Here is a 57,671-nt window from a genome sequence, read left to right as displayed (position 1 = left end):
TTTACTTAAAGGGTTTCTGGCTTTATTTGTAACCGTTGGCTGGATGACAAATACAGGTGATACGTATGCGGTTTTAAATGCGATTGGCGATAGTGTCTTTTATTTCCTGCCGTTTTTCCTAGCTGTTTCTACAGCTCGTAAAGTAAAGACAAATGAGTATCTTGCTTTAATTGTAGCTGGGACGATGATGTATCCAACATTTATTGATGCTGCTAATGGACTGACGGATCAAACAAGTTTTACGTTGTTTAATCTTTCATTCATTTCCATCCCTGTCTTAAGTTATGCATCGAGTGTTATTCCCATTATCTTATCTGTTCTACTTTTAAAATATGTTTATAACGGCGTTAAAAAAGTAGTACCGTCTGTTATTTCATTAATGTTCTCGCCTTTACTTACATTCTTAATTGTTTTGCCTATAACGTTATGGATTATTGGTCCACTTGGATCGAATTTAGGGGAAGGACTTTCAACTGTTTTTGTTTGGCTTTTTGATGTCGCAGGTCCTGTCGCAGGGTTGCTACTAGGTGGTCTTATGCCGCTCGTTATCATGACGGGGATGCATTATGCGTTTGTTCCAATTGCGATTCAGAACATTAACTCCAGCGGAACCGATACATTTTTGCAACCTATGATGTTCATTAGCAATTTAGCTCAATCAGGGGCAGCTTTTGGTGTTGCAGTTCGATCGAGAAATAAAGCGTTAAAACAATTAGCTGCCTCTTCAGGTATTTCAGCGATGATCGGTATTACGGAACCAGCCATGTATGGAGTGAACATGAAGTTAAAGAAACCGTTTATTTATGCCATGCTTTCAAGTGGTGTACTTGGTGCCTTTGCAGGATGGTATGGTTTTAAAGCCTTTGCTCTTGGTGGTTTAGTAGGTGTATTTTCGATTCCTGTTTTTGCAGATCCTAGTGGAGCGGTTGGCGCGATTGTCGTAGCGGTTCTTCTGTTTGTTCTTTCGCTTGTCATTCCGTTTGTGCTCGTATTGGTCTTAGGTTTTAAAGACATACCAGAAGAAAACGATTCAACGCCAGTAGTTGAAAATAAAAAGGAAATCGTTGCTTCAGGTAAAGAAAAAGCAATCAACTCCCCATTAAAAGGAGAATTAGTACCTTTAAAAGACTTATCTGATCCTACGTTTGCCCAGGAAATTATGGGAAAAGGCGTCGCGATTGAGCCGACAGAAAACCGGATTTTTGCTCCTATATCTGGAGAGGTCATGGTTCTTCCTGACTCTCAACATGCGATTGGGATTAAAGGAGACGAAGGCGAAGAAATTCTCATTCACATAGGAATTGATACCGTGTCCCTCAAAGGAGAGCACTTCAAAGCATTCGTACAAGTAGGGGATCGGATTGAGGTTGGGGAACTGCTCATAACGTTTGATCGTGAGGCCATCAAGGAAGCTGGATTTCAAACGGTAACGATGATCATTGTAACGAATACACCAGATTATCTAGATGTCCTTCCTATGAACGAATCTGGTCTTATCTTTGAAGGGGAACAACTGTTAACCATTATTCGCTAAACGTTTTGGGGGCTGCAGCGCAGTGGCCCCCAAAGAAATGAACAGGAAAGGGACGATGAGAAAATGAAAAACGAAATAACTGGATTTGATTCACATTTTCTATGGGGAGGCGCAACAGCTGCCAACCAAGTAGAAGGTGCATTTGATAAAGATGGAAAAGGCCTTTCAACTGCTGATATGGTCCCGTATATTCCAAAATCAAAACGGGGCATGAATATGGCGATGGATGTCACGTCAGAATACATTGAAGATGTGTTGGCTGGGAAAAGAGAAGATCGCTTCCCGAAACGAGATGGTGTTGATTTTTATCACCGTTACAAAGAAGACATTGCCCTATTTGCAGAACTAGGTTTTAAAGTATTCCGTCTGTCCATAAATTGGGCACGTATTTTTCCGAATGGAGATGATGCGGAGCCGAATGAAAAGGGATTGCAGTTTTATGAAAATGTCTTTAAAGAGTTAAAAAAATACAAGATCGAACCATTGGTTACACTTTCACATTATGAAACACCACTCGCGCTTACGCGAAAGTATAATGGGTGGTACAGTCGTGAAGTCATCGGCTTCTTTACACGTTATGCAGAAACGGTGTTTACGCGTTATAAAGACCTTGTTAAATATTGGCTAACATTTAATGAAATTAACGTTATGACGCATAGCCCTTATACAGGTGGCGGGGTTTTAATTGATCGTGTTCCGAATAAAACAAGCGACCAAATTGCTTACCAAGCGGTTCACCATCAGTTCGTAGCAAGTGCTTTAGCGACGAAATTAGCGCATGAGATTATCCCAGGGTCCCAAGTTGGTTGTATGCTGGCAAGAATGCAGACTTATCCAGTAACCAACCATCCAGACGATATTTTAAAAGCGCAACGAGATAATGATTTGAACTTGTTCTTTACAGACGTTCACGCTAAAGGTGAGTACCCTTCCTATATGAATCGGTTCTTTGCAGAGAATGAGATTGTGATTGAAAAAGAAGCAGAAGATGACACCATTTTGAAGCAGTATCCAGTCGACTTTATCTCATTCAGCTATTACATGTCTATTTCAGTTACGACCCACGGTGATCACGAGGATACGGTTGGAAACCTAGTCAAAGGTGCTGTGAAAAATCAGTATCTTGAATCATCCGATTGGGGCTGGCAAATTGATCCTAAAGGTTTACGTGTTACCCTGCGTGATTTCCACAACCGATATGGTAAACCATTATTTATTGTTGAGAACGGTTTAGGGGCGTACGACACGGTTGAAGCGGATGGCACGATAAAGGATACGTATCGAATTGATTACTTGAAGCAGCACATTGAACAGATGAAAGAGGCTGTTAAAGATGGTGTGAACTTGCTTGGGTATACGGCTTGGGGGCCAATTGATTTAATTAGTATGTCAACATCGGAAATGTCAAAGCGGTATGGCTTTATTTATGTCGATCAGGATGACGAAGGAAATGGTACGTTAAATCGCTCCAAAAAAGCTTCATTTGCTTGGTACAAAAATGTGATTGCAACGAATGGGGAAGAATTATAATAAAAGCGAAAAGGAGATAGAGGCTAATTAGCCCTTATCTCCTTTTTTTATCATCGTGCAGATAGACAACGGCTAACTGAATGCTAGAACGTCGAATGCCTCTCATTTGTTTGTACATAGATGGTTGCTAAATACTCAAGATAGTCATGTAAGGTGTCTTCGTTTTCGCTCATATTGGTCAAGATAGGGAATAATATCTCCATTTCCTCTTCAGAAGCCGTAATAATTTCATTTACAATGAAAGCTGTATCTATCATGTGAAGGTCTTGATCAATAGAAAAGCGATAGCGCTTATGTATAGTAAGTTTTTCTGCAAATAATTGCTGTAACTGTGAAGGTAAACTCATAAAATGTATCCTCCTTTTTAAAACGTAATGATTACGTTTTGTTAAGTAATAGTATACAGAAATGTGCTGTAAGAAGCAAGTAGCCTACAAAAAACAAAAAACTGCCCCTAAAAGGACAGTTTTACTTATTAAATGGCAAGTGTATCTTTATAGGTGTTACCGTCTTTCATCACAAAAGTAATGTGTTCATGATTTTCTAGAATGTGTATATCAGCAAGTGGATTACCGTTTACGATAATGAGGTCAGCCCATTTACCAGCCTCGATTGTGCCGACTTTTTCTCCCCAGCCCATACATTCTGCAGCGGTTTTCGTTGACGCAACAATGGCTTCCATTGGCGACATGCCAATTTCACACATAAGACCAAGCTCTCGAAGATTAATGCCGTGTGGAAAAACACCTGCGTCAGTACCCATTGCAATTTTTACCCCTGCTTTGTACGCTTTTTCAATGCTTTTCTTATGAATATCAATGACTTCTTTTGATTTTTCAATGGCATAGGGAGCCATCGTGTTTGATGTCTCGGCAGCCTCTAGGACGGCGAGAGGAGCAAGCAAGGTTGGGACGAGATAGGTACCATGTTCAAGCATGAGTTCTAATGCTTCGTCATCGATAAAAATGCCATGTTCGATGGAATGAATCCCGGCACGAACAGCGTTTTTAATCCCTTCTGCTCCTTGCCCGTGAGCCATTACTTTCACACCTTTACGAAACGTTGCTTCTTCGACCATCACTTCAAGTTCTTCCTGAGAGAACTGAGTGAATTCTGGATGATCGGTAGGGCTCGACACACCACCAGTTGCATGGACTTTCACAACATCAGCTCCGGCACGCAACATTTCACGAACGGTTTTGCGTACTTCTTCACGACCGTCGCACTTTCCATCAGGCATGCCTGGATAAACAGGCTGTGTCGTATCAATGCCAGAGATGTTCCAACTATCACCGTGTCCACCTGTAATGGTAAGTGGGTTGATGCTCACTTGCATTCTAGGACCATCTACTAAGCCATCTTCTACAGCCTTTTTTATGCCAGCATCAGCAAAACCCGCGTCACGTACAGAAGTAATGCCTGTTTGAATCGTCGTTTCTAGTCGCTTTGCTGCTTCAAAGAACCGATACGAGAATGGTGTTAATAACGATTCTTGCACATTTTTAATTTCAAGTGCCATATGAACGTGAGTATCAATGAGTCCTGGAAGGAGGTATTGACCACCTCCATCGATAATCGTTGCGTCTGAAGGAATGGGAATGGTTTGAGAAGTTCCTACCGCTTTAATGTGATTCTTCTCCACAAGTACAACTGCTTGTTCAATGGCGTCAATGCCTGTACCATCAATCATTGTTACGTTTGTAATAGCTGTTATCGTCATCTAAAAACTCTCCTTTATAGGGTTGATATTAGTATACTGGCGATTGCTACAGAACCAACTGTTACGGCAGTAAAACCACCAATTAACATTGGCGCCATTAGTTCGTCCATAATACGTTGACGCTCAGCTTCAGTTCGTCCCTCGCTCCGACTAATTTCCTCAACGATGAGGTAATCTCCAGGAAAACCATATAGGGCTGTAAGCACGACCGGAATTGATTTATTTATATCCCATTTAAATAGCTTTGCTCCGATAATGGCGCCGAGCATGAGCCCAGCAATGCCGACAATCATAATAACCATAACCGGTAGTAGGGAAGCGACAATTTGATCCCAAGTGACACCGATGAGGGAATTAATGACAACGAATATTAACGCAATCATCGTGATACCTGAGCTATTTGCTTTTTCCATTGAACGTTCTGGTAAAAAGCGAAGGGCCGCTGCGGCTACACCGATAGCGAGTGCCCAAAGGCTGGCGTTAATACCTGTAAACTGTCCTAAAAAGACGGCAAGAGCACCACCTGCGAAAAGGAGAAAAATAATGACAAAATGGCTTTGCATCCATTCTTTTGGAAGCACATAGCTTTTTTCTTTTTCTGTTGAATCAGGCGCTAACCCTTGAGCAGCGTCTGCAGCGGTTTCATCCGCTCGAATTTTTTTCGCATAGCGAGCGAGAAAAATAGATGTTAACGGCATTCCAAAGAAATTTTGAATAGTAAAAACAGTAATAGGAATAGCAATAATGGCTGTTAAGCCAGCTTCTCTTAATCCATCGGCCGTTACAATATACGCAATGATTCCGCCTGTAATGGGACCGGCGCCTGCCACAGCCGTTGCATAGTCAAAAAGAAGCGTGACAATAACGATGACACCAATAACAGAAAAGGCTAAACCAATTAATGTAATCAATACAGCTTGATATTGTTTGAACATAGTTTTTAATGGAATCATTGTCCCTAAATGAACAATTAATACAGGTACAAGGACGCCGCCGACAGCAACGAATGTTGAGGCAGCAATGTACTCTTCAGGTAAGATTCCCGTTTGTAACAAAACAAACACTGTTGCGACAACCACAAGTAATGTTGGAATTCTTGCTCGAGATTTAATGGAAATGACCTCACCGATGGCAATGATCGCGATGAATAAAAGTGCTAAATAAATAGGTTGCAAACCGGTTCCTCCTCTGTCAAAGTCTTGCACTGCTCGTTGACAAAAGAGTCTGAACAAATGCTTACATCTGACTATAATCTAAAAAGACAGACAATTCTATAGTCTTATTCGACAAAATTCACGGCTTATTTTTGTCTTTTGTGGCTAAATGAATTTATTTCTAAATAGTTTGCGATTTTTAAAGCTAAATGGGTATTAAAGGCTTCTTCTACTGTAAACCCTTTTATTTTAAGGAGTTCATAGATTTTTTTTAACCGGTACTTTACGGTATTTACATGAACGTAAAGCACAAGGGCTGTTTCTTTTAACCGCTGACCTTGTTCCATATAGACAAAGAGAGTGTTGAGTAATTCACCTGATGAGTCATGTGTCATTAGTGTGCCTAGTTTATCAAAAACGTAGTCTGTTAGTTCTTCTTCGTTCATATTCAAAAATAAGCGGTAGGGGCCAAGTGAATCAAAGTCGACCAGTTCATTCGGACGTTGTTTACGCTGCAAATAGTGAATGACCCGAACGGCTTCCATATAGGATTCTTTTAGAGCTGTTGGCTTGGATACATGGCGACCAAGACCTACATAACCAGATAGGTTCCACTTAGACTGTGTATAGGATAGCAATTCGTTCAAAAACGCTCTAATAGTTAAGGGCATGGTTGCGCTTGAAAACGTAAAAAGAAACGTCAAATCAAAATGGCGTTCGTAGACAATGGTGACATCGCTTAGTTTAGATTGTTCATAATACACTTTACGCATAAGCTGTTGCTTCATACGATTATACATCGGAACCGGTACACCTGAATGCTCTAACTGTAGCTTTCCAATCACATAACGCTGATGCGAACCTGTGGGAATGTGCATGAGCAATTCTTGAGTCGGGGCTTCAGGTTCTGATGAATGAATAACCATTTCTAGCAGTCTTGCAGTATACATAAGGTCGTCTACATCTTGTTTTTCTCGTTGATGGAGCTCCATCACGAAAATAGGTAAAGCCTGTTCAATCGCTACTTGATCAAGTGGATTTAACATGGCTTCTTTACTTCCAATGATAATGAGAAGCCCAATTGGTTCTGTATCAATTTGAATTGGAAATGTGTACAGCGCTGTTTGATCGTTATCCATTGTCCATGTTTGTACACCTTGATGTTTTTCAATATAAAGTGATGTTAGCATGCTTTCTAAGAGAGTAGACGGAAGAGCAAATGGTGATCGTTCTGGATAACTAGACAATTCTTCAGCAAATTCGTTCACAACGACGACATGCTTTGATAGTAAATGAGCTAAAGCACCTGTAATGTCATTCAATCCTCCATAAGAAAGGGACACCCGAGAGAGTGCTTGGTGGATTTCTTGCGTTCGCTTATTTTGGGAATACAAGCGTGCATTTTCAACAGCAATCGATGCTTGCCGTGCAAACGTTTCTAATAGGTCGAGGTCGTTTGGCTCGAATGTATGCTTTCGTTCAAAGATATCAACCGTCAATACGCCAATACACGTCCCATCTGATAGATAGAGAGGGACAGAAAGAGCGCTAACTGGGTATGCTAACTCAGGCAAGGATTGTTCATAATATAGGGCATTTTGAGTGCTTAAGTTGGCCATGCCTGTTTTAGTGTCGTGAAGATGAGAATAAATGTTGCCTCGTTTTTGTTGAAACGTTTTACCACTCATGCCTTCCCCTGGCTTTAAGCGGACTTTTCCTAATGTTTCCATGTTGAAGCCGATTGCGCTCTCTGCATAAAGAACGTCTTGTTGTTCGTCATATAAAAATAAAACGCCAGCCGTTGAGCCATCAATGACATGTAAGGCTTCTTGTAAGAGTTGGCGTAAGACATCAGGCAATTCCCGGGTCGAGCTCAACACACGAATGGAAGCCATTAAGCTCGTTAGTTGTCGATCTGTTTTCATAGAGCATCTCCTTACTTTTGTTCTGTTAAGCATAAGGGAAGGATGAGGGATTGGCTAGTGTTTTGGCGGAGAGTAATTGTTTCCAATATCTTAATTCGAGACTACTAGATCTTAAGGGAGCAGGAATATAGAAATGATGCGACCACGCTATACTAAATAGAACAATAAGAGGAGGGATGTCATGAAACACATTTTGAAAGCGTTTGCTTTTTTGGTTGTTTTTTTATTTGGAAGCTTGATTGTGACGGGTGCTCATGGAAAGACACATGAATTGCCATTATTCTATTATGAACAAACGATCATTGATCCAGATGATCTGATGTACAATCCCACAGGAGAATATGATTTCCCGACAGTCATTCGAGCTGAAGATTATTTTGACCAACCTCTTGGAACCTATTACATGTACTATGGACCTCATGATAGACCTGGTGGTATTGCGCTTGCTTATGCGGATTCTATCAAAGGTCCTTGGATGGAATACAGTGGGAATCCAATCATCGCAAGAGATTGGCAACCGCATTACAGTGTATCCCACGTTGCTTCAGCACATCCAATTTGGAATGAAGAAGAAGAGAAGTTATTTCTCTATTTTCATGGAGAGAATTCAGTGACACGCCTTGCTACATCAGAAGACGGCATTCATTTTGATTATGAGCAAGTGGTCATTCGCACGAGTGATTATACAGAAATTAATGAAGCCTCTTATGCGCGGGTGTTCGAGCATGAACTTGAAGGGAAAGACAATCGTTACGTCATGACGTTAATGGGAAATAACAATGGCACGAGGAAAATCTATTTAGCGTGGTCGAAAGATGGACGTGAATGGGAGACACAGCAGGAACCGCTAATCTCACCTCAACCGGACCAAGGAGGGAATCTATCCGGTGCGTATTACTTTCCTTATAACGGCAATCATTACGTAACGGTTCATGGAGGATCTGGCAATCAATATGTAGTCGATGTTGGTGAAAATTTTGATCAAGAAATTCATTTAGGCGCTTATTATCAGCCGGCACAAAATGCTCCAGAGAACGGACGAGCGGCTTCTCGTTCGTATATTTATTCGGAGAATGAGGTTTACATGATCTATGAAGCAGGACAACGCGGGTCAACAAAAATTGCGCTTGCTCGTGCCATATATGATGAAGAAGTACGAGACATGGCTAAAGCCACACTACGTTCCACGGATGTAGTTGTCCCTATAGGTAGCGAAATTGAGTTCGAAATAATAGCCGAACGTTACGACGGATCCCTCATTGATAAGCAGGAATTAGACGTTGAATTCACATCAAGTGATCCAACAATTGTGCGCATAGATCAAGGGAGGCTCTACTCAGGTTCAGAAGGATTTGCATCGGTTCAAGCCGAAGTGTATTACAAAGGAAAACGTCTTTCGACAAATTCCGTGTTATTTGAGGTTCGTGAAGGAGAGGTCTGGAATGTCATTGACGAATCCTTTGTCGATTACACGAGACGTTGGCAAGTTGCTAAGGGAAGCGCGGCTCAAGGAACCATTGAGCAAGGGGCTGGGTTCGTTGACATTCAAGAAGAGCGAAGAGGGAGTGGTTCTTTTCATTACCTCACACATAGCGGTTTTTACTTGCCTGATTTTCACTTTACCCTTGAAGCAGATCTCGCTGTTCTGGGACCAAGCCGAGGAAACGAGATGAGTATTAGACATGGCAACCAACAAAAATCAATTTTTATTCAGTATGATGGTGAGAGAGGGTGGATTCAAGACAGACTAAATCAGCCGACTGTTTCAGTGGAAATGAATCCAACTGCTCAAGCACGGTACACGCTTGTTTCAACAGGAAGAACGACGTACGACGTGTATCGTGAGGGTGAGTTTTTATTCCATTCGACATCGATCGCACAAACGGGTCAAGACCTGTTGAAAATTGGAGCGGATTCACAAGGTGATGCTGCCATGCGAGTAGAATCACTTAGAATGCAAACGAATCTTACTGAGTAAGCGAAATGGAACCTTCTGATCAAGAGGGTTCTTTTTCTATAAAAGGGAGGGATGGAAGTGTATAAAGTTGTTATTGCAGAAGATGAGAAAATGATACGAAAAGGACTGGTAACAATTGTGAATCAGCTTGTGAGGGATTTTACCGTTATTGGTGAGGCCGATAATGGCGAGACGGCGCTCCATTTGCTCGCTCATGATTGTCCTGATGTCTTGGTAACGGATATTCGAATGCCGAAACGAGATGGATTATCGTTAATGAAACAAGTCCGTGCTTATTTTCCACAGGTGCGCATTATCGTTGTGAGTGGTCACGAAGAATTTTCGTACGCTCAGCAAGCTATTCAGCACGGGGTGAGTCGCTATTTATTAAAGCCGATTGATCGAACAGAAGTGGTAGCTGCTTTCGATGAAATTAAAGCCGGATTAAGTGAGGTGGAAGAGAGCTATCACGAAGATCCGTTCATTCAGCAAGTGGATGACTATATTAAAGCGCATATAGATCAAGACATTACGTTAACAGATGTAGCTAAGCTTGTGCACTTACATCCGACTTATTTCAGTCAATGGTTTAAGGACAAGAGTGGAAAAAACTTTTCTACGTATGTCACTGAAAGAAGGTTGAAACGGGCTGAGACGTTACTTCATCAAACCAACTTGCGCATTTACGAGATAGCGAGAATGTCAGGCTATCAAAGTCAGAAACATTTTATGAAGCTATTTAAGAAAGAAAAGCAGTGTACACCGACGCAGTACAGGAAGAAAACGTTTATGCAACAAAAGTGAGGTGGGAAAAGCATGTCACTGAGACAGAAAATCATCGTGTTGTTTCTCGCTATTGTATTGGTGCCTTTAAATCTACTGGGAATGATTACCTATTCATATTTTTCGAAAACGTTGGAGGGTCAAACGTACCATTACACGGTACAAGTGATTGATCAATTGAATCAGAACGTCAATGCATTTATTGATGAAATGCACCGATTATCCCTTCTTCCTCTATACGATCGAGAAATTTTAACGATTTTAAAGAACCGAACCGAGGATTCTTATTCTTATTATCCACAAACGGAAGAACTTGAACGCATGAGTTCGTTTCTATCTACCCTCTCCTATAATCGAAAAGAGCTTTCTGGGGTTCATATTATTGCGAGAGATGGAAGTTTGTTTAGCGATCTCGGTTCACCTCGAACGGTACATCGTTTTAGTGATGAATCTAGCTTCTGGCATCAGAATATTCAACAAGGAGAAGGTGCTTCTTTGCTCGTGCCTGCTCACGAGCCAGCCTATATGGTTGGGAACGAAAAGACCGTTTTCTCAGTTGGCCGCTTACTCCGAGATCCAGATGGGTTCCGTCCCCTTGGCATGATTAAAGTCGATATCGAAATGAGCTATATTGAATCCCTGTTAACAGATGTGGATTTATCAGAAGAAGCGTCTATCACAATGGTTGATCGTCATGGACAGCTCATTTATGAAACTGGAAAAGCCATTACGCCTATTTTAAAGAAAGTAGACAAAGAGGGACAACCCCTTGTTGAACGTGAACGAGTGACGGCTGATGGCGTAAATTATTTACCGGTGCTCCGGCAATCGAGTGGAGAGGTTCAGACGATTGTGCTGTTACCAGAAAATGAAATTGTCGGTGCCTCCCAGTCACTCCGAATCGTCACCATTGGATTAATGGTAGCGGTGTCAGCGGTCATCCTTTTATTAGCGCGAGTCGCTGAGCGTTCATTAACCAAGCCAATCTTTGAGCTACGCCAAATGATGGAAAGGGCTGAAAAAGGAGAATTTCAGCACCGTATGACGCCTTCTTCGAAAGACGAGCTGGGTCAACTTGCTCTTAGCTATAATCATATGATGGAGCAGATTAACGAGCTGATTGCAAAAGTGTATCAAACCGAAATACGTGAAAAAGATGCCGAAATAAAAGCACTGCAAACGCAAATGAACCCCCACTTTATTTACAATACATTAGAACATATAAATATGATTGCGATTACAAAACATGAATACGAACTTTCCGATATGGTCGCTTCTCTCGGACGCCTTATCCGCTACAGCATCGATCAGAAAACCCGGTTTGTTCCTTTGCGAGATGAACTGTTATTCGTTAAAGCGTATATAGCCATTCAAGAAAAACGATTAGAAGGAAAAGTAACGTTTGATATCTCCATACCAGAGAAGATGTTGACGCTCTTCATCCCGAAATTAATTCTTCAACCGTTGCTTGAAAATGCCATCGTGCATGGACATCAACATGGTGAAATAAAAGGAAGAATTGTAGTAAAGGGGTGGCAAGATCACACGTTTTCTTACTTGGAAGTGAGAGATCAAGGGCAAGGAATGAAGCAGTCCATGAGTATTGGAACTGGAAACCGTGTGGCGCTTACCAATATCGCAGAGCGACTTGCGCTGCTTTTAGGAGAACAAGCTGTGCTGACCATTAAGAGCGAGGAAGGAATAGGGATGTCCGTCACAATCACTTTACCAAAGACCTGAATAAAAGATACCAAATCAAAAACGAGCACCCTCCCAAATTGTAAGCGCTTTATTTAAACTGATAATAAGAACAAAAAAGGGGGATCTAAGATGAAAAGATGGGGTGTTAGCGCGGGATTTTTGCTTATTGTGGCAGGCTGTTCTTCCTCTGGTGGGTCGGTGACAAATGATGGAGAAGAACAAATTGAATTGACCTTTTCAACATGGGGCAATGAAAACCACATTGCCGTTTATGAAGAATTATTAGAGGCCTATTACGTCGATCATCCAAATGTAAACGTTACGATTCAAACAACACCATTTCCAGATTACCAGCAAAATATGACGGTATTAGCGGCTGGACAAGAACTTCCAGACATCGGCTGGGCGGCTGAACGGATGGTGCCACAATTTATCGAGAATAACATTCTTGCAGACATTGGGGTTCTTCGACAAGATGAATCATTTAACTTCGATGATATCTTGCCAGGCACGATTACCCAGTACGAAGTGGACGACGCCCTCTATGGTGTGCCGTTTTCTAGTCCACCTCATATCATTTATTACAATAAAACCCTGTTTGAAGAAAAAGGTTTAGACACACCACAAGAACTTGAAAGTCGAGGAGACTGGACGTGGGAGGCTTTTGAAGAAGCCGCAGCTGTTATTGCCGAAGATGAAGGTGTTTACGGTGCCAATTTCTTTCGGGCTTGGGAAACGTGGGAAAACCTACTTGCTCATACGCGAGCTGAGGGAGGCGACCTTTTTAACGAAGAGACAACCGAGTTTACGTGGAACAGTGATGCTGGTATTTCGACATTAGCGATGCTCGATCGAATGATGTTTGAAGATCGCTCTCATCCACGCGCAGGCGATCAGGTTGCATTTGAAGCTGGTAATGTAGGGATGTTCTTTGATGTCTATAGCTATGTATCAACGGCTAGAGGCATTGACGCATTTGAGTGGGATATTGCGCCAGTTCCCCTTGGCTCAGCAGGGCGCTCGCCGATTCTTGGTCAGGCAGGTTATGTGATGTTTGAAGGAACCGAGCATCCAGAAGAAGCGCTTGATCTCATTCGCTACTTTGCGAGTGAAACAGGAATGGAAGCAACCTCTACTTATTTTGCACCACCACGCGCATCGGTACTTGAATCGGATGCATTTATTGAACAACCTGGTAATCCTCCTCGGGAAAGCATGGAGTCAACGATCTTAAGCTTAAGCGAGGAAGCACGTGTCTTACCGATTCACCCTGAATGGCAAAACATCGACAATCACATTCTACAAGGGTTTGACCGGTTATTTGGTCAGACTGCGGAACCAGCCGACATTCTTGAACAGATGGAAGCGAGTATTAATCCGCTGGTGCAAGAGTGAGCTGCGGAGGGATTAAGAGATGAATGTAGATACGCAACCTGAACAAAACCAAACAAAACGGCGGAAGCCATTTTTCAAACAAGATACCCTCGCAGGCTGGTTGTTTCTTAGTCCAATGCTCATCGGTTTCACTGTTTTTATGTTCGTGCCAATTGGCTTTGCCTTTTATATGAGCTTTACAGACTGGCCGTTGCTTGGTCAGTCGGAGTTCATTGGAACGGCGAATTATCGAGCTATTGTCCAAGACCCAGAATTCCAACAAGTGATGGGCAATACCATTTTGTTTACTGCCGGGCTTGTGCCTTTTAATATTCTTCTTGCTCTTGGATTGGCACTGCTACTGCGCCATCCGCTACCACTGATGGGCATGTTCCGAACGATTGTCTTTGTACCGGTAGTCACAACACTTGTTGTATGGGCGATTGTCTGGCGCTATATGTTTGCGACTGATTACGGATTTATTAACTCCATCCTTGGTTGGGTTGGAGTTGAACCACAAGCATGGCTCTATAGTAAGGACTTGGCGATGCCGGCTGTTATTATCACAAGTGTGTTGAAAAATGTAGGACTAAACATGGTCCTGTTTTTAGCAGCATTACAGATGGTGCCGAAGAATTTATACGAAGCGGCACGAATCGATGGAGCAGGGAGCTGGCGTCAATTCCAGAACATTACGCTTCCCATTATTTCCCCAACCGTGTTTCTAGCAACTATTATTACAATCATTGGGGCGATGAAAATCTTCGCCCAAATCTTTGTGATGACACGTGGAGGTCCGGAAAGTAGCACGAAAGTGATCGTCTACTATATTTGGGAAAAAGCCTTTCGTCTGTTTGACATGGGCTACGCTTCAGCGGCTGCGTTTATTCTATTTTTTCTAATCTTTGCATTCACATTGATTCAATGGTGGCTACGGAAAAGGTGGGTTTACAATGAAGATTAATTCCATGTCCACACTTATTCGTTATTTGCTCTTAACAATGATCTCGGCGATTATGCTGCTTCCCTTCATTTGGATGGTAACCACGTCATTAAAAGATCCAAATCAAATTTTCTCACTGCCACCAACGTTTATTCCAAATCCGATTCAGTGGGACAGCTATATCAATGTGTTAACTAGTACGTATTTTTTGAGGCAAATGTTCAACAGCATCTACATTGGTGCAGCCGTCACAATTGGGACAGTATTCCTTGCCTCTCTAGCAGGCTATGCGTTTGCTCGGATCCCTTTTAAAGGCAGAAATCTTGTTTTTCTCGCTTTTTTAAGTGTGATGATGATCCCTGGCGAAGTCACGATTATTCCGCTTTTTCTGTTTATGAGAGAACTTGGGTGGATTGATACACATTGGCCGTTAATCATCATTCCAATCTTTGGTGCTGGTGGAGCATTTGGCATCTTTGTGATGCGCCAATTTTTTAAACAGGTTCCTGCTGAATTAGAAGATGCAGCCCGAATAGATGGCTGTTCTCGCTTTCGAATTTTCTTGCAGATTATGCTGCCACTCTCAAAACCAGCATTAGCAACGGTCACCATTTTTACCTTTTTAACGAATTGGAACGAGTTTTTAGAGCCTTTAATATTTATTAACTCAAGGGAGTTAATGACGTTGCCGCTCGCGCTCTCCTTATTTACAGATGAAGCAGGAACCGATTGGAGCTCGCTCATGAGCGCATCTGTTCTAGCGACGTTGCCTGTGCTAGTCATCTTTTTTTTCGCACAGAAGCAATTCATCGAGAGCTTAGCTATGTCTGGTTCAAAAGAATAAGAAAAACGGAGGTCCTATAAATGAGACAGATCACAGAAGTAGAAAAACAAGTGCGCGTACGAGGAGAGGCAGACGTGGTTGTATGTGGAGGAGGTCCTGCAGGAATTGGTGCTGCTTTAAGTGCTGCACGTAACGGTGCCAAAACGATTTTACTTGAATCCCACGGTTTTCTTGGCGGCATGGGAACAGCGGGGATGGTGACATCTTTCGCATATGGCTATCATGACAAAGAGCGCTTTATTACCGGTGGCATCTTTCAAGAAATTCGACAAAAGCTCTACGATAGAGGAGGTCTCATCATGACCGATCGCAAAGGCTGGGAGCCCTTTAATGCAGAGCAATACAAAATACTTGCCTTTGAGCTCCTCGCCGAAGCAGGTGTCGAGCTTCTTTGTCACACGACGATTGTTGATACGATTACGAAAGACGGCACCATCGAAGCGATTCTCATTGAAAGCAAGGCAGGTAGGGAGGCGCTGATAGCGACTCATGTTATTGATGCAACAGGTGATGGAGACGTGGCGGAACGAGCCGGGGCGACCTGCAAGATTGGTAGAGATAAAGACGGAGGTACCCAGCCCTCCTCACTCATGTACGTGCTCGGCAACGTTGATACAGCCGCTCTCGGCCATAAGCTTGACGAAGAAGGACGCCGTGGTTATTGGAAAACCGATGACGGCTATCACTATTTAAATGCAACAGGCTTCGCACGGGAAATTGAACAAGCTAAGCGAGATGGCTTTCTAACGAAAGTAAACCGAGATCATGTCGCGGCCATCTTTACCGTTCCATGGATGGACAACGTTGTCGGCATTAACTTTGGCCGAATTCAAGGGAAAAATGCCCTCGATCCGCACGATCTGACAGATGCGGAAGTGCTTGGGAGGGAGCAAGTACTAGACGGAATCGCTTTCCTCAAAAAGTACGTGCCGGGCTTTGAGCGAGCCGAGCTTCTGCAAACGGCGCCACAAGTAGGTATACGGGAAACAAGACGTGTTATCGGAGACTACGTTATGACACAAGAGGACATTATCGACTTAAAGCAGTTCGACGATTGTATCGCACAATCTTGCTATATGATTGACATTCACTCACCAGACTCAGCTACAACAGAAATTTACAAACTACCAAAAGGAACCCACTACGACATCCCCTATCGTTCGCTCCTGCCAACAGGACTGAACAACTTGCTTGTTGCCGGCCGCTGCATCTCAGCGACCCATGAAGCCCTCGGCTCTTTCCGGGTTCAAGCAATCTGCCTCGCAATCGGTGAAGCTGCTGGAGCCGCCGCCGCTCTTGCTGTAAAAGAATCTTGCTCTCCACGAGAGATTAACGTGAAGCAGTTGCAAGACACGCTCGTTGGACAAGGTGCGATATTGAGTTAATGGAGGAGCCCCCTGCGCTGGGTCTAAATAGAGAGAATGAGGCTGGGACATAACGAAAAGTAGTATTAGAAAAGACGAATAGTCTAAAATATGCTGAGTAGCACCGCTACAGGAGAATCCTTCGCTTTCCGGGGACACGGCCTCAGCCTCCTCCGTGGAAAACCGCACTTCAGAGTCTTCGAATTCTCCTTCCGTTAATTTTCATATAAAACAAACGACGAACGTTCCTATTTTCAGGAATGTTCGTCATTTTGGTCTGTCTATCTACTTTTGTTCCAGCTTCTTTCTTTTTTCGTGTACACTTTTTACTAGTTTATAATCTGACAAATAATCTAGTAAACGTAATTTGACTTTAATAGACAGTTTCTTTATGTTCCTATAAAATGGAAAAGGAAAAAGTGAATGGTAGCTATTGAATGAACATTGCAAAAACCATAAGTAGAAAAGGAGGGTCGTTTTTACTGTGGCTGACTTGACGAAAATTCTTAATTTGCAAACGAAACTTGGCACGATGCGCACACAGCTCGGAAATACAGAAGATAAGATTGAGCGGTTAAAAAAAGCTAAAAATGCCCTAAGCACTGAACAAGAAATGCTCCATAACCATAAGGCGAGAATGAACGAGCCAGAGATTGATGGAGACGCTTGGCGCGGCAATGCAGCATCCGAGCATGAGGATATTCGAAGCGAGTTGCACGTATCGTACGTAGCTGCGCAGGATCGTGCTGAGGGAATGCTTAGCTCTATCGAATCAGAAATTTCCAATCTGCAAGGTGAGGCGTCTAGGTGCTTAACCTCTATACTAACAATGGAAACGTCTTTGCAAACATTACGGAACCGTCTATCAACGTAAATTGAGAGGAGATCCCCTTATGCCTGAAATTAAAGTGAATGAAGAAGAAGTACTAAGCGTATTAAGTGAAGCAGGTGAAAAAGCAAGTTTCATAGTTTCAGATAGTGAACCGGCGATTGAGACATCATCAATGGCTTTTCTTTCAAAACTGGCCGAGTTCGAAAGTGGATACGCTACTCAACTTAAGGCGTTTTTAGATGTGTTCAAAAGCGTGCAACAAGAAAGTGAGGAGCTTGTTAAAACATACGGAGAAGTCGATCGCTCACTCGCAAGCCATAGATAATGATAGGAAAGGATGCCGAATGAATGAAGGTTCTTGATGTACAAGAAGTGATGGATGCGATTGACAAAATCAAAATTTCCAAGCAACAGGATTCCGATAACATTGAAAGCTTGCGAGCGAGCATCCAGAAGATTGAACAACTAGAGACCTTGCAAGGCAAAGGCGGAGAGGCGTTAAAAGACCATTTTAGGAGGCTTCATTTACCTGTTCTCGAAGCGTTTCATTTACTCATTCGTCAATACATGGAACAATTAGATAGAGTAAAATCGAACTTACTAGGCTTTGAATCAAGCTCGGCCATCGTTAGGGAGGAGTTTCTTTCTGGTGAGCTAAAAAACGGGCTCGATCGCATCGCCACAACGGCAACAGAGGATGCCAACGAAATTGAATCAATCCGCACATCCATTAGTGATATTCTCCCGCTTACTCCTTTTTCAATGGAAGGGGTCTTAAGACAGGTAGACCGTGGCAAAGACCACGCAAAAGAAACGATTGAGACATTACACGCCCTCGACGAACAAAATGAAGCATTGCTAGCCCAAGCTGAAAGCACGCTCCGAGAAGTAACGAACGTCGTCTCTCAAGTCGCAAACTGGTCGAGCGGCGGGGCAATTCTATCAGCAGAAACGCTTGCCGAAGTCGATGCGAATGTAGAGGCTTTATACGCGAACCTCGTTACCGAAGCAATCCAAATGACGCCACCAGATCCATTTGACCTGACAGGACACGAAAGCGTGATGTATCAGACCGCGTTACCACTTGAATTCCTCTACACTGGTGCCTATGCTAACATCCCAGGTGGACTCAAGGCAATGAGCTGGTATTACATGAATCAGTTCCCAGTTAGTGCGATGATGAATGACGAACAAGCGATTCAAGCATGCGTGGCGCCCCCAATCGAGCAAGACGTGGATGAAGGCGGGGGATGGTTGAATGCAACGTTCAACTTTTTTAAAGGTGTAGGAAGCGGAGCTGTAAATGCGGTAGGGGATGCAGTCGAAGGTGTTGTTAATCTCGTAACAGACCCGATAGGCGTGTACAATGACACGGTCGAATTTATTGGTGCGATTGTGGATGACCCTGCGTTGGTAGGGGAAATCGCAACTGAACTATGGAACGCATTTGAGGACGATGTGATTAATGGTGATGCTCAAAGTAGAGGCGAGTGGACTGGCTATGCTCTGGGCCTTATTGGTACAGCGGTTGTCGGCGATAAAGGAGTCTCAAAAGTCGCCAATAGCGGCCAACTCGCCAAGTTAGGGAGAATCGGTGGCAAGGACGGCTACAAAACCCGGCATGAAATCGAATTGCGAATAGCAACGCAAACGTCTCCAACCAGACCGAGCTTGCGAACTTCTATGAGTAACACGCGAACCAGAGGAGTACAAGCACTCAACACCTATGCACAAAACATGAAAATGAGCGCTACAATAGCCACTGGCCAAGCGAGTCTTGCCGTAAAAGGTGCCACTGGTCAAGTGAAAAACAGCCTTGCCCGGGGAATGGACAATCTTCAAACCAACCTCAATGGCAGTTCGCCTGCTCTTGCGCCAGCCGGAGTCACAGGGAATCGTGTGCCATATAATGCGATGGATTCGCGAAGGATTCAACAAGATGTTGGCGCGGTAAAGCAGGAGCAGTTAAGGAAGATTGAGGTAGGGAGTGGGGTTAAACCTAAACTCAAAGGATCGTTAATTAGAGAATATATTCGGGATATAGAAGGAAGAACTGGTAGAAAACTTGATAAATTGCAGGTTGAAAATTTAAAAGATGCTCTAAGAAAAAAAGATTACACACCTCTTACAAAAGAGCAAACAAGGGTCCATAGACGAGAGTTTAATAAAGTAAAGGACAAACTTGTTAGTGAATGGGAGTTAAACTCTGGTCAAAAGTGGCCAACATATACTGAAGATATTTTTTCAGAGAAGACTGGTTTATTGGTAAGAAATAAAGGTGATAAGTATGATGCTCATCATATCATTGAAAATAATTACGCCGGAGATCATATGTGGTGGAATGTACACCCAGCCAAGTTTCCAAATGAGCATCAGGCGGGAATTCATGGATCTGGTTCACCTGCCAGAGAGTTATTTAGAGGAGGGAAATTATGAAATACGAATTCTTAAAAGCGAATAAAAACAATCAATTCTATCCATTAGACGAAACTGTTATTAAACAAGCAGAAAATGATTTGGGCATCACATTCCCAAAGGAGTTAAGAGAATTTTATATGGAGCTAGGTTATGGATTTTTAAAGGGAGACAGTGGAAATATAAATCGTCTGATGGATCCATTGTCAGTTCGAGACTTTAGGTTAAAACAAAATGATTTTGAATATTTTCCTGACATAGATCTTTATGATGACCTTGTTGATGAATACGTTTTTTTTGAAGTAAATGAAACAGTTCTATTCACAATAAAACGATTAGATGATGGGAACCCTATATTTTACGATGAAATCTTAATTGCAAATTCTCTAGAGGAATTTTTAATACAATTTTCTAAAGATGATTCGTATTACATGGAATTTGTTGACTAGAATGAATTAAACCGTTTTAGTTTTATTGAGAAGGCTATATTGATGCAAAAGTAGCCTTAATAGGGTGAAGGGTGAATAGAATTTAATTGCTTTCAATGGAAGATGACTTTTATGAATAAACTCAAACATGGTATAGATTACTAAGCATTATGGTGTTTTTGAATTGTTTTAATGGAAAATGAAAATAAACTAAGAGTCATAGTTCCTTAAGGGGCTATGACTTCTTAAATTACTTTCGCCCGGGGAATGGACAACCTTCAAACCAACCTCAATGGCAGTACGCCTGCTCTTGCGCCAGCCGGAGGCACAGTGAACCGTGTGCCATATAATGCGATGGATTCGCAAAGGATTCAACAAGATGTTGGCGCGGTAAAGCAGGAGCAGTTAAGGAAGATGAGGTAGGCAATGGAGACCTGAATTATATTATTGATGGGAGAAAAGAATCCGAGATATTAACTAATTATACGAGTTAAAAAGGGAGGGATAAGATTGGATACAAAAGCAATGGAAACCATTTATCAAAAAATAGCTAATACACTCACTACAATTATTCCAGAGGATTGGGAAGAAGTATATGTTTATACTGAGATGAGGGAAGGATATAAACGTGTATTTTTTTATTATTACCCTAAGGGTAGGAAAGAACCTATACACAGCTTAGATATACCAGATTGGTTTTTACTAGATGAGGATGAATATGAGTTATATAAATTGTTTTCATTGTTAAGAAAAGAATTCCAAGATCAAGGGCAAGAGCCTTGGAAGGCGTTAACGTTCATATTGGACGACACAGGAAAAATGAAAATAGATTTGGTGTATGAGGATGTATCACAAATGAGCCCTGTAGATAAAAGATCTTTTTGGGAGTCTAAGTATCTTGGCATAAGAAGCGAATGAATTGAGCTTTGGGTGTATTTGTTGTTACTCTTCCAAAGAGCTATAACAATTTTTAAGTGAATATGGATCTGTAGGAATCTATGGAGTAGAAATCGGAAATAGATTTTGGGGTAGTACCTTCAGTTGTAAGCTGAACTCAATCGTATAGAGAACTAGGTTTACCTAACTTGGTTTCTTGACTTTCTCGTAGTTCAGAAACAACTTTGAACCGTTCCTCCCAAACCGTCAATCCTGCGGCATCTTTTTTAAAAAGCGTCCCGAACCCGCACCGCTCCACTAATTATCAAAAACAACACATCCACAACATATCCAACATATCGGAATTGTTTAAACTACAGTAATGAAAGCGTATTCAAAGATAAGGAGCTTCAAATGAGAATGTTACATATTGATACAATTTCAAGCGGAGTGCTACGATTGGAACAATTTAAGACGAAGGAGGAAATGGATGGGACTACAAACAAAAAAGCTGGTTTCTCACCAGACGAGCGCTCCGCCCCCGATCATAAAGAGGAAAAAGAACAGAAAAATTTTGCAAAATTGGCAACTATATATTTTTATACTGCCAGCTTTTTTATACTTTTTTATCTTCCATTATATACCTCTTTACGGTGTGCAAATTGCTTTTAAGGATTTTACACCAACAGCAGGTATAACAGGAAGTGAATGGGTTGGCTTTAAACATTTTATCCGCTTTTTTGATTCCTATTATTTTTGGGATTTAATTCGCAATACACTGGGCATTAGTGTGTACGAATTAATTGTTGGTTTTCCTCTACCAATTATTTTGGCGTTATTATTAAATGAGGCAAAGGATAACTTTTTTAAACGTTCGGTTCAGACTGTCACGTATGCACCACATTTTATATCCGTGGTTGTCATTGCGGGAATGGTCATTGCTTTTCTTTCACCAGTTACCGGCGTTATTAATCATTTTGTTCAATTTCTAGGGTTTGAGCCAATTGCCTTTATGACAGATCCTGCTTGGTTTAAAACCGTATATGTATTATCTGGCGTATGGCAAAGTACGGGCTGGGGAACGATCATTTATTTGGCAGCGCTTTCTGGAGTGGACCCCCAGCATCATGAAGCGGCTATCGTGGAAGGTGCTAATCGATTACAGCGCATTTGGCATATTAACATCCCATTTATTTTCCCGACAATGGTTATTTTACTAATCATGAACGTTGGTAGCATTATGGCAATGGGCTTTGAAAAAATTCTCTTACTTCAAAACCCTTTAAATTTAGAGTCTTCAAATGTCATCGCAACGTTCGTGTACAAAGCAGGTTTACTTGATGCGCAATATAGTTTTGCATCTGCGGTAGGTCTCTTTAACGCAGTGATCAATGCCATTTTACTTATCGTTGTGAACCAAATTGCGAGAAAAACGAGTGAAACAAGTCTGTGGTAGGAGGGTACAGTCATGAATACGAAAATCAGAGAAACCAAAGTTGATAAAGTATTTAAAGCCTTTGTTTACTTCTGTTTAACAGTGGCGCTGGCTGTTGTTCTTTATCCTCTTATCTATATTATTAGTGCATCCATTAGTAGTCCAACTTCCGTCAATAGTGGACAGATGTGGCTTTTCCCCATTGATATAACGTTTGCTGGGTACGAGATGATTTTTCAAAATAGTGAGATTTGGAGAGGATATTTAAACACGATACTTTACACAACCCTTGGAACGTTTATTAACTTAGCTGTGACAATACCAGCGGCTTACGCTTTATCAAGAAGAGATTTTTTTGGTAGAGGCTTCTTTACAGGGATGTTTGTTCTGACGATGTTTTTCAGTGGCGGACTAATCCCAACTTACCTTGTTGTTAGGGATCTTGGTATGATTGATACGATTTGGGCGATGGTCTTGCCGAATGCCGCAGCAGTATGGAATATTATTATTGCCCGGGTGTTCTTTCAAATGACCATACCGAAAGGGTTAGAAGAAGCAGCGAAGATTGATGGCGCTTCTAATTTCAAACTATTCTTCAAAATCATTCTGCCTCTATCTGCTCCTATTATTGCGGTCATGGCGTTGTTTTATGGAGTCGGTCATTGGAATGGTTACTTTAATGCACTCATTTACTTATCTGATCGGAATTTATACCCCCTTCAGATGGTATTAAGGGAGATTCTTGTGTTAAATGAAATGTCTTCAAACAATACAGAAATAACTGGCGAGATGGCCCAAGCTTTACACAGCCGACAACAGCTTTCTGCCATTGTAAAATATGGTGTGATGATCGTATCTACACTTCCAATCATCATTGTCTACCCGTTTCTACAACGTTATTTCGTAAAGGGTGTAATGATTGGGTCCTTAAAGGGTTAAAAGCAATTGTTTTTATAAAAACGAGAGGGGTTTTGAAATGAAGAAAACATTAAAGCTGTGCTTAACAGGACTTTGTTGTGTAGGATTTGCTGCTGCTTGTAGCTCGAGTGATACGGATGGAGACTCGACTTCTAATACGAATCCTGATGTTGAAGTAAGTAAAGAGGGCTTTCCTATCGTTGAAGAGGAAATTACATTATCGCTCATGGCACCTGGTACAGGACTTGCTGAGTGGAAAGACATGCCGACTTTGCAAGAGTACTCAGAAATGACGAATATCTCGTTTGAGTACACGACGCCGCCAATGAGTGATTTTGCAACACGATTAAACCTTGCGTTTGCTAGTGGCGACGTGGCTGATATTATTTATGGCGCCGGCACATCGAATTTAACACCAGGAATGGAAGTGGATTACGGGAGACAAGGAATCCTAATTCCGCTTGAAGATCTTATTGCTGAATATGCGCCAAATATTCAACGGTTATTAGATGAAAATCCTGACATTGCTCGTTCAATTACAACGGTTGATGGTCATATTTATTCGTTACCGGTCATTAATCAGCACCCGAATTCAAGCTGGGCTGTGCCAATGTGGTACAACGGTGAGTGGTTAGATGCCCTTGATGCAGAAGTGCCTACAACAACAGATGAGTTATATGATCTGCTTGTCCGTTTCAGAGATGAAGACCCGAATGGTAATGGAGAAGCAGACGAGATTCCGTTGCTTGATGTTCAAATGAATAGTACGCGTTTAGCATTTCTCGGGGCATTTGGTATGAAGGCTTGGGGAATTGAAGAAGTGGACGGGGAAGTACGGTATGCCCCTCATACGGAAAACTATAAGGAATACTTGACGTACATGAATAAACTGTTCGAAGAGGGGCTTCTTGATCCAGAAACGTTTTCTCAGTCTGATGAGCAAAAGAAAGCAAAAGGACAAGAAAACAGACTTGGTTTATTCCCGGATTGGTTCTCGTTCTTTACGACTGGTCAATCAGAAGATGAAGCTATGAACAATCCAATGTTTCATGCGTTATCTAGTCCTATAACTGATGAACCACTTATTCCAATTAATCCAGGCATTACAAGAGGAACGTTTGCGATTACAAGTAATAATGAATACCCAGAAGCTTCTATTCGATGGGTTGACTACTTCTATTCGGATGAAGGATCTGAATTCTTAGATCATGGACCGGAAGGCTATCTTTTTGAGCGTGATGAAGATGGAAATAAGGTGAAGCTTGATCCGCCACCTCAATTCGATAGTGCGGAAGATTACCGTGGGACATTAACTCCGGCCTATGGTATCCCAACACCAACATTAGTAAAACGAGTCGAAGGTGTTGAAGTGAGTGAATTTGATCAGTTCCTTGATGCTGAAACAGAAGAGAAGATTGGGCCTTATGGTGAAGTGCCGATTCCTCTTCTTTATTTAACAAATGAGGAACAAGAAATTGTCAATACGATAGAAGTTGACCTTAAATCCTATGTCGAGCAGTTAGAGGCACGGTTTATTACTGGGGTAGAACCGCTGTCAAACTGGGATAAATATGTGGACACCATTGAAAGTATGAACATTGAAGAATACATTGAGATTTATCAAGTTGCCTATGATCGTTGGGCAAGTAGCTAATTAAAAATGAAGCTCGTATTAAACTTGAGTTCAAGTCGTATACGAGCTTTTTCTCTTAAAAAGGAGGAATGGAGATGACAGATAACCTCGAAGAAGTAACAGATGGTGTACATCATTACAGTAAAGAAGAGAGCTATGTGGCGCCGAAAGAGAAAGCGTTACAAGCGCAATTGGAATGGTTTAAAGATCAAAAAATTGGGGTGATGATGCATTGGGGGCCATATTCACAGTTGGGTGTGGTTGAATCATGGGCGCTAAGTGACGAGGATGCAGAGTGGTCGAGAGAAGAAATTGACTGGGAGCATGATTCGAAATCATTAAAGCAACAGTACGTTGCGTTAAACAAAACCTTTCATCCGATTCGATTCCAGCCTGATGCATGGGCGGATTTAGCAAAGGATACTGGATTTAAGTATCTTGTGTTTACAACAAAACACCACGATGGTTTTGCGATGTGGGATACAAAGACAACAGAGTATAAAATCACAGGTTCAGCTTGTCCGTTTCATCGGCATCCTTATGCTGACGTATGCAAGCAGCTTTTTGATGCGTTTAGAGCAAGAGGATTGGGAATATCAGCGTATTTTTCAAAAGCTGATTGGCATATCCCATCGTACTGGACTCCGAATAAGACAGGTAGTGGGTACACGAGGCGCGGACCTTCTTACGATCCAAAGGAAGATCCAGCATTATGGGAACAATTTGTCCAATTTACCCACGAACAAATACTTGAATTGTTAACCAACTACGGCAGAATTGATATGCTCTGGCTTGATGCAGGATGGGTTTCCCCAAAAAACAACCAAGACATTCGTTTAGGAGAAGTGGTAGAGAAGGCGAGGAAAACACAGCCGTGGCTTCTTGCTGCTGATCGTACAGTCGGCGGACCGTATGAAAATATATTAACACCTGAACAAATGGTACCTAATAAACCAATCTTTGTTCCTTGGGAGAGTTGTATAACAATGGGGAGTGCTTTTTCATTTCGATATGACGATGACTACAAATCTGGTAGAGACCTAGTTCATTTATTAATAGAAATTGTGTCAAAGGGTGGGAATTTAGCGTTAAATGTTGCACCACAGCCGGATGGTCGTCTGCCTAGAGGCGCAGTTAAACGTATGAAGGAATTAGGTGCTTGGTTGCAACAATTTGGGGAAAGCATTTATGGAACAAGGCCTGTGTCCCCATATTATTTAGAGAACATGGCATTTACAAGGAAGGGAAATATTGTGTACTGCTTTGTTTTCATTCATACGAAAGCAGATTTAAACGGTGGTTCACTAACGATTCCTTATGAAGGTGCTGTAGACCAGGTAGAGTTGATGAATAACGGTCAAGTATTGTCTTTTCATAGAGTTGAAAACGAGTTAGTTGTAAACAGATCAGATTGGGAAGGGGAGCATGACCTTCCATACGCATACGTATTAAAATTAACGATCGCTCTCTAATAAAGCGAGAAGGAATGGTAAATATGCAACGCTTACAACGGTGTTTAAATCAAATTCAAGAGTGGGTCCATCATGATCGCATTGATATAAAAGATTGGATAGGAACACGTAGCTACTATAAGAACCCAGGTGAATATGAACAAATAGACGAAGAGCCATATGTCATTCAAGTTGGAGATCGGTTACTTGATTCTGGAGAAACGATGATCCTTGAAAAGGAGCTCAAAGTACCAGAAAAATGGATGAATGAAGAGATTGAACTGGTTTTTCACGTAGGTCAGCATGGGGTGAAAACAAACCATGAAGGATTAGTGTATCTTGATGGTATTCCGTATCATGGTATAGATCGGAATCGGCATAGCGTACCTCTTCCTAAAGGAATAAAGAATCCACATTCGTATAGAGTGAAAATGGAGCTGTTTAATCCAACGGCTCAAGTCATTGATCCATTAAATAGGCAAAACGAGCCAGCGGAATATGCGCCGGCACCATTGTATTTATTGGAGAGTGGGTTTGTTCGAAAAAACAAAGCATTAGAGAATTTGTATTACACGATGAAGGTTTATTTGGAAGCGGCTAAGTTGTTACCAGAATCAGATATGAATCGAATAAAGATCATTGACGAGCTGATGGTAGTAAAGAAATGGGTAATGAATACAGAAGTAGCTACTCTACTGGACAATAGTGCATTAGTAAGTGAAAAGGAAGCCGCTCTTTCTCGCGCTTTGACAGACATAGATGGACAGAATCGTGGATCTATCCATATGGTCGGGCAATCTCATATTGATTTAGCATGGTTATGGCCGATGAAAGAGGCTGTTCGAAAAACGAGTCGCACCTTTTCAACCATGAGTACATTGTTAGATCATTATGACCATTTTCACTATGCTCAAAGTCAACCTCAAGCCTATGCGTTTGTTAAAGACCATTATCCTGAGCTTTACGAACGAGTGAAGCAGCATATTCATAGTGGACGGTGGGAAGTCGTTGGAGGCATGTGGGTCGAGCCAGACTTGAACATCCCTTCTGGTGAATCCCTTGTGCGACAACTTTTGTATGGAATGGCCTTTTATCAAGAAGAGTTTGGTAAGCGACCTCGAATTGAGTGGTTGCCGGATACATTTGGTTATTGTGCATCTTTACCTCAACTGTTGAAAAAAGCAGGCTTAGATTATTTTATGACGACGAAAATGAATTGGAATGACACAAATCCGTTTCCATATGATCTTTTTAATTGGGTGGGAATCGACGGTACAAGCATTCTTTCTTACATCAACCACGGCGTTAATGAGCACACACACCCAAAGGAAATAGCTGAGCATTGGGGAAGCTATAAGCAAAAAGCTGTTCATCCAGAGCAAATGCTCCTTTATGGTCATGGTGATGGAGGAGGAGGTGTCACAAAGGAAATGCTCGAATACGTAGAGCGATCTGCTAGCTTACCAGGACTTCCGGATACATCCTACAGTACGGCACATCAATTTTTTGATCGTGTTGTAGAAGCAAATCCTGTCCTGCCTACTTGGGTTGGAGACCTTTACTTGGAACTTCATCGCGGTACATATACGACACATGGTCAAGTGAAACGGTGGAATCGGAAAGCAGAGGTGTTATACCGTGACGCCGAAATTTGGTCCAGTCTATTAAGCTTGAAGACGAGCAAGTGGGAAGCTACGAATCTTGAAGAGGGATGGAAGCTTTTATTGTTTAATCAATTTCACGACATTATTCCTGGTACCTCGATTCCAGAAGTATACGAAAAAGCGGAAGCAGATTATAAAGAACTCATAGGTATTGGAGAAGGCGTAAAACAACAAGCTCTGCAGGCGCTTGCTCAAGAGGTTGAAACAAATCGAATAGGGCAGCCGCTTATCGTATTTAATAGTCTCTCTTGGGAGAGATCGGAAGTTGTAAAGATCGTAGGGAAAGAAGAACTATTGTCGCTTGTTGTAGTAGATGAGAACGATCAGCTATTAAAAAGTGATTGTGTTATAGAGAAGGATGGACGAGTCACTCGAATGGTTTACGTACCAGCTATCCCACAAATGGGCTATCGAACGGTATGGTTACGGTCAGAAGAAGAGAAAAAGACACCGATGCTAACACAGCCTTTTGATTGGAAGTGGGAAACCGATTTTTATCAGATCGAATGGAATGAAAATGGCGAATTGACGAGGTTGTATGATAAACAGGCATGTCGGGAAGTGCTGAGGCAAGGTGAGTGTGGCAATCAGTTTCAGCTCTTTCATGACCAGCCCACTTATTGGGATGCGTGGGATATCGATCCTCTGTTTGCTGAGCAAGAGGCATATCGACCTGAGTTATTGTCAGTGGATGTTGTATTAAAAGGAAAGACGATGGATCGAATTCGGTTTAAATGGACGCTATCAAGCTCGTTCATTGAGCAAGACCTTGTGTTGTACCATCATGCCGCCCGAATAGATTTTGAAACAAAGGTGAGCTGGCACGAAACCCATAAGTTGTTGAAAGTAGCTTTCCCAGTCGATGTTCAAACGAGTAAAGCTACATTTGAAATTCCGTTCGGTGTCGTTGAAAGAGCGACTCACTCTAATACAAGTTGGGAAAAGGCGCAATTTGAAGTGTGTGGACACCGTTTTGCCGATATTTCGGAAGGCAATTATGGCGTCAGCTTGTTAAACGATTGTAAATATGGCTACGACGTGAGAGGTAGTCAGCTCCGATTATCGTTACTAAGAGCACCTAAATGGCCAGATCCTAATGCTGATCAAGGAGATCACCTGTTTACGTATTCACTTCTTCCTCACCAAGGTACATGGAATTCAGCAAATGTTGTGCGAAGGGGCTATGAATTAAACCATCCTGTCACTTCTATACAGGCGGATGCGCATAAAGGGACGTTGCCAACTCAGCATAGCTTTATCGAGCTAAAGGCACAACATGCGATTCTGGATACCGTGAAGCGATCTGAAAAGGATGAAGGGATTACGATGCGCTTCTATGAATCGAGTGGTGGGCAGGAAGCAATGGAATTGAAGCTCCCACAACCGTCCTTTCAACAGGCAACTGAAACAAACTTGTTAGAAACACCCCTTGCTCCGCTGTCTATGGAAGCAGGCGTTTTACGTACGACAATCAAGACTTTTGAAGTGAAAACAATTACATTTAGTAACAAGTAAGGAGTTGGATGGTCGATGAGTTATAGAGACCCAAGCTTACCAATTGAGATGCGGGTTGAAGCGTTGCTGTCGCAGATGACGTTAAAAGAAAAAGTTGGGCAGCTGAATCAGAAAATGTACGGATGGGATGCGTATAACAAAACGAACGAAGGGATTGAGCTAACTGAAGCATTTAAAGAGCAGGTGCGTTTCGGGGAAGGAATGGGTGCTCTTTATGGTTTATTTCGCTCTGATCCTTGGTCTGGTGTCACGTATGAGAACGGCATACCGACAGAACAAAATGCCTCAATAGCTAATACCATTCAACGCTATGTTATGGACCATACAAGGCTAGGTATTCCTATTCTACTATCAGAAGAGTGCCCACACGGTCATCAAGCACTAGACGGAACGATGATTCCAACGAACATTGGCATCGGCTCGACGTGGAATCCAGAGCTTATGGAAGAGGCGTACAGTTATATCGCGGCTGAAATTCGGTCTAGAGGAGCACACCTTGGTTTAATTTCTACATTGGACATTTTACGAGATCCAAGATGGGGCAGGTCAGAGGAATGTTATAGTGAAGATCCTTTTCTAGCAGCAGAAATGACGAAAGCTGCAGTATATGGCTTACAAGGTAAGGAGGGCAAACCGGGTAAAAATCAAATTGGTGCGGTGTTAAAACATTTTGCTGCCCAAGGTGCAGGAGAAAGGGGGTTAAATGCCGGTCCTGTTCCAATCGGTGAAAGAGAACTACGTGAAATTCACTTGCCCGGTATGAAAGCTGGGGTAGAAGCCGGTGCCCTTGGTTGTATGGCTGCATACAACGAAATTGACGGCATTCCTTGTCACGCAAATGAGTCATTATTGACGGGCATTCTTCGAGAAGAGTGGGGGTTTGAAGGGATTGTGATGGCAGATGGCGTGGCAAATGATCGGCTTCAACAATTAACAGGAAGTGTTGAAAAAGCTGGTGCCTTAGCGCTTTCTGCAGGTGTTGATTTAAGTTTATGGGACGTTGCTTTTACGAGATTAAGTGAGGCTGTAACGAATGGTGATGTGAAAGAGGAGCTTATTGATAGAGCCGTTCGTCGTGTGTTACGGCTAAAATTCCTACTTGGCTTGTTTGAAGAACCGTTTGTTGATGAGAGCCGTTCAAAAGAAGTCGTTGGTTATTCCACATTTAAACAGCTAAATGAGCAAGTGGCCCGAGAGACCATCGTTTTACTTAAGAACGAACACGCCACATTACCTTTGGCGAAAAAAACAAAAAAAATCGCTGTTATTGGACCGAACGCTGATCAGATTGAACATCAGTTAGGAGACTATACATCGTTTCGGAGAACCGATAAAGGGACAACCATTTTAAAAGGTATTCAAAAACAAAGTGCTGGAGAAGTGATTTATTCTAAAGGATGTAGCGTACGTGGGTATTCGAAAGAGGGATTTAGGGAAGCGATTACCGCAGCTGTAGATGCAGATGTTGCGATTGTTGTTATTGGTGGAAGTAGTGCAAGGAATGTGGAGTTGTCATTTGATACGAATGGTGCTGCTATTATAGATGATCGTCGAACGGAAATGGACTGTGGAGAAGGTGTGGACGTAGCCGATTTACAGCTTGGCGGGGTGCAGCAAGAACTAATCGTTGAATTAGCGAAAACAGGCACGCCATTAATCGCTGTTGTGATTCAAGGAAGGCCACACGCACTTACTGAAATTGAACCCTATTGTACGGCTATACTATGTGGTTGGTATCCTGGTGAAGAGGGAGGTACGGCGATAAGTGAGGTGTTGTTTGGAGACGTGAATCCAAGTGGAAAGCTAGCAGTGTCAATGCCTCGTTCAAGCGCGCAGTTGCCGATTTATTACAATTATAAAGATCAAGGAAGAGCTCCTACTTACTTGGATATGGAGGCAACACCGCTTTTTCCTTTTGGGTATGGTCTAAGCTATACAACGTTTGCTCTACAACAGATACGGGTGCTGAATCCAAGTATATCGCTAGCAGGTCTGCGAGCTGGAGAATTAATTTCTATACAAGTTGATGTTGTAAATACTGGCTTAGTAGAAGGGGCGGAGGTCATTCAATTGTATATAAAGGATGTAGAAGCAACAACTACCCGTAGAATAAAGGAATTAAAAGCATTTAAAAAGATTCTTCTGGCACCACAAGAAAAAAAGACGGTGACAGTAACATTAGGTGAAGAGGCACTTTCCATCTGGAATAAGGACATGACATTTGGGCCAGAACCTGGAAAGGTGAACATAATGGTGGGAAGTGAATCTCAGAAAACGGAAGAGGTAACGATTACTATACTTGAACAATAAGTGTTAAATGGATAATAAAGGGATTTGTATTCTTTCATTTCGAAAAAATGAAAAAAGAATGTGAATCCCTCTTGCTTGTGATGGATGTTTATCGCTATCATAGAATAAATACATCGTTAACTATTGCGGATCATTTTTTTGAAAGGGCTTACGAAGAAGATGAACAAAAAGGGAGGTGGATAGGTGCTGACTAAAAGAGGTTCAAAATTACTATACAAATATATCATCTCCTATCTTCTCGTCTTCCTTGTTCCTTTTACGATTATGAGTATTGTCATTTACTATAATGCGGTAACGAGTTTAAGAGAGGAAATTGAGCAATCAAGCATTAATAACTTAGAACAGGTTAGGAATTTAACGGATGAACGTTTATCGGAGCTCGTTACATTATCAGCAAGAATTTCATTAGATCCTCGTTTGACACCTTATATGATTAGTCACCCCTATTATGGTGGGGAGGCGACGGATGAATTGAGAAAATATCGAGCAAATAGTGCCATTGTTGAAGAATTATTTGTCTACTATAAACAACAAGATGTTCTTTATTCGACAAATGGCTCGTATTCGATGAGTGCACTTTTACAAAATAGTGAGGAACTGCAGCGAGTAGGGAGAGAAGATTTACTCGCTGACTTACATACAGATGTACCGCTTATACGAGTAGCTAGTAATCGTATTCTTTATCTTGTACCAATTTCACCAAATTCAGAAAAGCCCCATGGAACGGTTATGTTTTTTATAGAAGAAGCCACAATCATTAATATGATCCGCAATCTTCTAGGAGAAATAGAAGGAAATGTGTATATCTTTAACAAAGATCGGGAAACCGTCGCATCTGTTACGAGTGATGAGTTCGTTCAAACAGAGGATATCCAATCGTTATCAAACGGCTTTACAGGAGTAGAAACCGTTCAACTCCACGGAAGTGATTATTCAATGGTTTCGGTAGAGTCAGAGGTAAGCGGATGGACATTTGTTACAGTAATGGACCAAAACCAGTTTTTTATTAAGCTCAATAACGTACAAGTGATTATGGTGTCTTTTTTAGTTGTCCTATTTGTAGTAGGTTTAGGATTAGCTGTCCTTTTAGGTAGAAATCAATACAAACCGATCAGTCAGCTCATCGCCATTACTCATAAAGGGAAGCATTCCCCACCTTTTGTTAAAGGTGAAAATGAATTGGAGAATCTAGGCAAAACCGTTACGTCTTTATATGAAAATCATGAATTGTTAAATGAAACCATTGATCTACATCAACCATTTGCCCGTGACCAATTTCTGACTCGTCTGTTAAGAGGTCATTACTACGACGCTGAAGAGATTGAGTCGATTATGGAATCGTTAAAATTATCATTAAGAGGAGATTGTTTCTTTGTTGTTATTGCGCAATTTGAATCAGAATCGTTTTCGAATACGAAAGATAAAGATAAGCTTTTACAAGTGGTTTCAAGAAAGACGTTAGAAGATGCTACTGCTTATGCAGTTGACTTTCTGCATTCTGATTCAATTGTTGTCATGATTTCAATGGCTGGTTCAAAAGGAAATATGACTAGAGATGCTATTGATCACATTGTTCATGACATTCAAAAGGAGATGAAAGACTTTACGGTTTACAAGCCAACAATCGGTGTTGGACAACTGTACGACGATAAGACAAAAATTAATCGCTCTTACATTGAAGCACTTGCAACGATGGAATATAAATTTTCCGCTCCTCAAGGAAGCGTTCTGTTCTTCGAGGATTTAGAGACAGAAACCCACCATTTGCTAGGCTATCTAAAGGAAGAGCAAATGAAGTATGTACAAAGTATCAAGCAAGGCGATTTTACTGTTGCAAACGAAATGTTAGGCGATATGTTTGAAGCGTTAGGAAGCAAAGGGCTTTCGATTAATGAAATAAAATGTATTTGTTTTGATATTATCAACACGACGTTACGAACTGTATCTGAATTAGGCTTTGATCGTTATATGAAACAAGTTGATCCATTAGTTGAATTTAAGTCAATTACCCAGTTGCACAAACAACTGCAACGTATTGTCGAAGTGATTTGCAAAGAAGTGGAAGAAAAGAAAGATAGTCACAACAATAAATTGAAAAATGATATTCTGACTTATATTGAGCAAAACTATAAAAAGTACGAGATATCATTAGAAGTGGTTGCACAAGAATTTTATCTGTCTGTTTCTTATTTAAGTCGGTTTATTAAAGAACAAACAGGTGAAACGTTCACTCAATTAATACAACGGTTGCGCATTCGTTATGTAAAAGAACAGTTAACTCAGACAGATCAGCCGATTAAAGATGTTGTGAGCGATGTTGGGTATAAGGACGTAGCTAATTTCATTCGTAAATTTAAAAAAATTGAAGGCATGACACCTGGGGAATATCGAAAACTTCATAAAGGATAATAGATGATGCTTTAGCTATCGTTTAGATGCCATACGAGTAAAAGAACACGTTTGCGTTAAGCCGTGTTCTTTTTTGTTTCGATTTATCATTCAATTCCTTTAAAAAAATGGAAAGACATTCATTTTGATTATGCAATGTATAAAAATTTTTATATTTTCTATTTCAATAAAAAGAGCCTAATGATAGGAGTTTTCGTCATTTATTCTTTTAGTAAAAGCCAATAAATAAAAGGTGTATGTAAAGTACAAATTTTTTTAAATTATTAGACTTGTTATACTTTTCAAAGACAAACATCGAGGTTTTTATACACCATAGAACAAGATCTTAGCAGAAGGGAGGATTATGTAAGTCAAAACGTACGAATGAAGTCGAATGGTCATATTACAGGGAGGTTCTAAGTGAGAAATAGGAAGATTGATTATAAGAAGAAAATGCATGCACGGAACAGAAGGGTTACTAAAAAAACAACTGCCATTATTGCTGCTTCATCTTTACTATTCACAACGACTCAACTAGCATTTCCTGCAACAACTAACTTAAGTCCATTAACGAATCCGTCTGTTGCTTTAGCGGCACCCATTGAACAAGCGTCGTTACTTAATGTTTCGATTTTAGAAAATACATCACTTGTCTCAAATAATGGGGAGAGACAAGAAAAGAACGAAGCTGGAAATTATGATCTTGATTTAACATTTAGTGGAACGGGTCTTGCAAATGTTGGATTGGCAGATAACAAAGTAGTTGTTTTCACCCTACCTGAAGAACTTCAAGGAAAAGTAGTGGGAAATACAACGGTTACGATTAACGCGCAGCTAACAGCAGTAACACCTGGAGACTTGCCTGGTATATCACCTATTATAAATACGGTAGGTACTGCAGTGGAGGCATTGACAAGTATACCTGGCATTAACAATATCCTGGACTTGAATCCACTAAACACTGCGTTTGATTCGGTTCGTAGCGTACAGGATTTAGGTGCTTATGAGGTCGAGGTAGCTGGGATTGTATCTGAAGATGGAACAACGATCACGGTCGATTTTACAGAAGGTCTTGGTGAATATGTTCGTGAAGCCTTTGTGGAATTCTTGACACCGCTTAGGGATGCGATTAATGAACTTGAATATAATGGGCTTGTACCTGGTGTAAGAACAGCCATTGAAGCGCTTAAAACAGCTGCAAATCCTTTGTTTGATTTAATTGACGCCATTGTGGATGGTTCGAGTGATCTCTTAACCTCTGCACTAGACGTTAATTTACTAGGAAGCACGCAGTTTAGGTTACAAACAGAAATAAGTGATCCAATGGTACCGAACGCTGTCGTAAGTGCAGCAGCAATCAATGAAACGTTCATTGATATTGATTTACTGAATGCCATTCGGACTGAAGGAGCAAGACAAAATTTAATTTTTGACGATGAATCAGATGCGGACGCTGATGCCGATGCTGATGCTGATGCCGATGCTGATGCCGACGCCGATGCGGATGCTGATGCCGATGCCGATGCTGATGCGGACGCTGATGCTGACGCTGACGCTGATGCCGATGCTGATGCGGATGCTGATGCAGACGCGGATGCGGATGCTGATGCGGATGCAGACGCTGATGCTGACGCCGATGCGGATGCTGATGCGGATGCCGACGCTGATGCGGATGCTGACGCCGATGCGGATGCTGACGCTGACGCCGATGCGGATGCGGATGCGGATGCCGATGCCGATGCTGACGCGGATGCTGATGCGGATGCCGACGCTGATGCTGATGCGGACGCTGATGCGGACGCCGACGCTGATGCTGACGCCGATGCAGATGCGGATGCGGATGCCGACGCTGATGCGGATGCGGATGCGGATGCTGACGCTGATGCGGATGCGGATGCTGATGCGGATGCTGACGCTGATGCGGATGCGGATGCGGATGCTGACGCTGATGCGGATGCGGATGCGGACGCTGATGCCGATGCGGACGCTGACGCCGATGCGGACGCTGACGCGGATGCTGACGCTGACGCCGATGCGGATGCGGATGCTGACGCTGACGCTGACGCCGATGCTGACGCGGACGCTGATGCGGATGCAGATGCGGATGCGGATGCTGATGCGGATGCTGACGCGGATGCAGATGCGGATGCTGATGCAGATGCTGATGCTGATGCAGATGCTGATGCTGACGCTGACGCCGATGCTGACGCTGATGCTGACGCTGATGCAGATGCGGATGCCGATGCTGATGCCGATGCTGATGCTGATGCGGACGCGGACGCTGATGCGGACGCCGACGCTGATGCTGACGCCGATGCAGATGCGGATGCGGATGCCGACGCGGATGCAGATGCTGATGCTGACGCCGATGCTGACGCGGATGCCGATGCTGACTCAGACTCAGATTCTGATGATGACGATCCAGCTGAAGGGGTATTTCCAGATGCTCCGCGATCAACACCAATCTTTGAAGATAATTTAATACTAACTGGTGAAGGGCTCGTTGGATCGACTGTCTACGCACTTGTTAATGGTCAGATTATCGGTTCGAGTGATGTGTCAGCAATTCGAGCACTTGATATTATTATTGACAATAATGGTGTATTCACCATTGAGCTGGATGAGCCTTTACCTGCTGGAACAATTATCGAATTTTACCAAGTTGATGAAGATGGCCAGCAAAGTGAATCATCCTATGTAAGAGTTTTACCAGTTAGCGACGATGGTGACGCTGATGCTGACGCGGATGCCGATGCGGACGCTGATGCAGATGCAGATGCAGATGCTGACGCTGACGCTGATGCTGATGCCGACGCTGATGCCGACGCTGATGCTGATGCCGACGCTGATGCCGACGCTGATGCCGATGCCGACGCTGATGCCGATGCTGATGCGGATGCCGATGCGGATGCCGACGCCGATGCCGATGCGGATGCTGATGCAGATGCAGATGCAGATGCTGACGCTGACGCTGATGCTGATGCCGACGCTGATGCTGATGCCGACGCTGATGCCGACGCTGATGCCGATGCCGACGCTGATGCCGATGCTGATGCGGATGCCGATGCGGATGCCGACGCCGATGCGGATGCTGATGCGGATGCTGACGCTGACGCTGATGCGGATGCCGATGCGGATGCAGATGCAGATGCCGACGCGGATTCCGACAAGGATAAGGATTACGAACGAATCGATAATCGTTATGGAGGCGACTCTGGCAAGGGCTATGATGGAAATGGAGATAAGCTACCAAAAACAGCCACACATGCTTGGGCTTATGGAGCTGCTGGCGTAATGGCACTTCTTTCCGGTCTATTTGCAAGACTCTTCGGACGAAATAGGAAGAATGGGTAAGAGTTAATAAGATGCGTTAGAGGGGAGATCGTTCTCCCCCTAACCTATTAATTAGGAGGAATGTACATGGAAACATCACAATCGAAACAAGTAGACTCTTTAGAAAAAAAGCTAGATCTTTTTTATGAGACTCTTCAAAAAGAAGGGCATTTAGGTTTTTTGAAAAATTCAACACGAGTCATTTTCTTTCTATCGATTGGGTGTCCGAAGCGTAGGGCAGATGTTTTCCAGGCTAGTGAAACACTTCCATTAAAAGCATGGCGACTTGTGAAGAGGCAAGCGCTTCAGCATTACAAAGAAAGTCAGTATGATTGGTTAAAATTAGATATTGTAGAAAGTGAAGAAAGTCATAGCGTGAATGATTTCGTGAAAGTCATAACAGAAACAAAGAAAAACTATTTTCGAAAAGGCATTTCTTTCGATAAACAATATCGGTTTGCGTTTTTAGAGCAGGAAATTAACGGAAACGCCATTGTGCAAATTGATAAACAAACTGGAAGGGGCTTTATCCAAGAAAAGAATCTAAAAGAGTATGCTAAGAGCCATCGTCCTTTAATGCCTAAGCTTGATCTTAGTAGAATTGATAAGATTCGAACGTTTACTACACGTGGATTCTTTTTTGGAAAAAATCGCCTATTTCCTGTACACAACACAAACTTAGATAATGGACGGAGAAAGACGCCGTTAACAATAGATGAAGTAGACCATTTAATACGAGAAAGCGCAACTTTTCTAGCAAATCAAGTGAAAGATACAGGGGCATTTGTATATGGGTATTTTTCTTGTTTTGATAAGGAAATTCAATTTTATAATGTGCTAAGACATGCGAGTACATTGTATTCCATGTTAGAGGCCTACGAGCTTTATCCTGATGAAGTATTAGAAAAAGCGATCAAAAGAGGGCTACATTATCTGGTTAATCATTGCACACGTAGCTATACCATTCAATCCGTTAATGTTGCCTATATAATTGACGGCGTTGGAGAAAACAAAGAAATTAAGCTTGGAGCCAATGCAGCTGCTATTTTGGCATTAACAAAATTCCAAGAAGTGTTTAAGCAAAGTCAGTATGTAGAGATAACCCAATTATTGGGGGAAGGCATTTTGCAGATGCAAAAACCTGATGGCAGTTTTAATCATGTTTTGTACCCAGAAAATCTACAAGTGAAAGAAAATTTTAGAATTATTTATTACGACGGAGAAGCGGCATTTGCCCTCATGCGTCTCTATGAACAGGATCCACAATCAAAATGGATCGATGCCGTTGAGTTCGCCTTTCAGTATTTTATCGAAAAAAAATATTGGAAGCATCATGACCACTGGTTAAGCTATTGTACGAACGAGCTAACAAAGTACCGACCACGTAAAGAGTATTTTGAGTTCGGCTTACAGAACGTTTTGAAAAAGCTAAATTTCATTAAAAAAAGAGAAACCACGTACCCTACTTTTCTTGAACTGACATTAGCCGGATGGAATATGGTATCACGATTAAGAGAGCATGGGTGGGAAGAATTGCTTACACATAAAGAGATTCAACGATTAGAAGAAACGTTTCATGTACGAGCAGAATATCAAAGAAATGGCTTTTTCTATCCAGAGGTCGCCATGTATTTTAAGAAGCCGAGCAGAATTTTAGGTAGCTTCTATATTCGCCATCACTCATTTCGTTCACGAATTGATGATACGGAGCATTATTTATCAGGCTATGTAGCCTATTACAAGCTCCTGAAAAATCGTTCTGCCTATAGAGAAAGGGGGGTTTCGTAATTAGAGCGTGGAAAATGGTTGGCAATAGCTTAATAGTAGTTGGCATGTGCCTGCTTGTTTGGTTCGGGTATGACTACTATCAGACAAAGTCTATGCAAGATCAGTCAATGGTAGAAGCCCAAGAGCGATTGTTTGTTGATTTGGGGAACAATGGCGCATTGGATCAATTGAACTTAACTATGACAAACAAGGAGGAGCCGCAGAGTTCCTTTCTTTCGCCAAGTGATGAGTATGCAAGAGAGTCTTTTCAATCAATAGAGATTAACCAAGGCGATGCTTTCGCTATTTTAGAGATTGAGTCTTTAGATCGACAGCTTCCTATTGTAGAAGGGACGAATCCAGAAGAGTTGCAGCGGGGGGTTGGTCATTACCGTGATTCTGTATTACCAGGTGGCGATGAACAAATCCTTTTGTCAGGGCACCGAGATACGGTTTTTCGCGATTTCGGTCAATTAGAGATAGGTGATCTTTTTATTGTGCATATGGAATACGGTTCTTTCCGATATAAAATAGAGGAGACAGAGATCGTAGATGCTGATGATCGAACGGTCATTCGGGAGATGGGTGAAGAAGTATTGGTAGTCACAACTTGCTACCCCTTTGACTTCATCAACCACGCCCCAGAACGATTCGTTATTTATGCTTATCCAATAGATTAATGTTGAATGGCCTTCATTTTATAGTCGCTGAACAATGCTTCTACCAGCTCATCTTGATTTGTTAACAAATCAGAAAGTGTGTATTGATCAAGCACATTCAGATAGGCATCGAGCGCTTCTTGTAGCGCTCGTTTTAATTTACAGGCGGGTTCTAAAGCACAAAAACCGTCTTTTTTCATGCACGTAACAAGCTCCAAGTTCTCATACTTACGAATGATGTTTCCGATTTGTATATACTCTGGGGATTGTGCTAGTTTATACCCACCGTTTCGTCCGTTTACCGAATCAATGTAGCCTGACTTGTTTAACTCCCACGCAATTTTTTTTAGATGATTAATCGAGACATCATAAACTGTAGAAATCTCATTTAATGTAATAATTTCATTCTCTTTTATCCCTAAGTACATCAATGTTCGTAAAGATGTATCGGTGAAAATGGTCAATTGCATGGACTCTCCCTCTTTTCATTGTGTGTGTTTTTTCTCTCTTTTTAAAATTCTGTTTCTACTAACAATGTAGCATCTTAACACATTGCAAAAAACTTGTATGTAGCATATACATTTAGAGTTGGTGAAATAGAAGTGCGTGAAAAAGGTTAGAGTGACAAGGGTTTGGTAGAGTTTATTCATCAATGTAGAGACAGGTTGGGAAATATTTAATCTGGTAATGAGGGGAAGCGATGAAGAAAAGCGATGAAGAAAAGCAGCCCCTATTAAGGAGCTGCTTTTCTATTACATATAGTGAATTTGATTTTTATAGTTCTTTATCATTTGCTCATTATAGTCGTCTCCACCATCCATGTTTGCGCTTCGGAAGACGGGGACATCTTTCCCTTTTGCTTCTAGCTTTTCAATGAATTTGAGTACGATGGAATGAATGATAAAGCTTCCAGAAATCGTAGATGTCGGAGCCACTTTCTGTGTGAGCGATTGAATGGACACCGTTGCATCTCCAGGTTCTCCATAATTATCCATAACAAGGTCACTCACTTCAAACAATCGTTTACCGGAAGAGTGACGAGAAGGTACGCTCCTTGAATAGGTCAGATTCGTCAACGAAATGACGATCATTCCTCGTGCTTTTGCTTCAATGGCTAAATCAATTGCGACAGGATTACGTCCTGATACAGAGTGAATAAAGACAACATCGCCTTGTTGAACAGGCTTTGAATCCAGAATGATTTGGCCATATCCTTCTAATCGTTCCATTTTAGAAGTAAGTGTAATGGGTTCGACATTTAGCATTAATGCAGGACTAAAGAGTGGGTTAAAGAGGGCAAGTCCTCCTGCACGATAAAACGCATCTTCAGCCACAATTCCTGCGTGGGAAGCCCCAAAGATATAGAGAGAGCGCCCGTTTTCGACTGCCTCATCCATTAACGTTGCCGCTTGTTCAAGAATGGATTCTTGTTCTTGTAAAATCCGGGTAAGGATGTGCTCAATAGATTGATAATATTGTTTTATATAAGACATTTCGTTATCCTCCAGGGAAAAGACGTGCAATGAGATCACCTAAGAAACTCCAGAGTGAAAAGTCGTTTCCGCCGAAGATGACAATCCAATCAGCGGCTGTTCCACTTAAAATAGGAACAGATAGACCGACAAGCAAGATCATGACAACACCAGCTACAGCAGAACCAGCAATGGCGCCTCTTAATCCACCTTGTCCGTTGGCAATAATGGCGGCCGTTCCAATTTCAAAGAAACACGTAATCGTTAAAGGAACAATAACGAAAGAGAAGACCCCCATACTACCTGTGATAAAAATGGTTGCAACTGATGTAATCATCGAGACAACAAATCCGATTAAGACAGCATTAGGTGCATAAGGGAATAAAATAGGTGCGTCGAGTGCTGGTACAGCATTTGGTATCCATTTTTGTGAAATTCCTTGGAAGGCTGGAATGATCTCAGCAAGCATCATTCTTACACCAAGCAATAGAACCGTTAACCCAGCTCCAAAAAGGATCCCTTGCATAACGCTATAAATGACCAGGTTTTGTTCTGCACCAAAAGCTGTTGAAGCCGTATCAAAACCAATAATTATACTGACTACGATGTAAACAAAGAACATGACAATGGAAGAGGTGATGCTGATTTCACGAAGAAATTCCGTTGAACTTGGAAATTTAATATCCTCAGACGATCTTCCTTTTGTCCCAAAAAGTTTCCCAACCATCCCTGCAATTAAGGAAAGTATGGTTGTTGGATGACCAATAATAAAATCATCTGACTGAGTTACTTTTCGAACAAAAGGTCGTAATAAAGCTGGAGCAATAATAATATAAAGAGCTGTTAAAATAGAAGCAAATAGAACGAGTTGCGTATTGGATAAATCGTTTTCAATACCGACTGCAACAAAGATAAAAGGGAACCAAAACAGCATATGCCCTGTTAAGAAAACGTGCTTAATAGGTGTAAAGCGGGCAACGACTAAATTAATAAGAAAGGCAATTAACATCGCAAGACCAATTTGTGTACCGTATTGACTCAGAATGGTATCGGCCCCTAGGGCAGGAGCAACCTCCGGGTTATCAATGTTGTACATGACATTAAAGCCCTCTGTTAATGGTGCAATGGAGTTCATTAAAATATTCGTACCTTGAGTCAGAATGACAACGCCAATAACCGTTTTTGCAGTACCTGAAACGACTGAAGAAAAATCTTTTCGAAGCAGCAACAGTCCTGTAAGAGCGATAAGACCTAAGAAGATAGCTGGTTCACGAATAACCTCAATAAGAAAATCCATTCCTGTTTGCATAAAGAACCCCCCCTTATTATAGTTGGAAGGAACGTAGGCATTATGCCTGAAGTTCCGCCTCAACTTTTTCTTTGATTTCTGCTTTGTTCACAAAGCTATTGATAATAATAACCGGCTTGTTAACCGTTTTTTGCAGTTTTTCGCCTAATTCTTTACTTGTGAAAATATAATCAGCTGGGGTGCTTTGGGCAGAGCCGACATCACCTGTAAATACATCTGCTTGAATGCCAAGCTCTTTTAGAACCCCATCTAAATTCATTTTCAACACCATTGAAGACCCAAGCCCGAAACCACATACTGTCATAATTTTTACTTTAGCCATTTTTTTACCTCTCCTTTACATTAAGTTGAAAATCTCTTCTTTTGATTGAGCGTGGCGCAGTTGTTCGACTTTTTCTTCATTAATGAGTACGCTTGAAAGCCGTTCAATAAGCTTCAAATGTGCTTCTGTTCCAGTTGCAGAAAACGAGAACACAAGATCAACAGGGTCATTTTGTTCGCTTCCGAATGACACAGCCTCGTCAAGTATTGCTAGTGAGATAGCATCCTCATGTACGGCTTCACTTGGTCTAGCATGTGCCATGGCGATACCAGGACCAATCACAATGTATGGTCCATTTTCTTTGACAGAATGAATCATTTGAGCGATATACTCTTGCGTAATGGCTCCAGTACTTAACAGCAAAGATCCAGACGCTTGAATAGCTTCTTCCCAGTTGCTTGCTTTTACGTTAACGGCAACATGTTCTTTTCGTATCCATGTAGGCATCATGTCGCGTCCTTTCTTCCAATCCATTTTTGTAACAGCTGTGTTCGAGATGTTTCGTTTTCTAGATAGTGAAAGAGCTGTATAAAATCTTGGTTATGCGCTTCCTTCATAGCGAGGACGATAATCATCGTGACTTGTTCAGGATTAAGGTCGCCAAATTCAATCTCGTGTTCGAGTATCGTTAAACTAATGCCTTCTTTTTTTACATGCTCAGGGCTTGCATGAACAAAAGCCACTTTCGGAAGGAACACCATATAGGTTCCATTTCGTTCTACAGACATAATCATTTCTTGAATGTAGCTTTGTTCAATATAGCCTGCAGCGAGAAGGGGTTCGGACGCTAATGTGATGGCGTCTCGCCAATCGTTTGTCTTAATCGTGTGTATTTTTTCATCAAACAAAGAAGGTTCTACTAATGAAGCGTTTCCGTAGACCTCATTAAAGGAAGCTAGCTGTTTGCGATTCACAATTTTATGAGCCTCGTGTTGAATCAATCGCTTATCTTGGTCACTGAGTAATGGACTGACACGAAACCGTTTCGTCTGATGCCAGTGTGGAATGGAAATTTCCTGAGTGGTCAAGATAAAATCAGGACTTGTTTCTTGTAGAACTTGCTCAAGATCTTGGGTTCGGACTACATGAATAATGTGAAAACCAGGCTCAATTTGCTCTAGCTTTGTTGTTAAGATGGACGATGCTGCAAGCCCTGATGAACAGACAACCATTACGGTTGGTAAAAAGTCACGGCTTCTGCTCCGCTCGTAAGCGGCGCTAATGTGCATCGTAATATAGGCGACTTCGCTTGCTAATAAATGAATCCCCATATTGTATGTTAGTTGAAAAACCATTTCATAAATGGCGCGATACCGAACTTTAATTTCTTCGGTGTAGGGATTTTCAATTTCCACACCTTGTGACATCCGCATAAATGCAGCTTTGATGTGGTGTGTTAAATCATTCGTCAGTTTTTCATCTGCAAGAAAATTTGTATGCAGAACGGTTGATAGTTGAGACAATAAGTGCTCACAGAACTGACTCTCTCGGCTGTTTTTTCTGAAATGGGACGTTCCTTTCTGATACGAAACGACTTTTGCCTGATCAAATAAATCATCAAGAAACGCAGATTCATGTAAAACGGAACGCTCGTCTTCTACATGATCTTTAATAAACGTACCAATGACACCTAAATGAAAGTGGCGCTTATGCCGGTGTTCTTTTGGTACAAATACATAGCTTTTTGCGGTGATTTGTTTTTTCCACCAACATAAGAAAAGCGTGAAGACATCGATGGAGGATTCACTATAATGTACACCTCGCTCTGTTTGAACAAGCGAAAGCCATGTTTTCATAAGCTCCATTTCACGTTCATTAACATTTAACCAGTCCTCAATTCGATCCAAATCGGCTCGTTTGTCTCCGAGCATTTGATAAAATGCAAATCGCAGGCTTCGTTCAGTACCAATGACTTGAAATCCTTTCCAAGCCTGTTTGACAAGTTGCAAATCAAAGTGATCAAGCCATTCTTCCACATCAACCAAGTATTTGTGGACACTTGAGCGACTTAAAAAGAATTGATCCGCAAGCTCTTGAATCGTAAACGTTCCATTAATTGTGACGAACAGACTCATCATTAGTCGTTGAGTATGCTTGTCTGTACTTTCTTGCTTTCCTTCAATTAACTCGAACAGGTAAGGACGTTTGTCGTCTCCAACCCTTAAGCGAACGCCTTTTCCTGGCATTCTAGTCGTTGTCACTTGAATAGATTCTAAGCTGGTATCGATCGCATCTAAGTCATAGCGAATGGTTCGGCTACTAATATTTAACCATTTGGCTAAGAATTCAATAGTGACAAAGTGATCGCTTTCAAGTAATGTAAGCAAAATCGATTTTTGTCTAGAGGTCAACATAGGCATCACCCTTGTCTTTATAATAGCGGTAACTAAAATTCTTCCAAAGACTGAAAAATAGCACATATGTGGCAATGGGCTAACAGAGCATGGAGAAGACTCTATTAAGAGCATTATAGCGGTTTTTTATGTAAATAAAAGGGAATAGGGAAATAGAGGAATAAAGAGGAAGGAGCTGGTATGAGTTGAATTTTTTAGAAGAGGAAAAGCTTCGAAAGAAAGTAGTGATAAAAACATTTGTCTTCTTACCTGTTGCGGTAGTAACGGGTATGATTCTGGCGAATGTTGCTATGGAAAAGGGTGTCCCTAGTATTCGTCAACTACTGATTACCGTTTTAGCTAGTTATATCGTTACGACTGTTGTGTGGCTATTGCAGTCAGAAGATAAACAGATTGAAAGGGAAAGAAAGCTACAGAAACGTCTCGATCATAAATCTAAAATGAGGAGAGTAATAGAGGGGATTGGTGCTATTGTCGTAACCTACTTCATTATTAAGCTTGTTTATCCACTATTATAAAGACCGCTCAACTAAAAGAGCGGTCTACTTCTTATGAAAATAAATCAAACACCATTGTGTCTCGGACTGTCATACGAGCATAATAAGTTCCTGAAACGTCAACTCCGACACTAAATCCTGCCGCTTCAAAGCCAGCACGAGCACTAGCATCGATTTGTGTGACGATGGTTGTTTGTCCCGTTACAGTAAACTCTCTTACTGGAAAATCACCATGAAGAATATCCGTATTTGAATCTTCTAAAGTATGGGGACCGCTCCCTGTTGTCCACCATGCATCGCGAATGTCGACAACTTCTTCATAAATACCTTCAGCATTTTTAGTGACAACAAACCGTACATTTAAAACAACTTCAAGCCCGTTGTACTCCCTTGTGGAGAACATTTCCATAAATTCTTCAGTTGGTGGCACCGTTATCGGTGGAGGTAAAAGCGGATGATCATCTGCTGCTTGGACGGTATTTCGTAGGGTGATTTGTTCCAATAGGTCATTGGTTGTGAGATCTCTAATAAAGAGAGTATCGTTTTCCTTTTCAACGTTTACAAGATCTTCTGCGTAAGGTAACTCAATAAACAGACCGTTCAACTCTTCGTAGTAAACATTCTCCGGTGGAGTTGCGTGGACTTTTGCCGCGTCTGTCGATGCATGTGCATAAGAACTTCCTCCAGCCAAAATAAGGAAAAAAAGAATGGAGGTGGTAAGGCTGTAAAACCAGGTTTTCATAATAAAAACTCCCTTCAATATTTTGTTGTACATGAAGAGAGTTACCCGGCAGCCAACAAAAATAAGCGTAACTGATATTGGGAAATGTACGGTTTGTTAAGCCGTTATAAAAGGTTTGAGAGCATGGCATTACTCACTGAATGAATCCTTCAAATAGAGAAAATACCTGTTACAAGAGCTTTTTATTAACGATGATCATTGTCGATTTCTTGGGAAATCTAGTGGATCATACCCATTTTTAGTATAAAAAAGAGAACGGGAATGAGTAAAGCTGGTACTAAATTTAACGTTTTAAAGGAAGAGATTCCGACAATGTTTAGTCCTGTGCTCAGTATTAACAGCCCTCCAATGATTGAAATCTCGGTCAGTAATTCAGGAGTAAAGAAAAGGGAAGCAAAGCTTGCTAGAAAGTAAATACTTCCTTGCCAAAGAAGCAAAATGAAGGCAGAGAAAGCAATACTAAACCCGAACGTTGCGGCAAGTACAATAGAGGTGAAGCCATCGAGTATCGCATTCGAATAAAGATACGTATATTGATCATTTAATGCAGCTTCTATTGGCCCAACAATTGATAGCGTACCAACACAAAAAAGGAGAATAGCGGTCGTTACCCCTTCATTCGCTTGTCCTCTAAGTATGAAAGATAAGGCGCTACGAAACCGATCTTCAAATCGAGTCCACTCCCCAATAATGCCACCAAGCGCCATACTAATAATAAATAAGACAGGATATGCACTGTTTGGTAAATTGGTCGTAAGGGCACCAATGCCAAGGCCGATAACGGCGAGCCCCATCCCTTGAAGAAGGATCGTATGAAATCGATCTGATAATCCTTTCTTTAACACGGTTCCTATGAAACTACCAATAAGAATTGTTGCTACATTTACAAACGTCCCAATCATAGAAAAGCCTTCTTTCTTTGTCTGTCGTCAAACTAGTTGTTTTTCACTAGTATACTAATACATCTAAACGTAAAGTCAACGTGAACTTTATGAACAAAATAAATAAAATGAATAAAATACATCGTTATTATCTAAATTCTCTTGCAATTACCGGTGTATATACATAAGATAAAGAAAAGGTGTTTGCAGGAGGACCTATGAAATCAATGGATCATAACATGTGTGGGTTAATTATTGATTTTGAAGAACAGCTTGGTCGGAAAGTTAACGAGAAAGAGTGGATGTTCCTTCAGTGGGTGACTGCGAAGGCAAGAGAGCAGAATGAACTGGATTTTATCCAGCAATGTGACAAGTAAACAGAGCGTAAGGAATGTCTAGCCGTTTCACGACTGGAAAAGTTTTTCTTGACGTCATGGGTCATCTCATTTATAGTAACACTAACTTTAATGGTAGGAGGAATGTTAAGAATGTTACCAGCAAGATTACGCCAGCAAACTTTGAACAAACAGTAATTCTATATGTTCAAAGGCTCTGTTTTCATAAACAGAGTAAACGGGAGTAGTCTGCACATTTTTAACAACCTTCACCGGATAGAAGAAACGGGGAGAAAGGCAGATTAGGCTGTCTTTCTTTTTTTTTCGAAAAAAGGGAGACATGTCTTTGTTCTACCCTCGTTTACTCGTAACCACAGACGCCGTATGTCTGTGGTTTTTTGTGATGATGCGCCTTTTATCTCATCATGAAAAGGACGTGAAAGAATGGAACAATTAGTAGTAGAACTTAACGATATCCTTGTTACGTATGGAGATCAACTTATCTTGGAAATCGATCACCTGCATCTACACCAATGTGATCGCATTGGTATTGTTGGGGAAAATGGAAGTGGGAAAAGTACGCTTATAAATGTGCTTGAAGGGAGTATTCAATCAAGTAGAGGTCAAGTTCATCGGCATATTGACTTTGCTTCTTTCGCTCAAAAAGAAGCCCCTGGAAAAGGTAAGGTGGAGGGTGAATGGAGTAGTAGACTGGAGCTTCCGAATCAAAGTAGAGCAGACATGAGTGGTGGTGAGCAAACACGTCTCAAATTAGCACAGCTGTTTAGTGCTTATCGAGAGGGGATGTTACTAGATGAGCCCACCACTCATCTGGATGAAAAAGGAGTCGATTTTCTTATTGAAGAACTTCGCTATTATGTTGGTACTCTTGTCATCGTTAGTCACGATCGGTATGTATTGGATCAGCTTGTAACGACAATTTGGGAATTAAAAGACGGTCAAGTAAATGAGTATAGCGGGAATTATACTGCTTATGAAGCGCAAAAAAGATTGGAACAATCGATTCAACAAGAGCAGTATGAACAAATGAAAAAGGAAAAGAATCGTCTCTTAACTGCTGCAGAAGAGAAAAAGAAAAAAGCACGAAACGTAACGAGAGGGAACCGGTCGATGTCAAAGAAGGAGACGAAAGCGACAGCGAATCGCATGTTTATGACAAAATCGAAAGGAACGAGTGAAAAGTCTATTCAGCGAGCAGCAAAGGCACTTGAACAACGTGCTCAGCAACTGCCCGAAGTAGATGCCGTTGAACGTGAAAGACAGATTGTGTTTCATCAGCCAGCGTATTTACAACTTCATAATAAAGTGCCGATCTTTGCCAATCAATTAACGTTAAAAAAACACGGTCGCGTATTAATAGAAGACGCAAGCTTCCAATTTCCTTTAGGTAAAACCATTGCCATTACAGGTGAAAATGGGTCAGGGAAAACGTCGCTGTTACAATCAATTGTAAGTCAACATGAAGGGATAACGGTCTCGCCCAATGTTCGGTTTGGCATTTATCAACAATTTGATTTTCAGTGGAAAGAAAGACTTTCGGTTCTAGCATTTATTAAGCAAAATAGTGATCAGAGAGAGGCGAGAGTTCGTTCTGCATTAGCTAATATGGGCTTTTTTGGGAACGATTTAAGGAAATGTGTAAGTAAATTAAGTGGAGGAGAGTCTATCCGGCTACAGCTTTGTCATCTTTTCTTAGGTGAGTGGAATGTTCTGGTATTAGATGAACCAACTACTTTTCTGGATGTGAAAAGCATGAAAGCACTAGAACAATTTATTAAAGCATATGAAGGAACCATTATTCTTGTAAGTCATGATCGAACGTTTTTACATGAAGTAGCGGACGTGAAGTATACGATTAATAATCGCCAATTAATAAAGGGAGATGTTGGAGAATGAATCAAACAGAAATCATACAATTAGCTAGGCGCCATCAATTACAATTAGAGGAGAACTCTTTGAAAATAAATGAGTCTGGACTTGATTTTCGAGTAGTGCATGCAAAAGACACGACAGGTGAAAAATGGATTTTACGCATTCCTCGTAGAGAGGACTCCTTAAAACATAGTAAAAAAGAACAAGCAGCTTTAACGATCATAGACACACATGTAAGTTTTCAAGTCCCTCAGTGGACGATTTTTTCAAACGAGTTGATTGCCTATAAAGAGCTCGATGGTACACCGGCAGCGACCATTGATATGGAGCAGCAAGCGTACGTATGGATCTTTGATGAAACAAAACCTCCACATTCCTATCAGCAATCGCTAGGTAAGGTGATGGCGGACCTACACAATGTTTCAACGGATCAGATGGTACGAACTGGAGTTAATATGCTAAGTGGTACATCACTTCAATCTCATATGAGAGAAAGAATGAACCGTGTTAAAAATCATTTTGATATTCATCCAAAGCTATGGGCGCGTTGGCAAATGTGGCTAGAGAATGACTCGATTTGGCCGACTTTTTCAGGTGTGAAGCATGGAGATTTGCACCCGGGTCACATTTTGCTTAATGAACAATTCGAGGTAAGCGGTTTAATCGACTGGACGGAAGTAGCTGTTGGTGACGTGTCTGAGGATTTCGCAGCCCATTATCAACTTTTTGGAGAAGAGGGATTGGATCAATTACTTGTCACCTATGAGCAAGGAGGTGGGCGTGTGTGGAAAGGAATGAAGCAGCACATTATCGAGGTTCGTGCTGCGTCACCAATACTTGTTGCAGAATTTGCGTTGTCGTCAGGCTTAAACGATATGGTTGAAATGGCTAAACAGATGCTTTCATCTGATGGTTGAGGGCTGGATCAAAATGCTTTACTGACTGTTAATGAGCGGGTAGAGTAGAGGCAGTGAGGTGAAGGATATGGGTGAGTGGATACGAAATGTGCGTATGGAAACAGGTTTTGAAACAGAAGGGGACTTTGTATACGGCAGTAGAACCGAATCGTTCGATATACAGGTGGAGAACGGTAAGGTCATAGAGATACAGTCAGCCGGAAAACGAGATGGCTTTAATGCGTATGGAAATTTGTTACTACCAAGTTTACAAGAAATGCATTGTCATTTAGACAAAAGTAAGCTTGGTGTGCCGTGGCAACCAATTACACCAGCGAATTCGATTGTTGAGCGATTTACACAAGAAATAAAGGAACTCGATCAGTTAGATCTCTCATTACAAGAGCGTGCACGCAATTTAATCGATCTAGAATTGGCGAACGGCGTTACGTTCTTTCGATCCCATATCGACGTTCATCCTAAAGTTGGACAGCGGTATTTAGAAGAAGTACAAGACGTGTTACATCACTTTAAAGGAAAACTTGACTATGAACTCGTTGCGTTTCCTCAACATGGTATGCTGCGCTCCGATGCCTATGGAGAAGTGAAGCAAGCTTTGGAGGCTGGAGTAAATTTGATTGGGGGTGTAGACCCTTCTTCCCTTGATGGGGACGTAGAAAAATCCCTATCTCAAACCTTTGAGCTCGCTACAGCGTTTCAAATTCCAATTGACATTCATGTTCATGATCGTGGAGAGCATGGACGAGAAACAGTCAAGACGCTCCTCGATTACACAAAGCAAAGCGGTTTGCAAGGCAAGGTAGCGATTAGCCATGCATTTGGGTTGAACGACTTTGTTGGAGAAGAAAGGGCTGAAGTTTTTACAGAGTTAGCCAAGACAGGAATTTCAGTTGTATCAAGTGTTCCTATTACAGGTGTTATCCCACCTTTGGAAGAGTTACGGTCATATGGGGTACAGGTAAGAATTGGTTGTGACAATGTTTACGATTCTTGGTCTCCTTTTGGAACCGGTAAGGTTACGGAGAAGCTTAACCGCTATGCAGAAATGTTCCGTTTAACAAAGCACGATACGCTAACAAACGCACTCGAACTCATCACAGGTCAGCCGCTCTTGTTAGAAGAAGGTTTACCATGGCTTCAAGAAGGAATGGATGCTTCGTTTATTCTTGTTGATAGCTCTTCTACAGCAGAATTTGTTGCCAGACAAAACGACGTGATGGCTAGTTTTTTCAAAGGAAAGCTTGTTTATCAAAAGGGGGGTGTATGATGATTACGAGTGAGGATAAAGCCTATTTACTCCAGTGTATTGAACTAGCAAAGAAAGCGCTGGAAAACGGTGATGAACCGTTCGGATCACTTCTCGTTTCAGCAAAAGGAGACATCCTATTTGAAGACCATAATCATGTTTCTAGTGGTGACCAAACACAACATCCTGAATTTGCTATAGCCAGGTGGGCAGCCGCTCACTTAACAGCTGAAGAACGGAAGGTTGCCACTGTATACACGTCTGGTGAACATTGCCCAATGTGTGCAGCTGCTCACGGTTTAGTAGGGCTAGGCAGAATTGTCTATGTAAGCTCCTCAAAGCAATTGCGTGAATGGAAAAAGGAAATAGGGTTGGAGCCCGGCAACTTGCACCCTCTGGCTATTGAAGATGTAGTCAAATCGATTTCTGTTGATGGACCTGACGAAGAATTAGCAGAAGAAGTGAAACGTCTTCACGTCTTAAAGCATTCAACATAAAATGAAAAGAGGCTGGGACAAAAGTAGATAGACAGACCAAAATGACGAACATTCCTGAAAATAGGAACGTTCGTCGTTTATTTTCTATGAAAATGAGCGGAAGGAGAATCCGAAGACTCCTGGGGGATCAGCACGTGTCTGAAGACTCTGGAGTGGCAGTTTCCTACGGAGGAGGCTGAGGGCGTGTCTCCGGAAAGCGAAGGATTCTCCTGTAGCGGTGCTACTCAGCATATTTTAGACTATTCGTCTTTTCAAATACGACTTTTCGTTATGTCCCAGCCTCTTTTTAACGATCTCGTTAGAAAAAATACATTACTCTTTTGTTTGTTCATTTGCTATGGTTCCTTGGTGAAAAAAAAGTTTCCAATCCGTTCCGTCGTACTTCCAAATCGAACTTCTTAACGTTTCTCGGTTTAAACAATGGTTTTTCACTCGGTAAGTGGTGAGAGCGGCCTGTTCACCAAGTTGATGCATAGTCCAATCATGCAATGTTAATGTGTGAAGGCTTGCGCCATCGACGAAATCGTGGCGAGTGAAAACCTTCCCTGAACTCCCGAATTCAACAAAATCGTCCGCTAGTATGTGACCAAGCGCTTCACCAGATTCTCGGACCGCTCCACTTAGATGACATTCTTCCAATTGTTTAAGATGCATTTCCAGATTCATCGATTCACCCTCTCTACGAACCAGCTCATGATAGACTTTGACGTAAGTGCTATTTTTATTGTGTATAGAATATCGTACATCAATCAGCATGAAAGGTGAAGTTGAATAGAGGCATCAACGAAAAAAAGAGCTCTACTACTCCTGCTATAGGGCCTCAAACGCTAGAAAACTTTCTAGCCAAACATCGTTACGTCGGGTCCTTAACAACTGTCAGTTCCTCTAGCTGTGGATGCTGAGAACCAACGAACGTAGCTCCGCTAGTACGTTGATTGACGATAAAGTCAATGTGTTGCTTGGTAATTCTTTCACCTGGAATGAGAATGGGTATTCCAGGGGGATAGGAGATAACGAATTCTGTATTTATTTTACCGAGACTAGCTGAAAGAGGGACGAGTTGTTGCGGTGAGAAACTGGCTTTTCTTGGTGTCATGCTCATGACTGGTGCTGGTGGTTTCACTACAGGGTTCATTACTGATGAAGATTTTTGATAGCGAGCGACTAGTTTTTTGAGAGCACGAAATAATTTCTTTGCGTCTTTTTTTGTTGTTCCGATTGTGAAGATAGCTAAAGCGTAGCGAGTGTCAGCTAGTTCAAGTAGAATATTTGATTCTTTTTCTAGCAACTGTTTTAATTCATATCCAGAAAGGGGGAGTGTATCTATTTTTATGATGACTTTCGACTGATCAAGATCGAATGAAGCATCTGAGGAAAGTAGGTCATCTTTAGTCGGGCAAGAAATACCCGTTAGTGTGTTTACTTTTGTACGAAAATCCTCAGCAAGTGCCATTGCTCTCTGAAGTTGCAACCTTCCCGATTGTTCTAGCTGATAACGAGTTGAATCCAGAGAAGCAATGAGTTGAAAAGGACGCGAGGTGGACATTAAATAGTTCATTGCGTTCTGAACGTTCCGGAAGTCAACCAGCCCTTTTCGATAGAGAAGAATTGACGTTTGATTCATAGAGCCACCAAGTTTATGCAGACTTGTGGCTGCTAGGTCAGCCCCTGCTTCCATTGCACTAATAGGTAATTGAGGATGGAAAGGTAAATGAGCTCCATGTGCTTCATCTACAATAACAGGGATCTGTTTATCGTGAGCAATGGAAACAATGGTTTGTAAATCTGTGCAAACACCAAAATAGGTGGGGTTAATTAGTAAAATGGCTTGAATATTTGTATACTGATTGATTGCATGTATAAGCGAGTTCGCAGAGTAATGATGGGAAATGCCAAGGTCGTTATCAAATTCGGTCTCAAGAAAGAGAGGCTCCACACCGGCGAGGATCATTGCTCCTACGACAGAACGATGTACGTTCCTAGGCACAATCATTTTGCCGCCATCGTTACAGGTTGCCAAAATCATAGCCATGATGGCGGTACTCGTTCCTTGGGTGGATAGAATGCTTCGATCTGCATGATAGGCTTTTGCCATCTCATTGGCTACATCATTTAAAACGGATGGTTCTAAGACGTTAACATCGATCATATCAAGTTCAAACAAATGGCTTTTGGCTAGCTTACTAAATGTTGACTCTGTTCCGATCTTATGATGCCCTGGCGTATTAAAGTGAGTGCGTTTCTGAGCGAGAAACGCTTTTGCGAACTGGTCAGTTGGATAATTTCTTTTACCCAAGGTGCTCACACCCTTAATTTGTATAAATAGACAGTAACTTTCTCTACTATAGTAAGCAGGAGTATGACAAGGGTGACAAAAACAGATGAATGACGTGCAATATCAATCAAGAACACGGTTTTATACATAATGATTTCGTTGAGATAGAGTGGTGAAGATTTGAGCCAATGACAAATAATCGAAATTATTAGGCATTTTTAGCGTATAATCCTCAACTTGAGCATGGTACCCTAATAATAAATTAAGTGATACAGGCACGATTCTTAAAGTGACTAAAGAAACGGTAAAAGTGTTTCCAAGTAAATGAAAACGCTTACTCATGAGAAGGGGGTACAGGTTTTGTCAGTCATAAGAAGGAGAGGACGTTGGGTTTTTCCTAGTTTGACAAGTGTTGTCGCTGTTATGGTGTTAGCGGGGTGTTCAGCAGAGGAATCCGATGCCATTGAAGAAACGATTACGATTGAAGGAAAGACAACTGTTACTTACTGGCATAATCATACCGGTAGAGGGCTTGAAGCAATTCGCCAAGTTGTATCCGATTTTAACGAGAGTCAAGATGATATATTTGTGCAAGAAATTTATAGTGCTTCAACAGAAGGGGACGATCAACGCTTACTGACAGCGATTGCTGGAGGAAACCCACCTGATCTTGCTCATTTTGACCGCTTTAAAGTCGCTCAATATGCAGCTGAAAATTCATTAGAACCACTTACACCGTTTATTGAAAACGATCAATATGATATGGGCTTATATTACGATTACGCTGTTGACGAGACGACTTATGAAGATGATATTTATGCCATGCCAATTACAACAGATTCCCGTCTATTGTTTTATAATAAAGACCGCTTTCAAGAAGTTGGCCTTGATCCAGAAAATCCACCAACGACCATAGAAGAATTGGAAGACGCTATTGAAAAGTTGTCTACTATTGAGGACGGGCGAGTAGAGGAGTTAGGAATGGTTCCCTGGACCGCTCAAGGATGGTTGTATACATGGGCTTGGACTTTCGGCGGCGATTTCTATGATATGGAGACGAATACGTTAACCATTGATCATCCTAAAAATGTTGAGGCACTAGAATGGATCGTGTCAATCGCAGATCAATACGATGCTGCAACCGTAACGAGTTTTGATACGGCTCAAGGGAGTAATGAAATGGACCCCTTTATTCAAGGGATTTATAGTATGAAAGTCGATGGTCCCTTTTCCATATCAACGATTCAGCAATATAAACCGGATCTAAATTATGGTGTCACACCGATACCAACACCAACTGGAGATGATTTCGCCACATGGTCAGGTGGGACATCTGTCATTATTCCAAAAGGTGCCCATCATGCTGAAGAAGCATGGGAGTTTATGAAGTACTTTGGTAGTTATGAGGGGCAAATCACCTACAGTGAAATCAATAATCAAATGTCTGTTATTGATAAAGTGAACGAAGATTTGTATCAGGATGATCCGATAATGACTGAATTTATTGATATTTTACCGAACTCAAATGCACGACCACCTATTCCTAGTGGCCAACTGTTGTGGAATGAATTAGACAGAGCGGTAGAATACGCTATTCATGGAAGAGGAGAGCCACAAGAGCTTTTAGAGCGTGTTCAAAGAAGGGTAAACCAAGCAGAAGCTGAGGAATAGGAGGAATTCAATATGGCGCAACTTGAAACGAATAAACCAACCAAAGTAAGAGTGAATAAGCGACGATCAAACGAAAACCTTACAGGCTGGCTGTTTGCGATGCCTTGGGTAATTGGGCTACTACTCTTTTTTGGCTACCCATTGCTTTCGTCTATGTATTACAGCTTTACAGACTTCAGTATTCTTCAAAGTGGAGAATTTATAGGATTAGCTAATTACCGTGAGCTGTTTCAAGATGATTTATTTTGGATTTCCATATATAACACCATATATTTTGCTGTCTTTTTTGTACCACTTAGTATCATCTTTGGTGTCGCTCTTGCAATGGTGCTGAACATGAAGGTAAAGGGAATGGTGGTCTATCGAACAATCTTTTTTTTACCAACACTTGTACCACATGTGGCTTTGGCTATTTTATGGGTATGGCTCTTAAACCCCCAGTTCGGATTAGTCAATGCGATGCTTGATTTTGTCGGCATTCAAGGGCCACCATGGCTAGGAAGTACGTTCTGGTCAAAGCCGGCACTCATATTAATGTCGCTTTGGGGAATTGGGCAAGCGGTCATTATTTATTTAGCCGGGTTAAGTGATATTTCTCAAGAATATTATGAAGCAGCTGAAGTAGACGGCGCAACATTCTTACAAAAAACCTTTAAAATTACGTTGCCTTTGCTAACACCGGTTATCTTTTTTAACTTGGTGATGGGTTTTATCGGTGCTTTTCAACAATTCACATTGCCCTATGCCATGACGAATGGAACAGGAACACCAGCTGATTCATTAACCTTTTACGTCATGTATTTATAC

The 57,671-nt window shown here is 41.7% G+C and carries 46 protein-coding genes (2 of these 46 running past the window's edge); 32 read left to right on the top strand and 14 right to left on the bottom strand.

What is annotated here, in order from left to right; all coding sequences use genetic code 11:
• Both BK583_RS17650 and BK583_RS17645 read left to right on the top strand, forming a co-directional pair.
• Positions 1 to 1,534, top strand: partial view of a beta-glucoside-specific PTS transporter subunit IIABC gene (locus tag BK583_RS17650; RefSeq protein ID WP_055735542.1) — the 3' portion only. The gene continues 362 nt to the left of window position 1, outside the view; the window shows 1,534 of its 1,896 coding nt (coding positions 363–1,896); its start codon lies off the left edge, out of view; the stop codon is at positions 1,532 to 1,534.
• A 63-nt stretch (positions 1,535 to 1,597) separates the two neighbouring features.
• The gene (locus tag BK583_RS17645) at positions 1,598 to 3,064 is read left to right on the top strand and encodes a glycoside hydrolase family 1 protein (protein ID WP_055735543.1); all 1,467 of its coding nucleotides are present in this window, start codon (positions 1,598 to 1,600) and stop codon (positions 3,062 to 3,064) included.
• An 83-nt stretch (positions 3,065 to 3,147) separates the two neighbouring features.
• Here the strand turns inward: BK583_RS17645 and BK583_RS17640 are convergent, their stop codons facing one another.
• The 4 genes from BK583_RS17640 to BK583_RS17625 form a co-directional block, all read right to left on the bottom strand.
• Positions 3,148 to 3,411 carry a hypothetical protein gene (locus tag BK583_RS17640; RefSeq protein WP_055735544.1) on the bottom strand — a complete coding sequence of 88 codons (264 nt, stop codon included), beginning with the start codon at positions 3,409 to 3,411 and terminating at the stop codon, positions 3,148 to 3,150.
• A gap of 128 nt (positions 3,412 to 3,539) precedes the next feature.
• Entirely contained in the window at positions 3,540 to 4,784 is a 1,245-nt protein-coding gene (locus tag BK583_RS17635; RefSeq protein ID WP_055735545.1) for a metal-dependent hydrolase family protein, read from the bottom strand.
• A gap of 14 nt (positions 4,785 to 4,798) precedes the next feature.
• Positions 4,799 to 5,959 (bottom strand): hypothetical protein, encoded by a 1,161-nt coding sequence (locus tag BK583_RS17630; protein ID WP_055735546.1) that lies wholly within the window; start codon positions 5,957 to 5,959, stop codon positions 4,799 to 4,801.
• A gap of 125 nt (positions 5,960 to 6,084) precedes the next feature.
• A complete protein-coding gene (locus BK583_RS17625; protein ID WP_055735547.1) occupies positions 6,085 to 7,863 on the bottom strand; it encodes a helix-turn-helix domain-containing protein in 1,779 nt (592 codons plus the stop codon).
• A gap of 181 nt (positions 7,864 to 8,044) precedes the next feature.
• On the opposite strand from BK583_RS17625, the gene BK583_RS17620 reads away from it, so the two are divergent.
• The 22 genes from BK583_RS17620 to srtD all read left to right on the top strand — a co-directional run bounded on the left by BK583_RS17620 (position 8,045) and on the right by srtD (position 40,474).
• The gene (locus BK583_RS17620) at positions 8,045 to 9,841 is read left to right on the top strand and encodes a glycoside hydrolase family protein (protein ID WP_055735548.1); all 1,797 of its coding nucleotides are present in this window, start codon (positions 8,045 to 8,047) and stop codon (positions 9,839 to 9,841) included.
• Positions 9,842 to 9,898: 57 nt separating this feature from the next.
• On the top strand, positions 9,899 to 10,624 hold the full coding sequence (locus tag BK583_RS17615) for a response regulator transcription factor (RefSeq protein WP_035396290.1): 726 nt from the start codon (positions 9,899 to 9,901) through the stop codon (positions 10,622 to 10,624).
• Between the two features lie 12 nt (positions 10,625 to 10,636).
• On the top strand, positions 10,637 to 12,343 hold the full coding sequence (locus BK583_RS17610) for a cache domain-containing sensor histidine kinase (RefSeq protein ID WP_055735549.1): 1,707 nt from the start codon (positions 10,637 to 10,639) through the stop codon (positions 12,341 to 12,343).
• A 90-nt stretch (positions 12,344 to 12,433) separates the two neighbouring features.
• Positions 12,434 to 13,699 carry an ABC transporter substrate-binding protein gene (locus BK583_RS17605; protein WP_055735550.1) on the top strand — a complete coding sequence of 422 codons (1,266 nt, stop codon included), beginning with the start codon at positions 12,434 to 12,436 and terminating at the stop codon, positions 13,697 to 13,699.
• 19 nt (positions 13,700 to 13,718) lie between these two features.
• Positions 13,719 to 14,642, top strand: a complete 924-nt coding sequence (locus BK583_RS17600; RefSeq protein ID WP_055735551.1) for a carbohydrate ABC transporter permease — start codon at positions 13,719 to 13,721, stop codon at positions 14,640 to 14,642.
• Positions 14,632 to 15,465 carry a carbohydrate ABC transporter permease gene (locus BK583_RS17595; protein WP_035396296.1) on the top strand — a complete coding sequence of 278 codons (834 nt, stop codon included), beginning with the start codon at positions 14,632 to 14,634 and terminating at the stop codon, positions 15,463 to 15,465. Before BK583_RS17600 ends, BK583_RS17595 begins: the two co-directional genes overlap by 11 nt.
• Positions 15,466 to 15,485: 20 nt before the next feature.
• Positions 15,486 to 16,850, top strand: coding sequence for an FAD-dependent oxidoreductase (locus tag BK583_RS17590; RefSeq protein ID WP_055735552.1), 1,365 nt, complete (start codon positions 15,486 to 15,488; stop codon positions 16,848 to 16,850).
• 463 nt (positions 16,851 to 17,313) lie between these two features.
• Positions 17,314 to 17,703: a DUF5082 domain-containing protein gene (locus BK583_RS17585; RefSeq protein ID WP_055735553.1), complete on the top strand. Its 390-nt coding sequence runs from the start codon at positions 17,314 to 17,316 to the stop codon at positions 17,701 to 17,703.
• Between the two features lie 19 nt (positions 17,704 to 17,722).
• The gene (locus tag BK583_RS17580; RefSeq protein WP_035398307.1) at positions 17,723 to 17,986 is read left to right on the top strand and encodes a YwqI/YxiC family protein; all 264 of its coding nucleotides are present in this window, start codon (positions 17,723 to 17,725) and stop codon (positions 17,984 to 17,986) included.
• Between the two features lie 23 nt (positions 17,987 to 18,009).
• Positions 18,010 to 20,097: an LXG domain-containing protein gene (locus BK583_RS21325; protein ID WP_055735554.1), complete on the top strand. Its 2,088-nt coding sequence runs from the start codon at positions 18,010 to 18,012 to the stop codon at positions 20,095 to 20,097.
• Entirely contained in the window at positions 20,094 to 20,525 is a 432-nt protein-coding gene (locus BK583_RS17570) for an SMI1/KNR4 family protein (RefSeq protein WP_055735555.1), read from the top strand. The genes BK583_RS21325 and BK583_RS17570 overlap by 4 nt, the downstream gene beginning before the upstream one ends.
• A gap of 489 nt (positions 20,526 to 21,014) precedes the next feature.
• Positions 21,015 to 21,422, top strand: coding sequence for an immunity protein YezG family protein (locus tag BK583_RS17565; protein ID WP_078440240.1), 408 nt, complete (start codon positions 21,015 to 21,017; stop codon positions 21,420 to 21,422).
• Between the two features lie 448 nt (positions 21,423 to 21,870).
• On the top strand, positions 21,871 to 22,836 hold the full coding sequence (locus tag BK583_RS17560; RefSeq protein ID WP_055735556.1) for an ABC transporter permease: 966 nt from the start codon (positions 21,871 to 21,873) through the stop codon (positions 22,834 to 22,836).
• 12 nt (positions 22,837 to 22,848) lie between these two features.
• A complete protein-coding gene (locus tag BK583_RS17555) occupies positions 22,849 to 23,754 on the top strand; it encodes a carbohydrate ABC transporter permease (RefSeq protein ID WP_038476892.1) in 906 nt (301 codons plus the stop codon).
• Between the two features lie 37 nt (positions 23,755 to 23,791).
• A complete protein-coding gene (locus BK583_RS17550) occupies positions 23,792 to 25,387 on the top strand; it encodes an extracellular solute-binding protein (protein ID WP_055735557.1) in 1,596 nt (531 codons plus the stop codon).
• Between the two features lie 74 nt (positions 25,388 to 25,461).
• Complete coding sequence (locus tag BK583_RS17545; RefSeq protein ID WP_055735558.1) at positions 25,462 to 26,838, top strand: alpha-L-fucosidase; 1,377 nt, start codon at positions 25,462 to 25,464, stop codon at positions 26,836 to 26,838.
• A gap of 23 nt (positions 26,839 to 26,861) precedes the next feature.
• Complete coding sequence (locus BK583_RS17540) at positions 26,862 to 29,996, top strand: alpha-mannosidase (protein WP_055735559.1); 3,135 nt, start codon at positions 26,862 to 26,864, stop codon at positions 29,994 to 29,996.
• 15 nt (positions 29,997 to 30,011) lie between these two features.
• Complete coding sequence (locus BK583_RS17535) at positions 30,012 to 32,306, top strand: glycoside hydrolase family 3 N-terminal domain-containing protein (protein ID WP_055735560.1); 2,295 nt, start codon at positions 30,012 to 30,014, stop codon at positions 32,304 to 32,306.
• A 183-nt stretch (positions 32,307 to 32,489) separates the two neighbouring features.
• On the top strand, positions 32,490 to 34,715 hold the full coding sequence (locus BK583_RS17530; RefSeq protein ID WP_055735561.1) for a helix-turn-helix domain-containing protein: 2,226 nt from the start codon (positions 32,490 to 32,492) through the stop codon (positions 34,713 to 34,715).
• A gap of 399 nt (positions 34,716 to 35,114) precedes the next feature.
• Positions 35,115 to 38,048 carry an adhesive domain-containing protein gene (locus BK583_RS21040; protein ID WP_180316899.1) on the top strand — a complete coding sequence of 978 codons (2,934 nt, stop codon included), beginning with the start codon at positions 35,115 to 35,117 and terminating at the stop codon, positions 38,046 to 38,048.
• Positions 38,049 to 38,114: 66 nt separating this feature from the next.
• On the top strand, positions 38,115 to 39,815 hold the full coding sequence (locus BK583_RS17520; protein ID WP_055737222.1) for a glycoside hydrolase family protein: 1,701 nt from the start codon (positions 38,115 to 38,117) through the stop codon (positions 39,813 to 39,815).
• A 14-nt stretch (positions 39,816 to 39,829) separates the two neighbouring features.
• Positions 39,830 to 40,474, top strand: coding sequence for a class D sortase, LPxTATN-specific (gene srtD / locus BK583_RS17515; RefSeq protein WP_055737223.1), 645 nt, complete (start codon positions 39,830 to 39,832; stop codon positions 40,472 to 40,474).
• Here the strand turns inward: srtD and BK583_RS17510 are convergent.
• From BK583_RS17510 to BK583_RS17485, 6 genes are all read right to left on the bottom strand, one after another.
• A complete protein-coding gene (locus BK583_RS17510) occupies positions 40,471 to 40,923 on the bottom strand; it encodes an Rrf2 family transcriptional regulator (protein ID WP_038476916.1) in 453 nt (150 codons plus the stop codon). The genes srtD and BK583_RS17510 overlap by 4 nt on opposite strands.
• A 282-nt stretch (positions 40,924 to 41,205) precedes the next feature.
• On the bottom strand, positions 41,206 to 41,946 hold the full coding sequence (locus BK583_RS17505; RefSeq protein ID WP_055737224.1) for an SIS domain-containing protein: 741 nt from the start codon (positions 41,944 to 41,946) through the stop codon (positions 41,206 to 41,208).
• 4 nt (positions 41,947 to 41,950) lie between these two features.
• Entirely contained in the window at positions 41,951 to 43,234 is a 1,284-nt protein-coding gene (ulaA, locus tag BK583_RS17500) for a PTS ascorbate transporter subunit IIC (RefSeq protein ID WP_038476922.1), read from the bottom strand.
• A gap of 40 nt (positions 43,235 to 43,274) precedes the next feature.
• Entirely contained in the window at positions 43,275 to 43,556 is a 282-nt protein-coding gene (locus BK583_RS17495; RefSeq protein ID WP_038476925.1) for a PTS sugar transporter subunit IIB, read from the bottom strand.
• Positions 43,557 to 43,571: 15 nt separating this feature from the next.
• On the bottom strand, positions 43,572 to 44,003 hold the full coding sequence (locus tag BK583_RS17490) for a PTS sugar transporter subunit IIA (RefSeq protein ID WP_095149606.1): 432 nt from the start codon (positions 44,001 to 44,003) through the stop codon (positions 43,572 to 43,574).
• Entirely contained in the window at positions 44,003 to 45,910 is a 1,908-nt protein-coding gene (locus BK583_RS17485) for a BglG family transcription antiterminator (protein ID WP_055737226.1), read from the bottom strand. Before BK583_RS17485 ends, BK583_RS17490 begins: the two co-directional genes overlap by 1 nt.
• Positions 45,911 to 46,095: 185 nt before the next feature.
• Between BK583_RS17485 and BK583_RS17480 the strand changes: the two genes are divergently transcribed.
• Positions 46,096 to 46,428 (top strand): hypothetical protein, encoded by a 333-nt coding sequence (locus BK583_RS17480; protein ID WP_055737227.1) that lies wholly within the window; start codon positions 46,096 to 46,098, stop codon positions 46,426 to 46,428.
• 31 nt (positions 46,429 to 46,459) lie between these two features.
• On the opposite strand, the gene BK583_RS17475 is transcribed toward BK583_RS17480, so the two are convergent.
• A complete protein-coding gene (locus BK583_RS17475) occupies positions 46,460 to 47,149 on the bottom strand; it encodes a hypothetical protein (protein ID WP_055737228.1) in 690 nt (229 codons plus the stop codon).
• Positions 47,150 to 47,367: 218 nt separating this feature from the next.
• On the bottom strand, positions 47,368 to 48,051 hold the full coding sequence (locus tag BK583_RS17470; protein WP_038476940.1) for a DUF554 domain-containing protein: 684 nt from the start codon (positions 48,049 to 48,051) through the stop codon (positions 47,368 to 47,370).
• A 197-nt stretch (positions 48,052 to 48,248) separates the two neighbouring features.
• Here BK583_RS17470 and BK583_RS20885 point away from each other — a divergent pair, with 197 nt between their 5' ends.
• The 5 genes from BK583_RS20885 to BK583_RS17450 all read left to right on the top strand — a co-directional run bounded on the left by BK583_RS20885 (position 48,249) and on the right by BK583_RS17450 (position 52,918).
• A complete protein-coding gene (locus tag BK583_RS20885; RefSeq protein ID WP_158318488.1) occupies positions 48,249 to 48,407 on the top strand; it encodes a hypothetical protein in 159 nt (52 codons plus the stop codon).
• A gap of 402 nt (positions 48,408 to 48,809) precedes the next feature.
• A complete protein-coding gene (gene abc-f, locus BK583_RS17465; protein WP_055737229.1) occupies positions 48,810 to 50,282 on the top strand; it encodes a ribosomal protection-like ABC-F family protein in 1,473 nt (490 codons plus the stop codon).
• Entirely contained in the window at positions 50,279 to 51,175 is an 897-nt protein-coding gene (locus tag BK583_RS17460) for a macrolide 2'-phosphotransferase (protein WP_055737230.1), read from the top strand. The genes abc-f and BK583_RS17460 overlap by 4 nt, the downstream gene beginning before the upstream one ends.
• A 67-nt stretch (positions 51,176 to 51,242) precedes the next feature.
• Positions 51,243 to 52,442: an amidohydrolase gene (locus tag BK583_RS17455; protein ID WP_055737231.1), complete on the top strand. Its 1,200-nt coding sequence runs from the start codon at positions 51,243 to 51,245 to the stop codon at positions 52,440 to 52,442.
• Entirely contained in the window at positions 52,442 to 52,918 is a 477-nt protein-coding gene (locus tag BK583_RS17450; RefSeq protein ID WP_038476952.1) for a nucleoside deaminase, read from the top strand. Before BK583_RS17455 ends, BK583_RS17450 begins: the two co-directional genes overlap by 1 nt.
• 312 nt (positions 52,919 to 53,230) lie before the next feature.
• On the opposite strand, the gene BK583_RS17445 is transcribed toward BK583_RS17450, so the two are convergent.
• A complete protein-coding gene (locus BK583_RS17445; protein ID WP_055737232.1) occupies positions 53,231 to 53,584 on the bottom strand; it encodes a nuclear transport factor 2 family protein in 354 nt (117 codons plus the stop codon).
• Between the two features lie 187 nt (positions 53,585 to 53,771).
• Complete coding sequence (locus BK583_RS17440; protein WP_055737233.1) at positions 53,772 to 55,214, bottom strand: aminotransferase class I/II-fold pyridoxal phosphate-dependent enzyme; 1,443 nt, start codon at positions 55,212 to 55,214, stop codon at positions 53,772 to 53,774.
• Positions 55,215 to 55,553: 339 nt separating this feature from the next.
• Here BK583_RS17440 and BK583_RS17435 point away from each other — a divergent pair, with 339 nt between their 5' ends.
• Both BK583_RS17435 and BK583_RS17430 read left to right on the top strand, forming a co-directional pair.
• Positions 55,554 to 56,864 (top strand): ABC transporter substrate-binding protein, encoded by a 1,311-nt coding sequence (locus tag BK583_RS17435; RefSeq protein ID WP_055737234.1) that lies wholly within the window; start codon positions 55,554 to 55,556, stop codon positions 56,862 to 56,864.
• A gap of 12 nt (positions 56,865 to 56,876) precedes the next feature.
• On the top strand, positions 56,877 to 57,671 hold the 5' portion of the coding sequence (locus BK583_RS17430) for a carbohydrate ABC transporter permease (RefSeq protein WP_055737235.1). Its footprint extends 132 nt past the window's final position; 795 of the gene's 927 nt are visible here — the first part of the coding sequence; the start codon lies at positions 56,877 to 56,879; its stop codon lies beyond the right edge, outside the window.

The organism is Shouchella oshimensis (genome assembly GCF_002019765.1).
In the GTDB taxonomy this organism is placed as follows: domain Bacteria; phylum Bacillota; class Bacilli; order Bacillales; family Bacillaceae_D; genus Shouchella; species Shouchella oshimensis.
This window is presented reverse-complemented; position numbering and strand designations above follow the sequence as displayed.

Coding starts and splice junctions, on each gene's coding strand:
- BK583_RS17645 (WP_055735543.1), top strand. CDS start 1,598: ATGAAAAACGAAATAACTGGATTTGATTCACATTTTCTATGGGGAGGC.
- BK583_RS17640 (WP_055735544.1), bottom strand. CDS start 3,411: ATGAGTTTACCTTCACAGTTACAGCAATTATTTGCAGAAAAACTTACT.
- BK583_RS17635 (WP_055735545.1), bottom strand. CDS start 4,784: ATGACGATAACAGCTATTACAAACGTAACAATGATTGATGGTACAGGC.
- BK583_RS17625 (WP_055735547.1), bottom strand. CDS start 7,863: ATGAAAACAGATCGACAACTAACGAGCTTAATGGCTTCCATTCGTGTG.
- BK583_RS17620 (WP_055735548.1), top strand. CDS start 8,045: ATGAAACACATTTTGAAAGCGTTTGCTTTTTTGGTTGTTTTTTTATTT.
- BK583_RS17610 (WP_055735549.1), top strand. CDS start 10,637: ATGTCACTGAGACAGAAAATCATCGTGTTGTTTCTCGCTATTGTATTG.
- BK583_RS17605 (WP_055735550.1), top strand. CDS start 12,434: ATGAAAAGATGGGGTGTTAGCGCGGGATTTTTGCTTATTGTGGCAGGC.
- BK583_RS17600 (WP_055735551.1), top strand. CDS start 13,719: ATGAATGTAGATACGCAACCTGAACAAAACCAAACAAAACGGCGGAAG.
- BK583_RS17595 (WP_035396296.1), top strand. CDS start 14,632: ATGAAGATTAATTCCATGTCCACACTTATTCGTTATTTGCTCTTAACA.
- BK583_RS17590 (WP_055735552.1), top strand. CDS start 15,486: ATGAGACAGATCACAGAAGTAGAAAAACAAGTGCGCGTACGAGGAGAG.
- BK583_RS17580 (WP_035398307.1), top strand. CDS start 17,723: ATGCCTGAAATTAAAGTGAATGAAGAAGAAGTACTAAGCGTATTAAGT.
- BK583_RS21325 (WP_055735554.1), top strand. CDS start 18,010: ATGAAGGTTCTTGATGTACAAGAAGTGATGGATGCGATTGACAAAATC.
- BK583_RS17570 (WP_055735555.1), top strand. CDS start 20,094: ATGAAATACGAATTCTTAAAAGCGAATAAAAACAATCAATTCTATCCA.
- BK583_RS17560 (WP_055735556.1), top strand. CDS start 21,871: ATGGGACTACAAACAAAAAAGCTGGTTTCTCACCAGACGAGCGCTCCG.
- BK583_RS17555 (WP_038476892.1), top strand. CDS start 22,849: ATGAATACGAAAATCAGAGAAACCAAAGTTGATAAAGTATTTAAAGCC.
- BK583_RS17550 (WP_055735557.1), top strand. CDS start 23,792: ATGAAGAAAACATTAAAGCTGTGCTTAACAGGACTTTGTTGTGTAGGA.
- BK583_RS17545 (WP_055735558.1), top strand. CDS start 25,462: ATGACAGATAACCTCGAAGAAGTAACAGATGGTGTACATCATTACAGT.
- BK583_RS17540 (WP_055735559.1), top strand. CDS start 26,862: ATGCAACGCTTACAACGGTGTTTAAATCAAATTCAAGAGTGGGTCCAT.
- BK583_RS17535 (WP_055735560.1), top strand. CDS start 30,012: ATGAGTTATAGAGACCCAAGCTTACCAATTGAGATGCGGGTTGAAGCG.
- BK583_RS17520 (WP_055737222.1), top strand. CDS start 38,115: ATGGAAACATCACAATCGAAACAAGTAGACTCTTTAGAAAAAAAGCTA.
- srtD (WP_055737223.1), top strand. CDS start 39,830: ATGGTTGGCAATAGCTTAATAGTAGTTGGCATGTGCCTGCTTGTTTGG.
- BK583_RS17510 (WP_038476916.1), bottom strand. CDS start 40,923: ATGCAATTGACCATTTTCACCGATACATCTTTACGAACATTGATGTAC.
- BK583_RS17505 (WP_055737224.1), bottom strand. CDS start 41,946: ATGTCTTATATAAAACAATATTATCAATCTATTGAGCACATCCTTACC.
- ulaA (WP_038476922.1), bottom strand. CDS start 43,234: ATGCAAACAGGAATGGATTTTCTTATTGAGGTTATTCGTGAACCAGCT.
- BK583_RS17495 (WP_038476925.1), bottom strand. CDS start 43,556: ATGGCTAAAGTAAAAATTATGACAGTATGTGGTTTCGGGCTTGGGTCT.
- BK583_RS17490 (WP_095149606.1), bottom strand. CDS start 44,003: ATGCCTACATGGATACGAAAAGAACATGTTGCCGTTAACGTAAAAGCA.
- BK583_RS17485 (WP_055737226.1), bottom strand. CDS start 45,910: ATGTTGACCTCTAGACAAAAATCGATTTTGCTTACATTACTTGAAAGC.
- BK583_RS17475 (WP_055737228.1), bottom strand. CDS start 47,149: ATGAAAACCTGGTTTTACAGCCTTACCACCTCCATTCTTTTTTTCCTT.
- BK583_RS17470 (WP_038476940.1), bottom strand. CDS start 48,051: ATGATTGGGACGTTTGTAAATGTAGCAACAATTCTTATTGGTAGTTTC.
- BK583_RS20885 (WP_158318488.1), top strand. CDS start 48,249: ATGAAATCAATGGATCATAACATGTGTGGGTTAATTATTGATTTTGAA.
- abc-f (WP_055737229.1), top strand. CDS start 48,810: ATGGAACAATTAGTAGTAGAACTTAACGATATCCTTGTTACGTATGGA.
- BK583_RS17460 (WP_055737230.1), top strand. CDS start 50,279: ATGAATCAAACAGAAATCATACAATTAGCTAGGCGCCATCAATTACAA.
- BK583_RS17455 (WP_055737231.1), top strand. CDS start 51,243: ATGGGTGAGTGGATACGAAATGTGCGTATGGAAACAGGTTTTGAAACA.
- BK583_RS17450 (WP_038476952.1), top strand. CDS start 52,442: ATGATTACGAGTGAGGATAAAGCCTATTTACTCCAGTGTATTGAACTA.
- BK583_RS17445 (WP_055737232.1), bottom strand. CDS start 53,584: ATGAATCTGGAAATGCATCTTAAACAATTGGAAGAATGTCATCTAAGT.